Annotated in this window: 58 protein-coding genes (1 of these 58 cut by a window edge); 13 read left to right on the top strand and 45 right to left on the bottom strand. The window is 59.0% G+C overall.

Going from position 1 to position 56,158, the window contains the following annotated elements:
* The 3 genes in view from IB213_RS05400 to petA are tightly spaced (at most 17 nt apart) and all read right to left on the bottom strand, a layout consistent with a single transcriptional unit that may run on beyond the window.
* On the bottom strand, positions 1-705 hold the 5' portion of the coding sequence (locus tag IB213_RS05400; RefSeq protein WP_191724146.1) for a cytochrome c1. The gene continues 54 nt to the left of window position 1, outside the view; the window shows 705 of its 759 coding nt (coding positions 1-705); its start codon is at positions 703-705; its stop codon lies off the left edge, out of view.
* A 17-nt stretch (positions 706-722) separates the two neighbouring features.
* A complete protein-coding gene (locus tag IB213_RS05395; RefSeq protein ID WP_191724147.1) occupies positions 723-2,138 on the bottom strand; it encodes a cytochrome bc complex cytochrome b subunit in 1,416 nt (471 codons plus the stop codon).
* A 15-nt stretch (positions 2,139-2,153) separates the two neighbouring features.
* Positions 2,154-2,750: a ubiquinol-cytochrome c reductase iron-sulfur subunit gene (gene petA / locus IB213_RS05390; RefSeq protein WP_191724148.1), complete on the bottom strand. Its 597-nt coding sequence runs from the start codon at positions 2,748-2,750 to the stop codon at positions 2,154-2,156.
* A gap of 147 nt (positions 2,751-2,897) precedes the next feature.
* Between petA and mscL the strand changes: the two genes are divergently transcribed.
* Positions 2,898-3,326, top strand: coding sequence for a large conductance mechanosensitive channel protein MscL (gene mscL / locus IB213_RS05385; RefSeq protein ID WP_191724149.1), 429 nt, complete (start codon positions 2,898-2,900; stop codon positions 3,324-3,326).
* Between the two features lie 77 nt (positions 3,327-3,403).
* On the opposite strand, the gene pdxA is transcribed toward mscL, so the two are convergent.
* The 3 genes from pdxA to IB213_RS05370 form a co-directional block, all read right to left on the bottom strand.
* On the bottom strand, positions 3,404-4,453 hold the full coding sequence (gene pdxA, locus IB213_RS05380; protein ID WP_192405668.1) for a 4-hydroxythreonine-4-phosphate dehydrogenase PdxA: 1,050 nt from the start codon (positions 4,451-4,453) through the stop codon (positions 3,404-3,406).
* A gap of 48 nt (positions 4,454-4,501) precedes the next feature.
* On the bottom strand, positions 4,502-5,251 hold the full coding sequence (locus IB213_RS05375; protein ID WP_192405667.1) for a Nif3-like dinuclear metal center hexameric protein: 750 nt from the start codon (positions 5,249-5,251) through the stop codon (positions 4,502-4,504).
* Positions 5,252-5,350: 99 nt separating this feature from the next.
* A complete protein-coding gene (locus tag IB213_RS05370; protein WP_192405666.1) occupies positions 5,351-6,679 on the bottom strand; it encodes an MFS transporter in 1,329 nt (442 codons plus the stop codon).
* Positions 6,680-7,048: 369 nt separating this feature from the next.
* Between IB213_RS05370 and IB213_RS05365 the strand changes: the two genes are divergently transcribed.
* Entirely contained in the window at positions 7,049-8,197 is a 1,149-nt protein-coding gene (locus IB213_RS05365) for a S1C family serine protease (RefSeq protein WP_192405665.1), read from the top strand.
* Positions 8,198-8,496: 299 nt separating this feature from the next.
* Here IB213_RS05365 and tatC read toward each other — a convergent pair whose 3' ends face one another.
* From tatC to IB213_RS05205, 32 genes are all read right to left on the bottom strand, one after another.
* Positions 8,497-9,285, bottom strand: a complete 789-nt coding sequence (tatC, locus tag IB213_RS05360; protein ID WP_191724154.1) for a twin-arginine translocase subunit TatC — start codon at positions 9,283-9,285, stop codon at positions 8,497-8,499.
* Positions 9,286-9,388: 103 nt separating this feature from the next.
* Positions 9,389-9,883, bottom strand: a complete 495-nt coding sequence (tatB, locus tag IB213_RS05355) for a Sec-independent protein translocase protein TatB (RefSeq protein WP_192405664.1) — start codon at positions 9,881-9,883, stop codon at positions 9,389-9,391.
* Between the two features lie 40 nt (positions 9,884-9,923).
* On the bottom strand, positions 9,924-10,160 hold the full coding sequence (gene tatA / locus IB213_RS05350; protein WP_191724156.1) for a Sec-independent protein translocase subunit TatA: 237 nt from the start codon (positions 10,158-10,160) through the stop codon (positions 9,924-9,926).
* Between the two features lie 104 nt (positions 10,161-10,264).
* On the bottom strand, positions 10,265-10,642 hold the full coding sequence (locus IB213_RS05345; RefSeq protein ID WP_191724157.1) for a histidine triad nucleotide-binding protein: 378 nt from the start codon (positions 10,640-10,642) through the stop codon (positions 10,265-10,267).
* Between the two features lie 57 nt (positions 10,643-10,699).
* Positions 10,700-11,737 carry a patatin-like phospholipase family protein gene (locus IB213_RS05340; protein ID WP_192405663.1) on the bottom strand — a complete coding sequence of 346 codons (1,038 nt, stop codon included), beginning with the start codon at positions 11,735-11,737 and terminating at the stop codon, positions 10,700-10,702.
* Positions 11,738-11,755: 18 nt separating this feature from the next.
* Positions 11,756-12,148 carry a hypothetical protein gene (locus tag IB213_RS05335; protein ID WP_192405662.1) on the bottom strand — a complete coding sequence of 131 codons (393 nt, stop codon included), beginning with the start codon at positions 12,146-12,148 and terminating at the stop codon, positions 11,756-11,758.
* A complete protein-coding gene (locus IB213_RS05330) occupies positions 12,145-12,540 on the bottom strand; it encodes a phosphoribosyl-ATP diphosphatase (RefSeq protein ID WP_191724160.1) in 396 nt (131 codons plus the stop codon). The genes IB213_RS05335 and IB213_RS05330 overlap by 4 nt, the downstream gene beginning before the upstream one ends.
* Before the next feature lie 4 nt (positions 12,541-12,544).
* The gene (gene hisI, locus IB213_RS05325; RefSeq protein WP_191724161.1) at positions 12,545-12,934 is read right to left on the bottom strand and encodes a phosphoribosyl-AMP cyclohydrolase; all 390 of its coding nucleotides are present in this window, start codon (positions 12,932-12,934) and stop codon (positions 12,545-12,547) included.
* 222 nt (positions 12,935-13,156) lie between these two features.
* Positions 13,157-13,957: an imidazole glycerol phosphate synthase subunit HisF gene (gene hisF / locus IB213_RS05320; protein WP_191724162.1), complete on the bottom strand. Its 801-nt coding sequence runs from the start codon at positions 13,955-13,957 to the stop codon at positions 13,157-13,159.
* 48 nt (positions 13,958-14,005) lie between these two features.
* Positions 14,006-14,857 (bottom strand): D-hexose-6-phosphate mutarotase, encoded by an 852-nt coding sequence (locus IB213_RS05315; RefSeq protein WP_192405661.1) that lies wholly within the window; start codon positions 14,855-14,857, stop codon positions 14,006-14,008.
* The gene (hisA, locus tag IB213_RS05310) at positions 14,854-15,621 is read right to left on the bottom strand and encodes a 1-(5-phosphoribosyl)-5-[(5-phosphoribosylamino)methylideneamino]imidazole-4-carboxamide isomerase (RefSeq protein ID WP_192405660.1); all 768 of its coding nucleotides are present in this window, start codon (positions 15,619-15,621) and stop codon (positions 14,854-14,856) included. Before hisA ends, IB213_RS05315 begins: the two co-directional genes overlap by 4 nt.
* 71 nt (positions 15,622-15,692) lie before the next feature.
* A complete protein-coding gene (hisH, locus tag IB213_RS05305; protein WP_191724165.1) occupies positions 15,693-16,361 on the bottom strand; it encodes an imidazole glycerol phosphate synthase subunit HisH in 669 nt (222 codons plus the stop codon).
* Positions 16,362-16,444: 83 nt separating this feature from the next.
* Positions 16,445-17,083, bottom strand: coding sequence for an imidazoleglycerol-phosphate dehydratase HisB (gene hisB / locus IB213_RS05300; protein WP_191724166.1), 639 nt, complete (start codon positions 17,081-17,083; stop codon positions 16,445-16,447).
* Positions 17,080-18,201 carry a histidinol-phosphate transaminase gene (gene hisC, locus IB213_RS05295; RefSeq protein ID WP_191724167.1) on the bottom strand — a complete coding sequence of 374 codons (1,122 nt, stop codon included), beginning with the start codon at positions 18,199-18,201 and terminating at the stop codon, positions 17,080-17,082. The genes hisB and hisC overlap by 4 nt, the downstream gene beginning before the upstream one ends.
* Positions 18,202-18,255: 54 nt before the next feature.
* The gene (locus tag IB213_RS05290; protein WP_192405659.1) at positions 18,256-18,699 is read right to left on the bottom strand and encodes a PIN domain-containing protein; all 444 of its coding nucleotides are present in this window, start codon (positions 18,697-18,699) and stop codon (positions 18,256-18,258) included.
* Positions 18,696-18,971 (bottom strand): hypothetical protein, encoded by a 276-nt coding sequence (locus IB213_RS05285; protein WP_192405658.1) that lies wholly within the window; start codon positions 18,969-18,971, stop codon positions 18,696-18,698. The genes IB213_RS05290 and IB213_RS05285 overlap by 4 nt, the downstream gene beginning before the upstream one ends.
* Positions 18,972-19,074: 103 nt before the next feature.
* A complete protein-coding gene (locus tag IB213_RS05280) occupies positions 19,075-19,947 on the bottom strand; it encodes a hypothetical protein (protein ID WP_192405657.1) in 873 nt (290 codons plus the stop codon).
* A 162-nt stretch (positions 19,948-20,109) separates the two neighbouring features.
* A complete protein-coding gene (gene hisD, locus IB213_RS05275) occupies positions 20,110-21,426 on the bottom strand; it encodes a histidinol dehydrogenase (RefSeq protein ID WP_192405656.1) in 1,317 nt (438 codons plus the stop codon).
* Between the two features lie 30 nt (positions 21,427-21,456).
* Positions 21,457-22,107, bottom strand: coding sequence for an ATP phosphoribosyltransferase (gene hisG, locus IB213_RS05270; protein ID WP_191724172.1), 651 nt, complete (start codon positions 22,105-22,107; stop codon positions 21,457-21,459).
* A complete protein-coding gene (murA, locus tag IB213_RS05265; RefSeq protein WP_191724173.1) occupies positions 22,104-23,372 on the bottom strand; it encodes a UDP-N-acetylglucosamine 1-carboxyvinyltransferase in 1,269 nt (422 codons plus the stop codon). Before murA ends, hisG begins: the two co-directional genes overlap by 4 nt.
* 86 nt (positions 23,373-23,458) lie before the next feature.
* Positions 23,459-23,701, bottom strand: a complete 243-nt coding sequence (locus IB213_RS05260) for a BolA family protein (protein WP_191724174.1) — start codon at positions 23,699-23,701, stop codon at positions 23,459-23,461.
* 67 nt (positions 23,702-23,768) lie between these two features.
* Entirely contained in the window at positions 23,769-24,524 is a 756-nt protein-coding gene (locus IB213_RS05255; RefSeq protein WP_192406065.1) for an ABC transporter permease, read from the bottom strand.
* 11 nt (positions 24,525-24,535) lie between these two features.
* Positions 24,536-25,441 (bottom strand): ABC transporter ATP-binding protein, encoded by a 906-nt coding sequence (locus IB213_RS05250; RefSeq protein ID WP_191724175.1) that lies wholly within the window; start codon positions 25,439-25,441, stop codon positions 24,536-24,538.
* Positions 25,442-25,498: 57 nt separating this feature from the next.
* Positions 25,499-25,798, bottom strand: a complete 300-nt coding sequence (locus IB213_RS05245; protein WP_192405655.1) for a lipid asymmetry maintenance protein MlaB — start codon at positions 25,796-25,798, stop codon at positions 25,499-25,501.
* A gap of 9 nt (positions 25,799-25,807) precedes the next feature.
* Positions 25,808-26,452, bottom strand: a complete 645-nt coding sequence (locus tag IB213_RS05240; RefSeq protein ID WP_225560993.1) for a phospholipid-binding protein MlaC — start codon at positions 26,450-26,452, stop codon at positions 25,808-25,810.
* A gap of 42 nt (positions 26,453-26,494) precedes the next feature.
* The gene (locus IB213_RS05235; protein ID WP_370551175.1) at positions 26,495-27,244 is read right to left on the bottom strand and encodes a VacJ family lipoprotein; all 750 of its coding nucleotides are present in this window, start codon (positions 27,242-27,244) and stop codon (positions 26,495-26,497) included.
* Positions 27,245-27,267: 23 nt separating this feature from the next.
* Entirely contained in the window at positions 27,268-27,747 is a 480-nt protein-coding gene (gene mlaD / locus IB213_RS05230) for an outer membrane lipid asymmetry maintenance protein MlaD (protein WP_191724178.1), read from the bottom strand.
* Between the two features lie 30 nt (positions 27,748-27,777).
* Complete coding sequence (gene mlaE / locus IB213_RS05225; RefSeq protein WP_191724179.1) at positions 27,778-28,554, bottom strand: lipid asymmetry maintenance ABC transporter permease subunit MlaE; 777 nt, start codon at positions 28,552-28,554, stop codon at positions 27,778-27,780.
* Positions 28,551-29,357, bottom strand: a complete 807-nt coding sequence (locus tag IB213_RS05220) for an ABC transporter ATP-binding protein (RefSeq protein WP_191724180.1) — start codon at positions 29,355-29,357, stop codon at positions 28,551-28,553. The genes mlaE and IB213_RS05220 overlap by 4 nt, the downstream gene beginning before the upstream one ends.
* A 212-nt stretch (positions 29,358-29,569) precedes the next feature.
* The gene (locus tag IB213_RS05215; RefSeq protein WP_304515599.1) at positions 29,570-30,346 is read right to left on the bottom strand and encodes an amino acid ABC transporter ATP-binding protein; all 777 of its coding nucleotides are present in this window, start codon (positions 30,344-30,346) and stop codon (positions 29,570-29,572) included.
* Positions 30,327-30,980, bottom strand: a complete 654-nt coding sequence (locus IB213_RS05210; RefSeq protein WP_191724181.1) for an amino acid ABC transporter permease — start codon at positions 30,978-30,980, stop codon at positions 30,327-30,329. The genes IB213_RS05215 and IB213_RS05210 overlap by 20 nt, the downstream gene beginning before the upstream one ends.
* A gap of 138 nt (positions 30,981-31,118) precedes the next feature.
* On the bottom strand, positions 31,119-31,922 hold the full coding sequence (locus IB213_RS05205) for an amino acid ABC transporter substrate-binding protein (RefSeq protein ID WP_191724182.1): 804 nt from the start codon (positions 31,920-31,922) through the stop codon (positions 31,119-31,121).
* A 187-nt stretch (positions 31,923-32,109) separates the two neighbouring features.
* On the opposite strand from IB213_RS05205, the gene IB213_RS05200 reads away from it, so the two are divergent.
* Positions 32,110-32,532: a DUF3293 domain-containing protein gene (locus tag IB213_RS05200; protein WP_191724183.1), complete on the top strand. Its 423-nt coding sequence runs from the start codon at positions 32,110-32,112 to the stop codon at positions 32,530-32,532.
* 396 nt (positions 32,533-32,928) lie between these two features.
* Here the strand turns inward: IB213_RS05200 and IB213_RS05195 are convergent, their stop codons facing one another.
* The 4 genes from IB213_RS05195 to IB213_RS05180 all read right to left on the bottom strand — a co-directional run bounded on the left by IB213_RS05195 (position 32,929) and on the right by IB213_RS05180 (position 41,082).
* Positions 32,929-34,404 (bottom strand): glutamate synthase subunit beta, encoded by a 1,476-nt coding sequence (locus IB213_RS05195; RefSeq protein ID WP_191724184.1) that lies wholly within the window; start codon positions 34,402-34,404, stop codon positions 32,929-32,931.
* A gap of 80 nt (positions 34,405-34,484) precedes the next feature.
* On the bottom strand, positions 34,485-39,218 hold the full coding sequence (locus IB213_RS05190) for a glutamate synthase-related protein (RefSeq protein ID WP_192405653.1): 4,734 nt from the start codon (positions 39,216-39,218) through the stop codon (positions 34,485-34,487).
* A gap of 214 nt (positions 39,219-39,432) precedes the next feature.
* A complete protein-coding gene (locus IB213_RS05185) occupies positions 39,433-40,137 on the bottom strand; it encodes a transposase (RefSeq protein ID WP_191724186.1) in 705 nt (234 codons plus the stop codon).
* Positions 40,138-40,224: 87 nt separating this feature from the next.
* Complete coding sequence (locus IB213_RS05180; protein WP_192405652.1) at positions 40,225-41,082, bottom strand: IclR family transcriptional regulator C-terminal domain-containing protein; 858 nt, start codon at positions 41,080-41,082, stop codon at positions 40,225-40,227.
* Positions 41,083-41,173: 91 nt separating this feature from the next.
* Between IB213_RS05180 and IB213_RS05175 the strand changes: the two genes are divergently transcribed.
* The 10 genes from IB213_RS05175 (at position 41,174) to IB213_RS05130 (ending at position 49,976) form a co-directional block, all read left to right on the top strand.
* On the top strand, positions 41,174-41,875 hold the full coding sequence (locus IB213_RS05175) for a 3-oxoacid CoA-transferase subunit A (protein WP_191724188.1): 702 nt from the start codon (positions 41,174-41,176) through the stop codon (positions 41,873-41,875).
* Between the two features lie 149 nt (positions 41,876-42,024).
* The gene (locus IB213_RS05170; protein WP_191724189.1) at positions 42,025-42,678 is read left to right on the top strand and encodes a 3-oxoacid CoA-transferase subunit B; all 654 of its coding nucleotides are present in this window, start codon (positions 42,025-42,027) and stop codon (positions 42,676-42,678) included.
* 104 nt (positions 42,679-42,782) lie between these two features.
* The gene (gene pcaF / locus IB213_RS05165; RefSeq protein ID WP_191724190.1) at positions 42,783-43,994 is read left to right on the top strand and encodes a 3-oxoadipyl-CoA thiolase; all 1,212 of its coding nucleotides are present in this window, start codon (positions 42,783-42,785) and stop codon (positions 43,992-43,994) included.
* Between the two features lie 21 nt (positions 43,995-44,015).
* Positions 44,016-44,813 (top strand): 3-oxoadipate enol-lactonase, encoded by a 798-nt coding sequence (gene pcaD / locus IB213_RS05160; RefSeq protein ID WP_192405651.1) that lies wholly within the window; start codon positions 44,016-44,018, stop codon positions 44,811-44,813.
* A gap of 77 nt (positions 44,814-44,890) precedes the next feature.
* On the top strand, positions 44,891-45,952 hold the full coding sequence (locus IB213_RS05155; RefSeq protein WP_191724192.1) for a cyclase family protein: 1,062 nt from the start codon (positions 44,891-44,893) through the stop codon (positions 45,950-45,952).
* Positions 45,953-45,993: 41 nt separating this feature from the next.
* Positions 45,994-46,290, top strand: coding sequence for a YciI family protein (locus IB213_RS05150; protein WP_192405650.1), 297 nt, complete (start codon positions 45,994-45,996; stop codon positions 46,288-46,290).
* 20 nt (positions 46,291-46,310) lie between these two features.
* A complete protein-coding gene (locus IB213_RS05145; protein ID WP_192405649.1) occupies positions 46,311-47,051 on the top strand; it encodes an SDR family oxidoreductase in 741 nt (246 codons plus the stop codon).
* A gap of 87 nt (positions 47,052-47,138) precedes the next feature.
* Positions 47,139-48,479 (top strand): short-chain fatty acid transporter, encoded by a 1,341-nt coding sequence (locus tag IB213_RS05140; RefSeq protein ID WP_191724195.1) that lies wholly within the window; start codon positions 47,139-47,141, stop codon positions 48,477-48,479.
* A 49-nt stretch (positions 48,480-48,528) separates the two neighbouring features.
* Entirely contained in the window at positions 48,529-48,813 is a 285-nt protein-coding gene (gene catC / locus IB213_RS05135) for a muconolactone Delta-isomerase (RefSeq protein ID WP_191724196.1), read from the top strand.
* Positions 48,814-48,980: 167 nt separating this feature from the next.
* A complete protein-coding gene (locus tag IB213_RS05130; protein ID WP_191724197.1) occupies positions 48,981-49,976 on the top strand; it encodes a tripartite tricarboxylate transporter substrate binding protein in 996 nt (331 codons plus the stop codon).
* Positions 49,977-50,193: 217 nt separating this feature from the next.
* Here the strand turns inward: IB213_RS05130 and IB213_RS05125 are convergent, their stop codons facing one another.
* The 3 genes from IB213_RS05125 to IB213_RS05115 all read right to left on the bottom strand — a co-directional run.
* The gene (locus tag IB213_RS05125; RefSeq protein ID WP_192405648.1) at positions 50,194-52,155 is read right to left on the bottom strand and encodes a LapD/MoxY N-terminal periplasmic domain-containing protein; all 1,962 of its coding nucleotides are present in this window, start codon (positions 52,153-52,155) and stop codon (positions 50,194-50,196) included.
* Positions 52,156-52,250: 95 nt separating this feature from the next.
* Entirely contained in the window at positions 52,251-52,949 is a 699-nt protein-coding gene (locus IB213_RS05120) for a transglutaminase-like cysteine peptidase (RefSeq protein WP_370551174.1), read from the bottom strand.
* A 215-nt stretch (positions 52,950-53,164) separates the two neighbouring features.
* On the bottom strand, positions 53,165-56,158 hold a 2,994-nt coding region (locus tag IB213_RS05115; protein ID WP_192405647.1), incomplete at its 5' end, for a type I secretion C-terminal target domain-containing protein.

Raw genomic sequence — 56,158 nt, 5'->3', positions numbered from 1 at the left:
GATGCCCAGGAAAATCAAGACGCCAACACCGACGCGAATACGGGTATTTTGGGCTGGCTCCCCCATCCATTGCAGGAAGTTGACCAAATCACCAACTGTCTGATCGTACTCTTGTGTGCTCATTGTGCCTTGAGAGATGGTTTCCCAGCCCTTAAACACTTGGGTGTTTTGCCCATGAACCTCGACATTTTCCAAGATTGCACGGCGCTCGCCCTGCAACTGCCACAGCACGTGTGGCATACCCACCGAAGGGAACACCAGATTGTTCCAACCTGTGGCTTTGGTTTCATCGCGGTAGAACGTACGCAGGAAAGTGTAGAGGTAATCTGCACCAGAGCCCCCTGCACCTGCACGTGAACGGGCAATCACCGTCAAATCAGGTGGATTGGCACCAAACCAGTTGGTCGCCTGCTTGGGATCAATCGCGGCCACCATCGTGTCTCCTACCTTGTCGGTAGTGAACAACAGGTTGCTCTTGATCTCTTGCTCGCTCAGACCGATGTCTGTCAATCGGTTAAAGCGCATGAATGCAGCAGAGTGGCATCCCAGGCAGTAGTTCACAAACAGTTTGGCACCGTTTTGCAATGACGCTTGGTTGGTGGTATCAACCGGTGCCTTGTCCAGCGGCACCAAGCCGCCGCCCGCAGCGAGTGCGCCACCAGCCAGGCCGAGCGCTGTCACCAGCGTGAGGATTAGTTTTTTCATTGTTCTTGTCTCCTAGCTCAGTGGGGCTTGAAAGTCACGCGATCAGGCACAGGCTTAGGTGTGCCCAGCTGGCTCCACCAAGGCATCAACAAGAAGAAGCCGAAGTAGAACAAAGTGCCAACTTGCGAAACGCGCTCGCCGATGGGCGATGGAGGCTGCACACCCAGGTAGCCCAAGATCAGGAAGTTCACCACAAACACGGCATACAGGTATTTATGCCAGCTAGGACGGTAGCGTATGGACTTCACAGGGCTCAGGTCAAACCATGGCAGGCCAAACAAGATCACCACCGCACCACCCATGACCACCACACCCCAGAACTTGGCATCAATACCCAGCATCAAGGCCACGACGACAACCGCAGCACCTGCGATCACCAGCTTGAACAAGCCAGCCATCTTGGTTTTGAACACCGCAAACACGGCAGCCAAGCCCACGCAGGCAACCAGCACGTACATCATCTCCGTGGTGATCGCACGCAGCATCGAATAGAACGGCGTGAAATACCAGACGGGTGCAATGTGCGCAGGCGTCTTGAGCGGATCAGCAGGAATAAAGTTGTTGTATTCCAAGAAGTAGCCACCGAACTCAGGCGCAAAGAACACCACCGCCGAGAACAGGAACAGGAACACACCCACGCCAAAGATGTCGTGCACCGTGTAGTAAGGGTGGAAGGGAATGCCATCCAGCGGGTTACCCTTGGCATCCTTGGGCGCGCCAGGGGCCTTGATTTCCACGCCATCAGGATTGTTCGAACCCACATCGTGCAGCGCCAGCAAGTGCGCAACCACCAAGCCCAGCAGCACCAGCGGCACGGCAATCACGTGGAAGCTGAAGAAGCGGTTGAGCGTTGCATCTCCCACCACGTAGTCACCACGAATCAGCAGCGCCAGATCGGGCCCCACGAAGGGAATGGCTGCAAACAGGTTAACAATCACCTGCGCACCCCAGTACGACATCTGGCCCCATGGCAGCAGATAGCCCATGAAGGCTTCGGCCATCAGCGCCAGGAAGATGGCACAGCCAAAGATCCAGACCAGCTCACGCGGCTTGCGATAGGAACCGTACAAAAGGCCACGGAACATGTGCAAATACACCACCACAAAGAAGGCCGAAGCGCCTGTGGAGTGCATGTAGCGAATCAGCCAGCCCCAGGGCACATCACGCATGATGTATTCCACAGAAGCGAATGCCTTTTCAGCATCTGGCTTGTAGTGCATGACCAGAAAAATACCGGTCACGATCTGGATCACCAGCACCAGCAGCGCCAGCGAGCCGAAGATGTACCAGAAGTTGAAGTTTTTAGGAGCGTAGTACTCCGACATGTGCTGCTTGTAGCCAGCAAATGCCGATGGAAACCGGTTTTCAAACCAGTTCGTCACCTTGGCGCCGGTGGAGGCATTCGGGTCGAGTTCTTTGAATTCGTGGGCCATGTTGTGTTAACTCCCTCAAGCCTTGTCTTCACCGATCAGGAGTTGGGTCTCTGACAGGTACATGTGGGGTGGCACTTCCAGGTTGTCTGGAGCGGGCTTGTTCTTGAACACGCGACCAGCCATGTCAAAGGTTGAACCGTGGCAAGGGCACAGGAAGCCGCCCTTCCAGTCGGCGGGCAGCGAAGGCTGAGCACCGGTGTGGAACTTATCGACAGGCGAGCAACCCAAGTGGGTGCAGATACCTACGCAGACCAGAACCTCTTCCTTGATCGAGCGCCAGGTGTTGCGGGCGTAAACAGGAGTGAACTCGTCAGGGTTGCGCTTGGAGTCCGGGTCAGCCAGTTGCGAGTCCAGGGTTGCCAGATCGTCGAGCTGCTCTTTGGTGCGACGAATGATCCACACGGGCTTGCCGCGCCATTCAACCGTGAGCTTCTCGCCAGGTTGCAGGGCGGAAATATCTACCTCTACTGCGGCCCCAGCGGCCTTGGCCTTTTCCGAAGGCTGAAAGGTACTCACAAAGGGTACAGCGGCTGCCACGCCGCCTACCGCACCAGCACAGGCGGACGTGATGATCCACGTCCGTTTGCTGGAGTCGACAGGTGTTTCGCTCATGGGGATCCTCGATAAACATCGCTAGGTATAAGGACAATCGAGAAATTGTAGCGGAGCGAAAAACAGGAATCCAAGCACGCGTCTGACACGCTTCTTGCGTTAGATCACGCAATATGCCGTATCTCAATCAATGTGTGGAGCACGTGTATGGGCATGATGCAGGAGTTTCGTGAGTTTGCGGTCAAAGGCAATGTGATGGATTTGGCCGTTGGCGTGATCATTGGTGGGGCGTTTGGGAAAATCGTTGATTCCGTCGTCAACGACCTGATCATGCCAATGGTCGGCCTGGTCTTTGGCAAGCTGGATTTCTCGAACTTGTTTGTTGTTCTGGGCTCAGTGCCTGAGGGCACACCGCGCACTTTGGCGGCGCTGAAAACGGCTGGAATTCCGGTTTTCGCCTATGGCAACTTCATCACCGTGGCTGTGAATTTTGTAATTTTGGCCTTCATCATTTTCATAATGATCAAGCAAATCAATCGCTTAAAACGTGAAGCGCCTGCAGCACCTGCGCAACCCGAGGTCGCAACAGAAGAGGTGCTGCTGCTGCGTGAAATTCGCGACCAGTTGCGCCGTTGATTCAACACCTTTCGCCCAGCGGTTGATGCACCGCTGGCACCCCACCCGGGCCGCTCCATGAATGGGCGGCCTTTGTTTTAATGGTCGGCTGGCGCAGCCAAACGCCATGCCATGCGCACCGCTTCAATCAGGCTGGATGCGTTGGCAATACCTTGCCCAGCGATGTCAAAAGCGGTGCCATGGTCAGGGCTGGTGCGCACCAGGGGCAAGCCCAAAGTCACGTTCACCCCCTCCTCAACACCCAAATACTTGATCGGGATCAACCCTTGGTCGTGGTACATCGCCAACACCACGTCGAATTCCCCAGCGTGGCCGTCAACATCTCTTGCGCGCATAAAGATTGTGTCGGGTGCAAATGGTCCCTGCACATCCATTCCCTCCCCGCGTGCAGCAGCCACAGCGGGGGCAATGGTGGTGCGCTCTTCACTGCCAAATAATCCGCCCTCCCCGGCGTGCGGATTCAGGCCTGCCACTGCGATGCGCGGTACACGGCCCAGCATGCGCTGCAAAGCCGCATGGGTGATGCGCAGTGTCTGCAAGATGTTGTCATACGTCACGGCCTCAATCGCCTGCCGTAGCGAGACATGAATGCTCACCAGCACGGTGCGCAACTCATTGTTGGCCAGCATCATGCGCACTGGCATGGCCTCCAGGCTGACCCTCGCATGCTGTGCTGCCTCGGCTTGCAGCAACTCGGTATGGCCCGGAAAGCGCACCCCAGCGGCGTGCAAAGCTTCTTTGTGCAGCGGCGCCGTCACCAGGGCCGCAATATCACCATGCAGTGCCGCGCGCGTGGCCCATTGCACGCTCAATGCCGCACCCCGGCCAGCCTCTGCACTCACGGCCCCCCAGGTTACTGGTGCAGGCATATCAGGCACCTGCAGCACAGGCATGCAGCGCGGTGGCACCTGCCATGCCTCCTCAGGCGAGGCAATGACCGCCACAGGCAAATGACCGTCTCCTGCTTGCAAGATGGCGCGGGCACCACGACGCATGGTTGCGACATCACCTGCCACAAAGCAGCCCTGCAACAGTGCTGGCTGATCACGAAATGCTTTGGCGATGATCTCGGGCCCAATGCCCGCTGAGTCGCCTTGTGTAATGGCGATGGCTTTTCTATTTTTCATGTAACCGGCCTCCAAAGCTTATGCAGTAACCGCCAGCAGCTATCAAACTTAAGCCGGATTATCAATTTCAATGAAACGATGTGACACACCCAGCTGCTGCGCTGCATGCGCTGCCACAGCAGGTGCGCCATAACGCTCTGTGGCGTGATGACCTGCAGCAATAAAAGTACTGCCTGTTTCACGGGCCAGATGGGCCTGTGGTTCCGAAATCTCGCCGGTGACAAACGCATCAGCGCCAGCGGCCAAGGCACTTTCATAAAAGCCCTGGGCCCCACCCGTGCACCACGCCAGACGCCTGATAGGCTGGCTGGGCGCACCACTCACACAAGTGACGGGCCGGCCCAGCACTGCCTGAACGTGTGCAGCCAGTGCATCGGAGTTGGCGAAGCTGACATGGCCCAGCATGCCCAGAGCCTGATCACCAAAAGTGCCATCGCATTGCACGCCCAGCCGAGCGCCCAGCTGGGCGTTATTGCCCAGCTCAGGGTGCGCATCCAGCGGCAGGTGGTAGGCAAACAGACTGATGTCATGCGCCAGCAACAGGCGGATGCGTTCTTTCATCCAGCCGGTAATACGTCCATCCATGCCACGCCAAAACAGCCCGTGGTGGACAAAAATAGCGTCAGCCCCATCGGCAATGGCGGCCTCGATCAAGGCTCTGCTGGCCGTAACACCGCTGACGATGTGGCGTATGTCTGTCTTGCCCTCGACCTGCAGGCCATTGGGGCCGTAGTCTTTGAAACGCTCAGGCTGCAGCAGGGCATCGAAATGGGCGAGGAGGTCTTGGCGCTGGATCATGGGCTCGATTGTGCCAAGCCATCACACCCACAACGCGCACAGGCACAAAAAAGGCAGCCGAAGCTGCCCTTGAAATCGAGGACCAGACCAGAGGCCTGTTTACTTCCTGACTTTGGGCTGCCAGCCACGCGATGCCATGGGCCAGAAAAAGCCGATGGAAGCACCCAGCACACCCATGGCGGCCACATAGTGGGCCGGTGCCATCACATCGGCCTGCTGCCACACCGACACCAGCATGGGAGTCAGGCCACCGAACACGGCGTAAGCCATGTTGTAGGCAAAGGACAAGCCCGTAAAGCGCACGGCCACAGGGAAGGCGCGCACACCGACAATGGGCAGCAGCGAGATAGAGCCAACAAAGAAGCCCACCAGCGCATAGCGCAGCACCAAAGTATCTTCGCCGGGCAGGTTCAGGTAAAAGAAGTAGGCAGAAGCCGTCATGCCGCCCCAGCCCAGCACCATGGTCCACTTGGTGCCAATCTTGTCGTTCAGCCAGCCCCAGAACACGCAGCCAATGGTCAGCGTTACGGTGGCCACGGCATTGGCCATCATGGCAGCCGCTGGGGCGATGTGAAATACCTTTTGCAGGTAGGACGGCGTCATCAGCACCACCACCACCACGGCGGTGGACAGCACCCAGGTCATCAGCGCCACCAGCCAGCAAGCTTGCTTGTGCTCACGCCAGATGGTCTTGATGGGCATTTCCACATCGGCAGCCTTGCGTTTTTGCATGTCCTGAAACAGCGGTGTCTCATGCAGAAACTTGCGCAGATACACAGAAACCAGGCCCAGTACACCACCCACGATGAACGGCATGCGCCAGGCCCAGTCGTGGATTTCAGCCTGTGTATAGGTGCTATTGAGCCAGACGCCAAAGATGGAGCCCAGGAAAATACCGCCGGTAATGCCCGACGTCAGCGTACCAATGGCAAGGCCGTAGTTCTTGGCTGGCGAGTGCTCAGCCACAAACACCCAGGCACCTGGCATCTCGCCACCAATGGCAGCACCTTGCAGCACGCGCATCAGCAGCAGCAGCAGCGGCGCTGCAATACCAATGCTGACGTATGTAGGCAGCAGACCAATGACCAGCGTGGGCACGGCCATCAAAAAGATGGACAGCGTGAACATTTTCTTGCGGCCAATCTTGTCGCCGTAGTGGGCAATGATGATGCCGCCCAGAGGACGCGCCAGATAGCCGGCGGCAAAAATGCCCAGCGTTTGTAGCTGGCGCATCCACTCGGGCATGTCAGCTGGAAAAAATAGCGCGCCGATCACGTTCTGAAAGAACACGAACACGACGAAATCGTAAAACTCCAGTGTGCCGCCCAAGGCAGACAGGCTCAGAGTCTTGTAGTCCTCGCGGTTGAGAGGACGATGGTGTGCACCGCCCGCCACTTGGTGGGCTTGTGCATTCGGATGCTTACTCATGGGGTTGTCTTTCCGGTTCAAAAGGTCAGACAGCGCGAGAGCCATGGCAACGGATAGATGCGTCAGGGCAAGACTGGACTGTTCTTCAGGACTTCACGGTGATGAAGCCTTTGCATTGCTGAACCTGCGCGGGTGAGCGAGGTCAAGAGAGAACACAGTGTGGCGCAGTCGGGAAAACATTCTAGGGTTTGTACTGACAGGGTTTTGACTAAACATCGCAAACCACGATGTGGTTTCGCGAAATAGATGCAACCCATCTCCGTTTGCGACACCTTGCGTGCACCATGCTCAGGACGGCCCATCCGGCCTGCAACAGTTGTGCGTTTGCGCGTACGCTCTGTACCTATTGCCCTACTCACTCCTCTGTATATGAAGCGCTACTGGCTTTTGTTTTCCCAGGCTGTCACCGTGCTGCTGGCTGCTTATTTTGTCGTTGCCACTTTGCAGCCCAGCTGGCTCAAGCGTGGCGCCACCTACAGCCGTGCCGGCATTTCTTTGCTGGAAGCGCCTTCAGAGCCACGCACTGAATTTGCCCCTGGCAGCCTGGCCGCTGCCGCACAAAAAGCCATGCCCGCCGTGGTCAGCATCAACACCAGCAAAGAAGTGCGCCACCCGCGCAGCAACGACCCCTGGTTTCAGTTCTTCTTTGGTGATGTGGGGGCGCAGCAGCAGGCCGGTCTGGGCAGCGGCGTAATCGTCAGCCCAGACGGCTACATCCTGACCAATAACCACGTGGTAGAAGGCGCAGACCAGATTGAAGTGACGCTGTCAGATGGCCGTCAATCCAAAGCCCGCGTCATCGGCACCGATCCGGACACCGACCTGGCCGTACTCAAGATCGAACTGGACAAGCTGCCCGTGATTGTGCTGGGCAACTCTGACCACGCCGTGGTGGGCGACACCGTACTGGCCATTGGCAACCCATTTGGCGTGGGCCAGACGGTGACCAGCGGCATTGTCAGCGCCCTGGGGCGCAACCAGCTGGGTATCAATACGTTTGAAAACTTTATTCAGACCGATGCCGCCATCAACCCCGGCAACTCCGGTGGCGCACTGATCGATGTGAACGGCAATCTGCTGGGCATCAACACCGCCATCTACTCGCAGTCGGGCGGCAGCATGGGCATTGGCTTTGCCATCCCCGTATCGACCGCCAAACTGGTGATGGACGGGCTGGTCAAAGACGGCCGCGTCACCCGGGGCTGGATTGGCGTGGAGCCCAATGAGCTTTCACCGGAACTGGCTGAAACCTTTGGTGTCAAAGCCCGCCAAGGCGTCATCATTACCGGCGTACTGCAGGCTGGCCCTGCGGCCAAGGCAGGCATGCTGCCCGGTGATGTGATCGTGCAAGTGAACGACCAGGCCATGCGCAATGTCGGCGAGATGATGACGGCAGTGGCCGCACTACCCCCGGGCACGCCTGCCAGCTTTGGCATTCAGCGCGGCAGTGAAAGCCTGACACTGAGCATCACCCCCGGTGAACGCCCAACGCCACAGCGTACACGCCAGCCTCGTTGATCCAGTAAAAACAAGAGCAGCCGGCGCTTGATATATGGGAATTTCAAAATCAAAAGACTTTGAAAATACCTAAAAATAAGCGTTGGGTGCTATTTTTATTAAGAGTGGCTAACACCACCTAGCAAATCGCAGATTTTCGACTGAGACGAGACGTGAAGCCTTAGGCAGTACAGGCGTACGACAAGGCAAAGCAACGACGTATCGGAGGTGGCGTTAGCGGCTCTAAATATCCCCTCATAAAAAAAACCCGCTGACAGTGCATGTCAGCGGGTTTTTTTATGGGTGAGCTGATGCAAGCATCAAACTTGGTCTGGCTCTGCGTCTTCCGGCTTTTTAGAAGCTTTCACAAACCAGCCTGCAGCCACAATGCCCACCTCATAGAGCAAGCACATGGGAATGGCCAGCGCCAGCTGCGAGATCACATCGGGCGGCGTGACCACCGCAGCAATGATGAAGGCCAGCACAATGAAATAGCCCCGAAAGCTCTTGAGCTTGGCGATCTCCACAATGCCAAAGCGTACCAGCAGCATCACAACAATGGGCACCTGAAACGCCATGCCAAAAGCCAGGTACAGGGACAAAATCGCCTCTACATACGAGGCAATGTCGGGCGTGGCCGCTACGCTGTCGGGGGTGAAGCCCTGAATGAAGGCAAACATCTTGTCCAGTACAAAGAACTGCACAAACGCGATACCCACGTAAGCGAGCAAGCTGCCAAAAATAATCAGCGGCAGCGCAAACTTCTTTTCATGCACATACAGGCCCGGTGCTACAAACGCCCACAGCTGGTACATCAGCCACGGCAGCACGGCCAAGATGCCCACCATCATCAGCACCTTGAGCGGCACAAAAAATGGCGTGAACACACCCACCGCAATCAGCTTGGAATCGGGGGGCATGTGCATCTTGATGGGATGCGCGATGAAGTCAATCAGGCCATTGGGCCCGGGCCAGATAGCCAGAACCGCCACCGCCACGGCAATGCCGTAAATGCAGTACAGCAGCCGATCACGCAGCTCCATCAGGTGCTGCACAAAGGGCTGCTCGGTGCCGGCCAGCTCGTCGTCTTTGGAGGGTTTGTCGGACATGGTCAAAAAAGAACCGGGCCCTGCGGCCCTGCGGATCAAGAAAATAAAAGCACCAGCGCTGCCTTCATTACAAAGTGCCGCACTGTTTCATCAGGCTTGAGCGTTAACGCTTGGGCCTGAAACGCGCCACACGTGCTGCGCCCGATTGCACATGCGTACGCACCCCGGCGCGCGCCTTGTACCAGCGTGGCACCGCCCCACGCTTGATACGGAAGTTTTTGCCCGGATTTTTGTACGCTGGAGAGACGGTACTGCTGCTGTCATAGCTGCTGTAGTCGCTGGCCAGTGTGCTGGAGCTGCTGTCGAAATCAGACTCGAAATTGGTGGCATCGCGCCAGTCTTTTTCCAGGTCACTGGAGGCTGAATGCACCGACTTTTCGACATCGTGCACTGCAGTCTCCATCGACTCCTTCATCTTCTTGAGCTCGTCCAGCTCCATGGAGCGACTCACTTCAGCCTTGACGTCGGACACATAGCGCTGCGCCTTGCCCAGCAAGGTGCCCACCGTACGTGCCACTCGTGGCAGCTTTTCGGGGCCGATGACCACCAGGGCCACTGCACCAATCAGCGCCAGCTTGGAGATACCGATATCAATCATGCCAACGCCCCTTGCAGGTGCTTGCTGCCATGTTCAGCCATTAGCTCTTTTGCTTGGCGTCGACATCAATCGTGGTCTTGTCAGCGATGGACTGGTCTGCCACTGCGGCTTTGTCAGCCGTGGTGTCAGCAGCAGCGCCGCCTTCTTTCATACCGTCCTTGAAGCCCTTCACTGCACCACCGAGATCGCCACCCAAGTTTTTGAGTTTCTTGGTGCCAAACACCAAAACGACGATCACCAGCACGATCAACCAGTGCCAAACGGAAAACGTTCCCATGAGATTACTCCTAACGAATACCAGCCATTTTAGACGTGCCGCCGCAACACAGCGCCAGAGATGGCCTTAAGTTTGCGCGTGCGGCTGTGTATGTTCACCCAGATTTAGCCGTGCTTCCAAGGGCGGGGGCCACCCATCACATGCACGTGCAGGTGATGGACTTCCTGGCCACCCTCGGCGCCCGTGTTCACCACAGTGCGAAAACCACCTTCCGGGTATGGATTGCAGCCCTGCTCCAGTGCCAGCCTGGGGGCCAGCACCATGATTTTGCCCAGCAATGCCTCATCGTCCGGGCAGGCGTGGGCCAGCGAGACAATGTGCTTTTTAGGCACGATCAAGAAATGCACGGGCGCAGCGGGACGAATGTCATGGAAGGCGAACAGTTCTTCGTCTTCATACACTTTGTTGCTGGGAATTTGGCCTGCAGTGATCTTGCAGAAAATACAGTGGGGGTCATGCGCAGGGTGTGCGTGATCGGTCATGGCTGGCTTTGGAAAATCGGTGTTGTCGGTGTCAGATCTGGCCGCTGAGGGCCTCAGTCATGGATTGTCCACAATCTGCAGCGTCTGGCGAACGCCCACATCGCTGCGGTGATCATGCACCCATTGCTCACCTTGCTTGCGGCCCAGCTCAAACAATTTGAGCAAGAAAGCCATGTCTACCCGCGATTTGCTGGAAGCACCATAACGGCTGAGCGCAGAGCCTCCGTCGATACGGTGCATCAGCACGTTTTTGTAGCGCGCGGCATCCAGCCGCCCCTCAGCCAGCATGCGGCGCACAAAATCAATCGCACGCAGTTCACTGAGCAGGCCGGCATTGAACGTCACCTCGTTGATGCGCTCCATGATGTCGTTGGCAGTGTCTGGCAGGTCTGGGTGCTCCACGGGGTTGATTTGCACCAGCAGCATATCGGTGCATTCGGTGCGATAGATCAGCGGGTACAGCGCAGGGTTGCCGGAAAAACCGCCATCCCAGTACCGCTCACCGTCAATCTCCACAGCCTTGTACAGCTGGGGCAGGCAGGCAGAAGCCATGATGGCATCGGCACTCAGGCGGGTATCGGTAAATATTTCACCTTTGCCGGTGCGCACATTCGTGGCACAGACAAACAGCTTGGGCATGCCATCGCGCCCCCAGGCCTGGGTCAGCGTCTCAAAATCTACGGTCCGCTGCAGCAGTTTGCGCAGCGGATTGATGTCCAGCGGATTGGTCTGATAGGGCGACAGGAACTGGCTCATCATGCCCATCAGCGGGTTGTTGGCTACTGGCACCCCCCAGGTGAAAGCGCCCATGGCGCCAACCCCTTCCCACAGTTTGCGCAGCGCAGCGCGGGCATGGGCGCAGGACGCGCCATGGCGGCTGGCCTGATCCTGCGGAAACTCCAGGGCACCCTGCGCAAAGCCCTGCGCTACGGCCACCGCATTGAGCGCGCCGGCACTGGTGCCGCTGATACCGGGAAACTGGAAGCCGCCATCTTCGAGCAGCGCATCCAGCACACCCCAGGTAAATGCACCGTGCGATCCCCCGCCTTGCAGTGCCAGATTCAGACATTTCACAGAAGCGGGAGGGTGCGTCATGGGCAGCAATCGTGAGGGTTAAACCGGCAGCGGCTGCTGCTTGTTCATGGCAATCATGCCGCGCACGATGCGGTAGAGGAACCAGATGGAAATTACGCACCATGCGATCCAGCCTGGCACAAAGAACAGCAGCCACAGCGGCGCCGTCACCACATACAAAATGCCTGCCCAGATCATGCTGCGCAAACGCCATGTAAAGTGCGATGCGTGCCATGTGCCCACGGCATCTGAGCGCTTGACCAAGTCAATCACCAGTGCGATCAACAGCACTGCAACGCTGACCTGGGCACCGGGCAATACCGCCGCAATAGCCACGATCAGGTGCAGCACATAGCTCACCCAGCCCCAAGCGTTGAGGCCATCGAGTGTGGCCTGGTCGACAGCGCGGACTTCAATAATGTCATCGTTCACTCTGATCTCCCTTCCTGCACAGCCCGGTCCTGGGCCTTGCGTAACGCTTTTTCTTCCAGACCGCTGGTGCCTTCACGGCGCTCCAGCTCGGCCACCACGTCAGCGGGCGTCAGCCCATAGTGCGACAGCGCAATCATGGTGTGGAACCACAAGTCCGCAACTTCATAAAGGATTTTTCCTTTGTCAGCGCCTGCGTCCACGTCCTTGGCGGCCATCACCACCTCGGTGGCTTCTTCCCCGATCTTCTTGAGAAAAGCATCAGGGCCTTTATGCAACAAGCGGGCCACATAGCTTTTATCGGGATCGCCCCCGTTCGCAGTCTTGCGGCTTTCAATGACAGCAGCAAGACGGGCCAATGCGCCTTCAACCGACGCGGTGTTGTGTTCAGACATGACTTTATTTGTAGATGGATGCTGGATCTTTCAAGACCGGATCAATGGCTGCCCACTGCCCGTCCTTCAGAACACTGTAAAAACAAGAGTGCCGTCCCGTATGACAGGCAATACCGGGCACGTGCCCTTGCTGGGTAATTTTGAGCAAGATGACGTCGTTGTCGCAGTCAATGCGCATCTCGTGCACGGTTTGCTCATGGCCTGACTCTTCGCCCTTGAACCACAGCCTGTTGCGCGAACGGCTGAAGTACACGGCACGGCCCAGTTCAGCCGTTTTTTGCAGTGCCTCGCGGTTCATCCACGCAAACATCACTACATCGCCGCTGCTTTGCTCTTGTGCAATCACGGGCACCAGACCCTGTGCATCCCATTGAACTTGATCCAACCAGCTCATAGACGTCCTGATTTTTTATATAGCTACCAGCGCATACTGGAAGCCGATTTCAAATATAAATCACATGCAAATGCTTATAAACAAAGCGTGAGCAGCTCACTTCTTTGACGCTTCAATGGCCAGCTCAGCACACCTGCAAAGCTGCAGCGCAGCGCCTGCACCAAATACTGCAGCAGCGCTGCGGCAACCGCGTCCCACGCCGCCTCAAGCGCTGTTTTCCACTCACAGACGCACTGGAATGCCGCGCTCGCGCATGCGTTCCTTGGCCTGCTGCACCGTGTATTCACCATAGTGAAAAATGCTGGCCGCCAGCACCGCGTCAGCGCCGCCTTGCTGCACACCGTCTGCCAGATGGTCCAGGTTGCCCACACCACCCGAAGCGATCACGGGCACGCCCACGGCATCGGCTACGGCACGGGTCAGCGCCAAGTCAAAACCGCTCTTGGTGCCATCCTTGTCCATGCTGGTCAGCAAAATCTCACCCGCACCGCGCTGTGCCATCTCTTGAGCCCAGCGCACCACATCCAGCCCTACATTCTTGCGGCCACCGTGACTGTATACATCCCAGCCAGCGCCCATGGGCGTGCCACCGGGCCCAATGCGCAGCTCTTCTTCGGGCGTGCGGCGCTTGGCATCAATAGCGACCACGATGCACTGTGCGCCATATTTGTCGCTGCAGGCGTTGATCGTGGCCGGGTTGGCAATGGCGGCAGAGTTAAAACTGGTTTTGTCTGCGCCCGCATTCAGCAGGCGGCGCACGTCTTCTACGGCGCGCACGCCCCCGCCCACCGTCAGCGGAATAAACACCTGTGCGGCCACGGCCTCAATGATGGGCAAGATCAGATCACGGCCATCGCTGGTGGCGGTGATATCCAGAAACGTCAGTTCGTCTGCGCCTTGCGCGTTGTAGCGCGCTGCAATTTCGACCGGATCGCCTGCGTCGCGCAGCTCCAGAAAATTAACGCCTTTGACCACGCGGCCACCGGTCACGTCGAGACAAGGAATGATGCGTTTGGCGAGCATGAAAAAGCGTTTTCTATCGAAGAAGATCAGACATATAGGCAGCGGCCCTTAAGCCACGACCTGCAAAGTTTGCGCCGCATGCCAGCGCTGGCCTGGGTGCAGGGCCACGGGCTGGTTGATGGCCGCTGCTTCTACGCACAGCATGCGCATCCAGTCACCAGCGTTCATATCGGGCAAGCTGGCGCACAGCGCGGCCCCGGGGTTCCATACCACCGTGTCTGGCCAGGCGGCATCCTGGCTGATGCGCAGACTGCCTGCCGCATCCCTCAGCTCCAGCGCCTGCAGCGGACGTGCATACACACGGTCCACCTCTTCACCCAGCACCACGCTGCCGCTTTGCACCGCCGGTGAAAAGGCTTTTGCAGCATTCCAAAAAGCCGCCCCTTCCAGCCCGTTCAGGGCTGCAATGTCTGCACCCTGTATGGCCAGATAGGTGTGCAGCGCGCCTGTAAATGCAAACGCGGTGCCTCCGGTGTTGGTGGCAGACAGTTGCACGGTCAGCGTATCGGGCGATACCGTCACCGCCACCTCGGCACGCACGCCGTGCGCAAAGTCGGCGTGCCAGGGCACAGCCGCATCCCACAGCCAGCGTGCCGTGATGGCCTCGCCGTGCACTTGTGCGCTGCGCCATTGCCAGGCACTGCGCCGCACCAGCCCGTGCTTGGGCAAGGGCCCACGCTGGTTGAACTGGGGAAAGCACACAGGCACACCACCACGAATGGCGGCAGAGCCGTCAAGCACAGCAGCTTCAGACAAAAACAGTCGCTCTTGCCCACCCACCTGCCAGGACAGCACCTGCGCGCCCAGGTCAGACACCCGCACACAGTCACCGCTGGGCAAGGTGATCTGGGTGCAGGCTAGGCCACGCCAGATTTCACGCGTGGCTTGGGGTTCGGTCATTGTGGGTATTCGCTGTCGTCGTCTTCGTAGCCATTGAGCTGATCTGCCAGCTTCTGGCCTTCGGCAAAATTCAGATCACCGGTATAGATGGCGCGCCCGCAGATCACGCCTTCTACGCCTTCGTCTTCGACAGCGCACAGATCCCTGATGTCTTGAATGCTGGCCAGACCGCCGGAGGCGATCACCGGAATCTTCAGCGACTGCGCCAGCTTGACGGTGGCATCGATGTTGATCCCCGAGAGCATGCCATCGCGGCCAATGTCGGTGTAGATGATGGATTCCACGCCCCAGTCTTCAAAGCGCTTGGCCACATCCAGCACATCCTGGCCGGTCAGCTTGCTCCAGCCGTCGATGGCAACCTTGCCGTCCTTGGCGTCCAGCCCGACGATCACCCGGCCTGCAAAGGCGCTGCAGGCATCTTGCAAAAAGCCCGGGTTTTTCACCGCAGCCGTGCCAATGATGACGTACTCCAGCCCCGCATCCACGTAGCGTTCGATGGTGTCCAGATCGCGGATACCACCACCGAGCTGGACCGGAATCTCACCGTTGACTTCCTTGAGGATGGCTTTGATGGCTGCCAAATTCTTGGGCTGGCCAGCAAAAGCACCATTGAGGTCCACCAGATGCAGACGGCGGGCCCCGGCATCCAGCCAGCGACGGGCCATCTCAGCAGGGTTACCGAATGTGGTGGACTGGTCCATATCACCTTGTTTGAGGCGGACGCACTGTCCGTCTTTGAGGTCGATGGCGGGAATCAGCAGCATGATGTGCGAGAGGCTTTGCCTAAAGGAGGCCGACTAACTCAGGGGTGGCCAGGGTTGAAGAAAAAGGAGACTTACGGATTCCAGTGCAAGAAGTTGCGGTACAGGGCCAGGCCATGGTCCGCACTCTTTTCCGGATGGAATTGCGTAGCAAAAATCTTATCGCGTGCAATGGCAGATGCAAACTGTCCGCCGTAATCTGTCTCAGCCGCGCAATGTGCTGCGTCAGCCGGCACCGCATAAAAACTGTGCACAAAGTAGAAATACGCCCCATCAGGAATGCCATCCCACATGGCGTGGCGTACGCCACCGGGCGAGCTCTGGAACACCTGGTTCCAGCCCATTTGCGGCACTTTGTAGCGGCTGCCATCGGGTTGCATGCGGCCTGCCAGCTCAAAGCGCTGCACGTGCCCCGGAATCAGCCCCAGCGAGGGGGTATTGCCCTCTTGGCTGTGCTCCAGCAGCATTTGCATGCCCACGCACACGCCAAAAAGCGGCTTGGTGGCCGCAGCCTCAAGTACCGCCTCTTGCAGGCCTGAGGCCTTGAGCGCGGCCATGCAGTCGCGCATGGCGCCTTGCCCGGGCAGCACGATGCGGCTGGCGGCACGCACCTGGGCCGGGTCTTGCGTGACGATGACACGCACGTCCGTCCCCATGGCCGCAGTTTTGACAGCTTGCGAGACCGAGCGCAGGTTGCCCATCTCGTAATCGACCACAGCCACGGTGTTGTTCACTGAACTCATAGCACTTAGCGCCCGTTATCACTGGGTTTCAATGTACTTTCGCTTGCAAACATAGAGTAGACAAGCGACAGCCGCTCATATCTTTACAGACTGCCTTTGGTGGACGGAATCACACCCGCCATGCGCTCATCGCGCTCCAGCGCAAAACGCATGGCACGGGCAAACGCCTTGAAGATGGTTTCGCACTGGTGGTGGGCGTTGAAACCCTTCAAGTTGTCAATGTGCAGTGTGACCCCGGCGTGGTTCACAAAGCCCTGGAAAAACTCGAACACCAGCTGGGTATCCAGCTCGCCAATGCGGCCCGCGGTGAACTTGCAGTCCATGTGCAGCCCGGGGCGGCCCGAAAAATCAATCACCACGCGCGAGAGCGCTTCGTCCAGCGGCACATAGGCGTGGCCGTAGCGGCGAATGCCTTTTTTGTCGCCCACGGCCTTGGCAAACGCCTGGCCAATGGTGATGCCAATGTCTTCCACCGTGTGGTGGCCGTCAATGTGCAGATCACCCTCGCAATCCACATCCAGATCAATCAGGCCGTGGCGGGCAATCTGGTCGAGCATGTGGTCCAGAAAACCAATGCCAGAGCGCAGCTGCGCCTTGCCCGTGCCGTCCAGATCCACGCGCACGTGCACATGGGTTTCGGCGGTGTTGCGCTGCACCTCGGCCACGCGGGCGGTGCTCTCAGCAGAAGCGGTAGCGGTGGAGGGGACGAGTGCATTGCTCATAACGATTCCTTCAGGGCTGCCAACATGCGGGCATTTTCTTCGCGGGTGCCCACGGTCAGACGCAGGCAATTGGCCAGCAACGGGTGCATGGCCGAGACATTTTTGACCAGAACGCCGCGCTCCTTCATGGCCGCCTGCGCCCTGGCGGCATCTTGCACGCGCAGCAGCACCATATTGGCCTCTGAAGGCCAGACTTTGTCTACCCCGGGCAAAGCAGTCAGTGCATCGATCAAGGGCTGGCGCTCAGCGCGGATGGCAGCGGCCTGCTCTGCGTACAGATCGGCATGCTCCAGCGCAAAGATCGCAGTTTCGCAATTGAGCACGCTGATGTTGTAGGGCGGGCGCACCTTGTCCAGCTCATTGACAATGGCCGCCGGGCCAATCAGGTAGCCCAGTCGGGCGCCGGCCAGGCCAAACTTGGACAGCGTGCGCATCAGCAGCACATGGGCATTGCGCGCAGGGTTGGCGTGCATTTGCGTGATCCAGCTGCGGCTGGCAAAAGGCTGGTAGGCCTCATCCATCACCACCAGGCCGCCAATGGCACCGACCGCATCAATCACGGCCTGCACCTTGTCTTCGGCCCACAGCGTGGCGGTGGGGTTGTTGGGGTAGGCCAGATAGGTAATGGCGGGCTGCTGCGCGGCTATGGTGGCCAGCATGGCGGGCACATCCAGGTCAAAGTCGGCTGTCAGTTGCACAGGCACAAAGTCCAGCCCCTGCAACTGCGCACTCATGGGGTACATCACAAAGCCGGGCATGGGCGCCAGCATCTTGGCGCGCCCCTGGGCACCCGGTTGTGCGGTCGCCAGCGCCAGCAAGGTGATGATTTCATCCGAGCCATTGCCCAGCAGCACCGCGCTGCCCTCAGGTGCACCGGCGTAGTCTTGGAGCATCTGCTTCAAAACGTCCAGGCGCTCGCCGGGGTAACGGTTGATTTCCAGTGCGCCCAAACGCTCTCCCAGCGCCTTTTGCAGCGCCTGCGGCAGACGGAACGGGTTCTCCATCGTGTCCATCTTGAGCAGGCCCTGCGAAGGCTGCACATGGTAGGCATGCATGGCCCGCACGTCGGCACGGATGCGTTGCAGCGCTTTGGCTTGGGTCGAGGAATCAGCAGACATGGGGTTCACACTTTCAAATTTCTTGCAGGCATGCAGTGGCTGGATCATCCGCCCTCAGGCAACATCTGCGCCGGGGCTGGCCGCCTGCTGCAAGGGGTGCACCATGGTGACGCCACCGTAGTGCGCCCCGTGGGGCAGATGCAGCGTCAGCATTTGCTCGCAACCACTGTGCTGGGCACAGGCCACGGCCAGACAGTCAGCAAACGGCAATGCGTGGCGTGCCTGCACCGCCCACGCGGTTTCCAGCGTGGCGGCATCGGTTTTCCAGGGGTTCCAGGTCTGGTAGCGGCGAATGGCAGCGCGCGCATCGCCTTGGGGCATGGGAGCAGCCCCCGTGGTGACCTGGTCGTAAAACTCCACCAGGGCCTGATTACCGGTACGCCCCGTGCGGCTGCGCCACAGCAGATCCAGCCAGTCGAGTACGGCGGCATACAAGGCAGGCTGGCCCACATCTTCTGCGGCAATCAGTGCCGATGTATCGACGAACACCGGGTTCATGCCACACCTTCATGGTTCAAGTCTTTGGGGCCTGCAGCACGCTTGCCCGCGGCACTGCGCGCTGCGTTTTTTGTGGACGATGCGCCCCCCGCTTGCCAGGTGCGCTCATCGGTGCGCCACGCCAGATAGGCGCGTTCATACGTATCTTCGCGGCGCTGCATCTCGGCCATAAAGTCACCCAGCATGCGCGAGACACTGGTGCCCCGGCGCGCTGCCTCGATGCGCGCCCATTCAAGCACGCTGTCTTCGACGGTGATAGTGACGTTCTTCATGCGGACTAGTCTACACGAATTTCGTGTTGCACGAAGTTCGTGTAGCCAGATTTATACCTTCCGCATGCTCCCGTCCAGATGCGGGCAAATGCGTCGCGTGGGTTCAGCGGTAGGCCGGTGGCGGCGCATAAATCGTGCTGCCTGCATCTGCCGGGAAAGCCTGTGGCCCTGCGGGAGCCTGTGTTGGTGCCGTGGGCTTGAGCTCAAACAAGGCAACACCCATCGCGCCCAGATTGCGCGCATCGCCCGCAGGCGTGTTGGCGGCATAGGCCTGGGGTTTGCTGGCAAAGCGAAAGGCCGCTACTTCACTGGCGCTTTTGCGAAAGCCATCAATGCGCATGGTCTGACCGGGCTCCAGAATGTAGCCCGCAGCTGTCTGACTGCCGGTGCGGCCACCGAGCACATCCAGACCATCTACGGTGGCCACCACCTCATAACGGGTCTGGCTGCGATTGACAAACTGCAGCTCATAACGCTCACCTTGCTTGCCCGCTACACGGTAGTCCTGCGCACCGCGCGTGCTGTAAATGGGCAAGGCTTGCTCCTGCTCGCCCAGTACCGACCACTCCACTTTGCCGCCAGCCAGCAAAATATTCAGCTGCTGGTTGGCGCGGCGGCCCAGCGCCTGCTGAATGCTCGCCAGATCGGTGTAGGCAATTTGGCGCAGTTCTTGCGACTGCTGCGTCACCCGCTCGGCGGGCACATAGCGCACGGCGGATTCACGCCCCTCGCCCCATTGCGTGCCCAGCGTAGAAGCCGAGGCACGGGCGGGCGGTGCCAGCCGGCGTTCAGCGGTTTGCGAACTGTTCTGTACCTGCTGCGCAGACGTCGCGGCGCTGGAAGACTCGTTCACTGCGTCCGAAGACCGCCCTGCCTGCATGGTGGGTGCACACCCCAGCAAAGCCCCCAACACGAACCCCACCACACACCACCGCTGGGTGCGACCGAACACGTTCTTTCTCAAACTCAACACCATGCTGCCTCCTGCTGCTGGGCCCTGGCAAGCTGCCAAGGCATGTGCGCAGTGTTCAACAAATTGCGCAGAATTCACCACCTGGCCACACTTGGTTGCACTTAATTGACTCCCGCCATCAAAAAACCGCGCTCAAGAGCGCGGTTGGAGTGACAGCGGCACGCCTTACTTCAGGCGCATCTCTGCTGCACGGGCGTGACCTTGCAGGCCTTCGCCGTAGGCCAGCTCGGCTGCGATCTTGCCCAGCACCTGCGCACCTGCTTCACTCACTTCAATGATGCTGGAGCGTTTCTGGAAGTCGTACACCCCCAAAGGCGACGAGAAGCGCGCCGTGCCGCTGGTAGGCAGCACGTGGTTAGGGCCTGCGCAGTAGTCGCCCAGCGATTCACTGGTGTAGGCACCCAGAAAAATGGCCCCTGCATGCTTGAGGCTGGGCTCCCACCGGTGAGGGTCATTGCTGGAGACTTCCAGATGCTCGGGTGCAATGCGGTTGGAGATGGCACAGGCCTCTTGCATGTCGCGCGTCAAAATCAGTGCACCCCGGTCGTTGAGGCTTTTGGCGATGATGTCCTTGCGCGGCATTTCGGGCAGCAGACGGTCAATCGATTGCTGCACGGCGTCAATATAGGCAGCATCAGGACACAGCAAGATGGACTGCGCCAGCTCGTCATGCTCGGCCTGGCTGAACAAATCCATCGCCACCCAGTCGGGGGGCGTGGTGCCATCTGCCAGCACCAAAATTTCAGACGGCCCGGCAATCATGTCAATGCCCACCATGCCAAAAACGCGCTTCTTGGCGCTGGCCACATAGGCGTTACCGGGACCAGTGATCTTGTCCACCTTGGGCACAGTGGCCGTGCCATAGGCCAGAGCCGCTACAGCCTGCGCCCCACCAATGGTGAATGCACGGTGCACGCCCGCCACATAGGCAGCCGCCAGCACCAGCGGATTTTTTTCACCCTTGGGCGTGGGCACCACCATGATGATTTCGGGCACACCTGCCACAAGGGCTGGAATGGCGTTCATTAGCACGCTGCTGGGATATGCGGCCTTGCCACCGGGCACGTAAATGCCTACGCGGTCCAGCGGCGTCACCTTCTGGCCCAGCAGGGTGCCGTCTTCGTCACGGTAGCTCCAGCTTTCGCCGTTGGCCTTCTTTTGCGCCTCGTGGTAGGTGCGCACACGTTGCGCGGCCGCTTGCAGCGCATACTTTTGCGCAGCGCCCAGGCTGTCAAAAGCTGCCTTCAACTCTGTCTGCGTCAGCTCCAGCGCCTGCATGCTGGGCGCATCCAGCCCGTCAAAGCGGGCTGTGTAATCCAGCACCGCAGCATCACCACGGGACTGCACATCGGCCAGGATATCGGCCACGCGCTGCTCAATCGCCGCATCCGTATCGGCTGACCAATGCAGGCGTTGCGCAAAATCATGTTCGAAATTGGCATCCGCGGTGGACAGACGAAGGGGGGTTGCTGCGATTTCCATAGTGTTTACTGCTTCAACAGTGGGAGAAAATTAGTTGTTCTTGGCGGCCACAGCCTGCGCAAACGCATCAATGATGTGGCGCAGCGGTTTTTGCTTGAGCTTGAGCGAAGCCTGATTGACCACCAGCCGCGAGCTGATGTCGATGATGGGCTCCACCTCCACCAGATCATTGGCTCTGAGCGTATTGCCGGTGGACACCAGATCGACGATGGCATCGGCCATGCCCGTCAGCGGTGCCAACTCCATCGAGCCGTACAGCTTGATCATGTCCACGTGCACGCCCTTGTTGGCGAAAAACTCACGCGCAATCGTTGTGTACTTGGTGGCCACCTTCAGGCGTGCGCCCTGCTTGACGGCGTGTGCGTAGTCAAAGCCATTGCGCACGGCCACGCTCACGCGGCATTTGGCAATCTGCAAGTCCAGCGGCTGGTACAGGCCCTGGCCACCGTGCTCGATCAGCGAGTCAGAACCCGAAACGCCCAGGTCTGCACCGCCGTACTGCACGTACACGGGCACATCCGAAGCGCGCACCAGCACCACGCGCACTTCGGGGTTGGTAGTGTCAAAAATCAGCTTGCGCGATTTGTCCACGTCTTCCGTGACTTCAATGCCTGCAGCAGCCAGCAAAGGCACGGTCTCTTCAAATATGCGGCCCTTGGACAGGGCAATGGTGATGCTCATTGCGAGACTCTTTCAATGTCCGCCCCCAAACCACGCAGCTTGGCTTCCATGCGGTCGTAACCACGGTCAAGGTGGTAGATACGATCCACCAGGGTTTCACCCTTGGCCACCAACCCTGCAATCACCAGACTGGCAGAGGCGCGCAGGTCGGTCGCCATGACGGTGGCACCCGACAGCGGTGCGCCACCTTCTACCGTGGCCACGCGGCCATCGGTAGTGATGCGCGCGCCCAGGCGCATCATTTCATTGACGTGCATGAAGCGGTTTTCAAAAATGGTTTCAGTGACCATGCTGGGGCCTTCGGCCACCAGATTGAGCGCCATGAATTGCGCCTGCATGTCGGTGGGAAAGCCCGGGTATTCCGTGGTGCGAAAGCTCTGCGCCTTCAAGCGGCCCTGGCTGCGCACACGGATGCCACCCTCTTCAGTCTGCACCTGCGCACCGGCTTCCAGCAACTTGTCGATGACCGCGCTCAAATGGTCTGCCCGGCCATGGCGCAAAAATGCCTCGCCACCCGTTGCCGCCACCGCACACAGGAACGTACCGGCTTCAATACGGTCAGCCACCACGGCATGCTCACAGCCATGCAGGGCCTCTACACCCTCAATCGTGATGCGGCTGGTGCCGTGGCCAGATATCCTGGCGCCCATCTTGATGAGCATTTCGGCCAGATCGGTGATCTCGGGCTCCATGGCTGCGTTTTCCAGCACCGTCTCACCCTCGGCCAGCGCTGCGGCCATCAGGAAGTTCTCGGTGCCGGTCACAGTCACCATGTCGGTGGTGATGTGCGCGCCTTTCAGGCGTTTCCAGCCCTCAGGCAGGCTGGCATTCATGTAACCGTTTTCCACGGTAATGACAGCCCCCATGGCCTGCAGACCCTTGATGTGCTGATCCACTGGGCGTGAGCCAATCGCACAGCCACCGGGCAACGATACCTTGGCATGGCCAAAACGGGCCAGCAACGGCCCCAGCGCCAGCACCGAGGCGCGCATGGTCTTGACCAGTTCGTACGGAGCTTCGGGGTTGTTCAGCGCACCCGCGTTCAAGGTCACCGTGCCGTTGTCATCACGCTCGGCCGTCACGCCCATGTTGCGAATGAGCTTGAGCATGGTGGCCACGTCTTGCAGACGGGGCACGTTGTGCAGCGTGACCGGCTGCGCAGACAGCAGCGCTGCGCACAGCTCTGGCAATGCGGCGTTCTTGGCGCCAGAAATCAGCACTTCGCCGTGCAAAGGGCGACCGCCGCGAATGAGGAGTTTGTCCATGGCGCTGGAGCCTTGAATCTAAATTTAAATGAAATCACGCTCAACTCCTTGTGAGTCAAGCGCTAACAGCTATCTATTTTTAAGACTTATTCAGTCTTGGCAGACCATTCTGCCGGAGTGAAGGTTTTCATGGACAGGGCATGCACCTCGTCGGTCTTGATGCGCTCACCCATGGTGGCATACACCAGCCGCTGGCGCGCCAGCAAGCGCTTGCCTTCGAACTCCGCAGAAACGATGGTGGCATACCAATGGCGGCCATCACCCTCAACGGCCAGATGCTCGCAGTTCAGCCCTGCGCGGATGATGGATTGGAGTTGATCAGCAGTCATAGTTTTCTCAGTGCCGCAGTGCAAGCGCTGCGGTCAAAAGCAGCGCGCCCCAAAAAGGCACGCCACATCAATGGCGAATTTTGTAGCCAATGCGCAGCAAGTGGATAGCCAGTGCGCTCACGGCCAGCCACGCTGCGCCGACGATACCCAGGCTCACCCAGGGTGAAATATCGCTTTGGCCGAAGAAGCCATACCGGAAGCCGTCGATCATGTAGAAAAACGGATTCAGGTGGCTGACCTGCTGCCAGAACGGCGGCAGGGATTGAATGGAATAGAACACGCCCGACAGAAACGTCATGGGCATGATCAGGAAATTCTGGAAAGCCGCCATCTGGTCAAATTTATCGGCCCACAGGCCGGCAATCAGACCCAGCGTGCCCAGCAGCGCAGCACCCAGGACGGCAAACACCACAATCCACAGCGGTGCGACTGCCACAGGCGCAGTAAAGAACAGGGTCACGATATAGACACCCAGCCCAACCACCAAACCACGAACCACCGATGAGCCGACATAGGCGCAAAACCACGCCCAGTGCGACAGCGGTGTGAGCAGGATGAATACCACGCTGCCCATGATCTTGCTTTGCACCAGGCTGGAGGAGCTATTGGCAAACGCGTTTTGCAGCACGCTCATCATCACCAGTCCCGGCACCAGAAAGGCGGTATAGCCCACCCCTTCAAATACCTGCACATGGTCTTGCAGCACATGACCAAAGATCAGCAGGTAGAGCACCGCTGTCATCACGGGGGCGGCCACGGTCTGAAAGCTCACCTTCCAGAAACGCAGAATTTCTTTATAGAACAGCGAGGTCCAGCCTTGCATCTGGGGGAACATCATGCAGCCCCCTTCATCACTTGCAAGAACACATCTTCCAGATCGGCACGGCGAATTTCCATGTCTTCCATCACCACGCCCGCTTCGCGCAGCGTCGCCAAAAAAAACTCGATATCGTGCGGCCCCTGGGCTGGCAATTGCACCACACGCCCGGTCACACGGGCCACGGGCGCCAGTGTTTCTGGCAGCGCTTGGTCGGTCTTGAATTGCAGCACGTTGGATGAAGCCGTCTTCAGCAGATTGGACGTGTCATCCAGCGCCACCACACTCCCGTGCTTGAGCATGGCAATGCGGTTGCACAAAGCTTCGGCCTCTTCGAGGTAATGCGTGGTCAGCAAGACTGTGTGTCCCTGCTTGTTGAGCTTGGCAATGAAGTGCCACAGCGTTTGTCGCAACTCCACATCGACACCTGCGGTCGGCTCATCCAGCACAATAATTGGAGGTTTATGCACCAGCGCCTGCGCCACCAGCACGCGGCGTTTCATGCCCCCTGAAAGCTGGCGCATATTGGCCTGCGCCTTATCGGCCAAGCCCAGACTTTCCAGCAATTCGTCAATCCATGCATCGTTGTTCTTGACGCCGAAGTAGCCCGACTGCAAGCGCAGGGTTTCACGCACATTGAAAAACGGATCAAACACCAGCTCCTGCGGCACCACACCCAACTGCTTGCGTGCAGCCGCAAAATCGCTGTGCACATCTTTGCCCATGACCGTAATGCGGCCCGAAGTGGCCTTGGACAGCCCCGCCAAAATACTGATCAGCGTGGTTTTACCGGCCCCATTGGGGCCTAGCAAACCAAAAAACTCGCCTTCAGCAATGTCCAAGCTCACGTTATTGAGGGCTTGAAAACCGCCGTTGGAGGTTGCGTAGGTTTTGGAGAGGGATTGGATAGAGACGGCTGGCATGAGCGTGACATTCTAAAGCCCTGCGGTCACCCGTCCTGCGCCACGGGCTTGCGACAGTTACATGACCGCAGCGGCGGCCTCTGGATCCAGCAAAGGCATCACGCCATACACCTGCGCCAGCGACTGCAAGCTCGGTGTCCAGCCTTGCACCCGCAGCACTCGGCCCTGTGCCTGCGCTGCACGGCGGCAGGCAAGCAGCAAAGCCAAACCAGCGGAGTCAAACGACTGCACACCCGAGGCTTGCAGCACAATGCCCTGCCCCTGCGGTGCGGCCTGCATGCTGCGCACTAACTGCGTCTGAACCGTTCCCACGACCTGTGCAGTCAATACGGAAGGAAGTGCAATGGTGTGGCTCATGCTGTCGCTTTACTTGCCGGCCTTGGCATCAGCCGCGATGGTGCGGCTGCTCAGGGCATTGATCAAGCCGTCAATACCGCCTTTGTTGAGCTCTTGCGCGAATTGGGTACGGTAGGTTTCTACCATCCACACGCCCAGCACGTTCAGATTGTAAATTTTCCAGCCAGTGCCGCTGGTGTTTTCCAGGCGGAAGTCCAGCTGGACAGGCTCTCCCTTGCCATGAACCTCGGTCCGCACCAGCACGTCCGTGTCGCCCGGCGCTGCACGCAGTGGCTTGACGACGATGCGTTGATCGCTGACCTGCTTCAAGGCACCTGCGTAGGTCCGAATCAGCATGAGCTTGAACTCCTGCTGCAAGCGTTCGCGCTGCGCAGGCGTTGCCTGGCGCCACTGCGGCCCCACCGCCGCTGATGTCATGCGTCGAAAATTCACATAGGGCATCACGGTGGTGTCAACCACCTGAGAGATACGTGTGATATTGCCGTTGCGCAGCTCAGGGTCGGCCTTGATCGTTTCCAAAATGTCCGTCGACAGGCGCTTGACCAAGGCATCAGGCGCCTCGATGGCAGCAGTCTGCGCCCATGCAGGGGCGGCCAACCACAGGGTAGCGCTAGCAGCCAGCAGTGTGGCCAGTGTGCGTCGTTGCATCATCATCATTTCCTTTTGCACCAAAACTGCGTGTCTTGGCTATGCGGCTTAGTCGTCAAAGCTCTCAACACGACCCGCGTTGTCATCATTTTGCTGGCGGCTGGCGGGATCACGCTGCTTCAAGTACAAATCCCGCATCAATGCATAGCGATCCAGCGATGCGGCATCCAGCGTATCGGTCGCATTGAGCAAGTTGGCACGTGTATTTACCAACCGCAGACCCAGCAAAGTATTGCGATGCGAAACGGGGTGCATGCTGTCCATAGGATGCCCCCACCAGTCAGCAGGCAAAGCGACGGTGTCACGCAGCGTAGATGGGCCCAAGAAAGGCAGCACCAGATAAGGCCCGGGCTTGACGCCCCAGGTCGCCAGAGTCAGGCCAAAGTCCTGCTTGTCGCGCGCCACCTGCATCTCTGTCGCGATATCGAGCAAACCACCCAGTCCGAGCACGGTGTTGGTCGTAAAACGCACCATGTGGTTGTATGTTTTCTCACCATTGCCTTGCAGGGCATGGTTCACCATGGACCACAGATCGCCCAGGTTGCCGAAAAAATTACTGACGCCCGTGCGTAACGGCCGGGGTGTCACCGTCTGGTAGGCCGTAGCTACCGGCTTCAAGACGGCATCGTCCATGGAGTCGTTGAACGACGTCATGGCGCGGTTATAGCCCTCGTAGGGGTCTTGGGGGTTTGTCGCCTGTGTCGATGCACAGCCGACCAGCGCCATGCCAGTGACCAGCAAAAGCGCAGAACCAGCCCTGCGGGCACTCAAGGCAATAAGCATATTTTTTTTAATCATGGGGTCTACCTGATCGCTGGTGGTTACTTCGATGCCTCTGCAGCGCCACCGTCTTCGGCTTTGCTATAGAGAAATTGACCAATCAAATTTTCCAGCACCACGGCCGACTGGGTCGCCGTAATGCGATCACCTTCGGCCAAATTGACATCGTCTGCACCGGCTTCAATACCAATGTACTGGTCGCCCAGCAGGCCACTGGTCAATATTTTGAGGGAGCTGTCCTTGGGAAAGGCGTAGCGCTTTTCCATCGCCATGTGTACGGTGGCCTGAAAAGTAGTGTCATCAAACGTGATGTCCTCCACGCGCCCCACCACGACCCCTGCGCTCTTGACCGCTGCCTTGGGCTTGAGCCCGCCAATATTGTCAAACCGGGCGCTGATCTTGTAGTTTTCCTGAAAGCTCAAGCTCAGCAAATTAGCCGACTGCAATGCCAGAAATACCAGTGCAGCAGCACCAATCAATACGAAGAGGCCGACCCATACGTCGTTTTTAGATGCCTGCATAACAAAATTCCTTGTTGAAACCTGTGCGCCTCAGATGCTGAACATCGAAGCTGTGAGCAAGAAGTCCAGCGCCAGCACCGCCAGCGAAGCCACCACCACCGTGCGTGTGGTGGCACGCGAAACACCTTCAGGGGTGGGCTTGGCAGTAAAACCCTGGTAGAGCGCCACAAAGGTGACCGCCACACCAAACACCACGCTCTTGATCACACCATTGCCGAGGTCATACCACCAGTCGACGCCAGATTGCATCTGCCCCCAAAAGGCACCACCGTCGACCCCGATCATCACCACCCCCACCAGCCAGCCTCCGATGACGCCTACGGCACTGAATACGGCTGCCAGCAATGGCATCACGATAAAACCAGCCCAGAAACGGGGCGCCAGAATGCGCTTGACAGGGTCTACGGCCATCATCTCCATGGCCGACAGCTGCTCACCTGCTTTCATCAAACCGATTTCAGCCGTCAAAGCGGTACCTGCACGGCCAGCAAACAGCAACGCCGTCACCACAGGGCCCAGCTCACGCAGCAGCGACAGAGCCACCAGCAGGCCCAGCGCCTCGGCCGAGCCATAGCGCTGCAAGGTGTAATAACCCTGCAAGCTCAATACAAAGCCAACGAACAAGCCGGAAACTGCAATGATGGCCAGCGAGTAATTGCCCAGAAAGTGGATTTGATCGCCCAGCAGGCGCAGGCGTGCCAGCGTCGCGGGGAGCATACCCAGCAAGCGCAAAAACAGGTGGGTTGCCTGCCCCAGGGCTGCCAGTTGCTGGCGAGTCCACAGTCCCAATGCAGCCACTGCTTTCATGCGTGACCTCCGAAATCTTGCTCCAGGCTGGGGGCTGGATAGTGAAACGGCACCGGCCCCTGTGGTCGCGCATGAATAAATTGCTGCACCAGAGGATCTGGGTTCTGGCGCACTTCGTCAGGCGTGCCCTGCGCGGCAATGCCGCCTGCCCCCAAAATCACGACGTGATCGGCAACATGGAGCGTTTCTTCCACATCGTGAGAGACCAAGATACTGGTCAGGCCCAAAGCGTCATTGAGCGTACGGATCAAGCGCGCAGCCGTGCCTAAAGAAATTGGGTCCAGGCCTGCAAAGGGCTCGTCGTACATCACCAATTCAGGGTCCAGTGCAATAGCGCGTGCCAGCGCAACGCGGCGTGCCATGCCGCCGGAGACCTGGCTGGGCATCAAATCGCGCGCGCCACGCAGCCCAACGGCATGCAGTTTCATGAGCACGATGTCGCGCACCATGTCTTCGGGCAGCTTGGTGTGCTCTCGCAAGGGAAAAGCGACGTTATCCAGCACGCTCATGTCCGTAAACAAGGCGCCAAACTGAAACAGCATGCCCATTCGCCGGCGCATGGCATACAGTTGCTGCGCACCCATGTGACCCACATCCTGGCCATTGACCAGCACCTGACCTTGCTGCGCACGCTCTTGCCCGCCAATCAGGCGCAACACGGTCGTCTTGCCACCACCGGAGGCGCCCATCAACGCCGTAACCTTGCCACGCGGCACCTGCAGGGAGACATCGCGCAAGATGGTGCGTTCACCATAGCCAAAGCTAACGTTGCGCAGCTCCACAAAAGGGGCAGGAATACTCATGCGTTGCAAATTTCAAAAAAATCGAGGGAAAGCACTATTGTGCAGACAAGCCCTGCTTTGCGCCCCTTATTGGCGCAGATAAACATACACAACTGTATGTTTACCTTCGCATCTGATGTGCATGCTGCCGAAAAATATAGCTATAAGTGCTTATTTAACAGACATCCAGGCCCAATTCAACTCAAAAACGCGCAACCGCGGTCGCAGCATTTTTACAACATGTTTTGCAGGAAGGCCTGCGTGCGCTCGTGCTGCGGATTGGCAAAGAAGGCTTCGGCTGTCGCCTGCTCGACAATGTTGCCGCCATCCATAAAGATCACGCGGTTGGCCACCTCGCGGGCAAAGCCCATTTCATGGGTCACCACCAGCATGGTCATGCGGTCCTGTGCCAGCTCGCGCATGGTGCGCAGCACTTCGCCAGTAAGTTCTGGGTCGAGCGCCGAGGTGGGCTCATCAAACAGCATGATGTCCGGATCCATGGCCAGCGCACGGGCAATCGCCACGCGCTGCTTTTGCCCGCCGGACAGACGGTTGGGATAGGCATCGCGCTTTTCCAGCAGGCCGACTTTCTTGAGCAGAGCCTCGGCCTTGGGCACGATCTCGCTGCGCTTGATCTTCTGCACCAGCATGGGCGCTTCAATGATGTTTTCCAGCACGGTGAGGTGCGGAAACAGATTGAAGGACTGAAACACCATGCCCATCTTGTGTCCGATTTTGCGAATCTGCGCATCCGAGACGTACTGTGCTTTGCCTGATGCATCGTTTTGCGCCAGCACTTCGCCCTCGACAATGACGGTGCCGCTGTCGATCGTCTCCAGGTGGTTCAGGCAGCGCAAGAACGTGCTCTTGCCCGAGCCGGAGGGGCCAATCACGGCCACCACTTCGCCACGCATCAGGTCCAGCGATACACCGCGCAGCACTTCATTGCCGCCAAAAGCCTTGTGGATGGCCTGGGCGGAGATCATCACATCAGGCGTCGTACTTGGCATAACGTTTCTCAAGATACTGGAAGCCCCAGGTCAGCACCAGGGTCATCACTAAATAGAAAGCAGCGGCCACTATGAAAGGCGTGGTCGTAAAGTCGCGCTGGACAATGCCGCGCGCGGCGCGCAGCAGGTCATTGAGGGCCAGCACGTAGATCAGGGAGGTGTCCTTGACCAGCGTGATGGTCTCGTTGGACAGCGGCGGCAAAATGCGCGGCCACACCTGCGGAATCACAATGCGGCGCATGGTCTGGGTGTAAGACAGACCCAGCACCTTGGCACCTTCGTACTGCCCCCGGTCGATCGACTGGATGCCAGCACGGAAAATTTCAGCAAAGTAGGCGGCGTAATTGAGCGTAAACGCCACGATGGCGGCAGGAAAGTCGTCAAACCGCACGCCAATGACAGGCACAAAGGGCAGTGCAAAGTAGATGAACAGCATCTGCAGCATCAGCGGTGTGCCCCGCATCAGCCAGATATAGCCCCCCACCAAAGCGCGCAACCCCGCAAAACGGGACAGACGCACGAGCGCAAGCACCAGACCCAGCGGAATGGACAGCACCAACGTGATGGCAAAGAGCTTGAGGGTGACCACTGCGCCATGCGACAGCGGCCCCAGAAGGGAAATAACGTAATCCATGAAACAAGCCTTCAGCGCGACCGCTTGAACGGGTGTCGCAGGCATCTAAAGCGCCCCGCAGTACAGCAACAGGCTGTACCAACAAAAAACACCGGCGGGCCAAGGCGGGCCACGCCGGTGTATGGTCAAGCGCGAAGCTTACTTGACAATGTTTTCACCGAACCATTTCTTGGAAATTTCAGCAGCTGCGCCATCGGCCTTCATGTCCTTGAGGGCCTGGTTCATTTTGCCCAGCAGCTCGGTATCGTCCTTGCGGAAGCCCACACCGTAATCTTCGGTGCCGAAGTTCTCTTCCAGCACGGTGTAAGTGTCTGCCTTCTTGGCAACGTGGAAGCGGCCCACCACTTCGTCGACCACCACGGCATCCAGACGGCCTGTTTCCAGATCCATCAAAGCGGTGATGTTGTCACCAAACTGCTTGAATTCCTTGAAAGAATTGAAGACTGCTTCCTCTTTCTTCATGGCATCCACGGCGGAAGAAGACTCTTGCACGCCCACCACCTTGCCTGCCAGACCTGCTTTGTCCTTGATGTCAGAGCCAGCTTTGACAATGATGATCTGGCGGTTGGCCATGTAGGGGTCGGTGAAAGCAATGTGCTGCTTGCGTGACTCCAAAATGGTCAGGCCATTCCACAGCACGTCAATGCGCTTGCCATTGAGCTCCGCTTCCTTGGCGCTCCAGTCAATGGGCTTGAACTGCACTTCCAGGCCCAGACGCTTGGTGGCTTCGCGGGCCATGTCAATGTCAAAGCCGACCAACTCGTTTTTCTCGTCGCGAAAGCCCATGGGCGGGAAGTTGTCATCCAGGCCCACCACAATCTTGGTCACGGCAACAGGTGCAGCGGCTGCAGGGGCGGTTGCAGTGGCTGCGGGCTCAGACTTGCCGCATGCAGCGAGGATGGCGGTAAGGGCCAGCGATGCGAGGAGAGTACGTTTTTTCATGGCTTCAAAGTTGAGGTGGAAAAACCGGTTTGACCACGGATACAGTCTTTGCACGGGGAAACCCGCAGTCCTGTATGCCGCACTGGCCGAATCCGTTATTGTCACTCAGACAAGCACCAGTTGCCACCTGTCTGGACCATAACCTCGCATGCAAACCACGTGCCTGCGCAATTTCGACACACTTGCCATGGCTGAAACCGTTTTACCCGAGCCTCTGCTGCAGGCCTACCAAACCACCCAGTACCGTTTGCGTGACTGCGACTGGTTTTTACAACTGGGGCAGGTGCAGCCTGCTTTGGCACCTTACTACCAGCGCCACGCTGTGCAGTGCGCCACCTACCTGACGGCCTGCAACCCTCTGGGCGAGCTGCTGCCAGACCATTTGAACGAACGGCGCATGGTGCAGCTGCGTCAGGCCTTGCAGCGCGCAGGATGGTCGTGGCTGGACGGATGTGGTCACGACCCGCTGGGCAATTGGCCCGGGGAAGACAGCGTGCTGGTGTGGGGCATGCAAGCATCCACCGCCCATGCCTGGGGCCAGCAATGGAATCAGAACGCCGTGGTGCACTGCGGCGCGGACATGGTGCCGCAATTGATACTGCTTCGATAAAAAAATAGCTACCATCGCTTACTAGGCATAGCTTTCAGATTTAAAAGTATCTAAAAGCTATACAGACAAAGCGCTAGCAGCTCATTTTTTAATTCTGCTGCGGCTGTATTCATTTCACCCAGCACAAAGGGCACCCGAGGGTGCCCTTTTTTGCAGAGGTGATGAACACTCCCTGCCCAGCGTGGTTCTCGCGCCGCCACCCATCGCGCATTGGCACGGGGCACACACCCTGCGACAAGCAGCAGGGCGAGCCGTTGCGCGCACTGCCAGCCCCAAAAACGGTGCATTCAGGGCGGTGTGGGGCGTACTTGAAACCGCCAGCAACGCCCAGCCGATCTTTGATTTGCGTTGCACACAGGCTGCGAATCAGCGACGTAGCAAGGGTGCTGACGGGTCTTAACGAGGCAGTGTGGAAGCACCCATCAAGAACTCATCAACCGCACGGGCAGCCTGACGGCCTTCGCGGATGGCCCAGACCACCAGACTCTGGCCCCGGCGAATGTCGCCTGCCGCAAACAGCTTGTTCACGCTGGTGGCATAGCCGCCTGTGAAATCGGTCGAAGCCTTGACGTTGCCGCGCTGGTCTTTGTCCACACCAAAGGCATCCAGTACGGTTTGCACCGGAGAGACAAAGCCCATGGCCAAGAACACCAGATCCGCCTTGATGGTCTGCTCGGAACCGGGCACTTCGGTCATCTTGCCGTCTTGCCACTGCAGGCGCACCGTCTTCACGGCAGTCAGCTGGCCCTTTTCACCAATGAATTCCTTGGTGCCAATGGCAAATTCGCGCTCGCAGCCCTCTTTGTGGCTGGACGAGGTGCGCATCTTCAGCGGCCAGTACGGCCACACCAATGGCTTGTTCTCTTGCTCGGGCGGCATGGGCATCAGCTCCAGCTGGGTCACGCTGACCGCACCGTGGCGGTTGGAGGTACCCACGCAGTCAGAGCCTGTGTCGCCACCGCCAATGACCACCACGTGCTTGCCGTCGGCTCGAATCTGGCCTTTGAGCTTGCCGTCGCGCGTGACCTTGTTTTGCTGGGGCAAAAACTCCATTGCAAAGTGCACGCCCTTGAGTTCACGGCCGGGCACAGGCAAATCGCGCGACTGCTCGGCCCCGCCGGTCAGCAGCACGGCATCAAACTCGGCCATCAGGGTTTCAGGGGCGATGGTTTCTGTGGCCCAGTTGGTGACCTTGCTGTCAGCACCCAGGCCATCTTTGCCCGCCACCAGCACGCCGGTGCGAATTTTCAGGCCTTCAGCCACCAGCTGCGCCACACGGCGGTCGATGTTGGCCTTGTCCAGCTTGAAGTCAGGAATGCCGTAGCGCAGCAGACCGCCCACCTGGTCGTTCTTTTCAAACAGGGTCACGTCATGCCCGGCGCGCACCAGTTGCTGGGCCGCTGCCAGGCCTGCAGGACCGGCACCCACCACGGCTACTTTTTTACCCGTCACCGTCCTGGGCAACTGCGGCTTGACCCAGCCTTCATCCCAGGCACGGTCAATGATGGCGTGCTCAATCGACTTGATGCCAATGGGCGCATCGTCAATGTTGGCCACGCAGGCGGCTTCGCAGGGTGCGGGGCAGATGCGGCCCGTGAACTCGGGGAAGTTGTTGGTGCTGTGCAGCACCTTGATGGCATTGGCCCAATCGCCCTGATAGACCAGATCGTTGAAGTCTGGAATGACGTTGTTGATGGGGCAGCCGCTGTTACAAAACGGGGTGCCGCAATCCATGCAGCGGGCACCCTGAATCTTGGCCTGCTCAGGCGTCAGGGCGATGACGAACTCTTTGTAGTTTTTCAAGCGCTCAGCGACAGGCAGATAGCCTTCTTCGATGCGCTCGTATTCCATAAAACCGGTGGTCTTTCCCATGGTGTGTATTCCTTCAATCTGTGTTCGCGGGCAGTGCCGGTGGCGGGCTGGGCCGCGCCACCGTCTGAGGCCTTGTGGATTTACTTAGCGGCTACTGCTTCTTTTTGAGGAGCTGCTGGCGCTTTCGCGGCTTGCTTTTCCTTTTGCTTGCGTTCATAGATCTCGCCGAGCGCACGCTGGTACTCGGTGGGAAATACCTTCACGAACTTGGCACGGGCTGCGCCCCAGTTGTCCAGCAAATCACGGGCACGGGGCGAACCTGTCCAGCGGCTGTGCGCCTCTACCAGTGCGCGCAGTTGCTGGTCATCGCTGTGATCGTTATGCCAGATGCCACGCGAGACGCTGGCAGTGAACTCGTCATGGGGCAGCACTTTTTCCAGCCTGACGCTGGCCGTGTTGCAACGCTCGGCAAACTTGCCGTCTTCGTCGTACACATAGGCCACGCCACCGCTCATGCCTGCCGCAAAGTTGCGCCCTGTCTTGCCCAGCACCACCACGGTACCGCCGGTCATGTACTCGCAGCCGTGGTCACCCACACCTTCGACTACCGCCGTAGCACCTGACAGGCGCACCGCAAAGCGCTCGCCTGCGACACCAGAGAAGAAGGCCTCGCCACGGGTGGCGCCAAACATCACCGTATTGCCCACGATGGTGTTGGCAGTGGAGACGCCACGGAACTCATGGCTGGGGCGCACGATGACGCGGCCACCAGACAGCCCCTTGCCGGTGTAGTCGTTGGCCTCGCCAGTGATATTGAGCGTGATGCCTTTGCACAAGAAAGCGCCAAACGACTGGCCGCCTGTGCCTTCAAAGTGGATGCGGATGGAGTCGTCCGGCAAACCTTCGGGGTGCGCCTTGGTGACCGCGCCAGAGAGCATGGCCCCCACGGAACGGTTGACGTTCTTGGCCACTTCCATGATGCGCACCTTCTCGCCATGGTGAATGGCAGGCTGGCAGCGCTCGATGAGCTTCACATCCAGCGCCTTGTCCAGCAGGTGGTCCTGGCTGGAGACGTGAAAGCGCGGCACATCGGCAGGCACGTTGGGCTGCGCAAACAGGCGGCTGAAATCCAGGCCCTGCGCCTTCCAGTGCTCCACGCCCTTGCGGGTATCAAGCAAGTCGGTACGGCCGATCAGGTCGTCAAACTTGCGAATACCCAGCTGGGCCATGATCTGGCGCACTTCTTCCGCGATGAAGAAGAAATAATTGACCACATGCTCTGGCTTGCCGGTGAACTTGGCGCGCAGTGTCGGGTCTTGCGTGGCAACGCCCACAGGGCAGGTGTTGAGGTGGCATTTGCGCATCATGATGCAGCCTTCCACCACCAGCGGAGCGGTGGCAAAACCGAACTCATCAGCACCCAGCAGCGCACCAATCACCACGTCGCGGCCGGTTTTCATCTGGCCGTCAGCCTGCACACGGATACGACCGCGCAAACGGTTGAGCACCAGTGTCTGCTGGGTTTCTGCCAGACCGATTTCCCAAGGGCCACCAGCGTGCTTGATGGACGACAGTGGCGATGCGCCCGTGCCGCCGTCGTGCCCTGCAATGACCACGTGGTCGCTCTTGCACTTGGCCACGCCTGCGGCAATCGTGCCCACACCCACCTCAGACACCAGCTTGACGGAGATGTCAGCGTGGGGGGCCACGTTCTTCAGGTCGTGGATCAGCTGAGCCAGATCCTCGATCGAGTAAATGTCGTGGTGGGGAGGTGGCGAAATCAGGCCCACTCCGGGCACCGAGTAACGCTGCATGCCGATGTACTCAGACACCTTGCCGCCGGGCAGCTGGCCGCCTTCACCGGGCTTGGCACCCTGGGCCATCTTGATCTGGATTTGATCGGATGACACCAGGTACTCCGCCGTCACGCCAAAGCGGCCCGATGCCACTTGCTTGATCTTGGAGCGCAGGCTGTCACCTTCCAGCAGCTGGATGTCGGATTCGACCTGTTCTTTGCCAATGATGGACGCCAGCGTCTCACCCTTGGTGATCGGGATGCCCTTGAGTTCGTTGCGATAGCGCTTGGGGTCTTCGCCGCCTTCGCCGGTATTGCTCTTGCCGCCAATGCGGTTCATGGCCACAGCCAGCGTGGCATGGGCTTCGGTGGAGATCGAACCCAGCGACATGGCACCCGTGGCAAAGCGCTTGACGATCTCCGCCGCAGTTTCCACTTCATCCACGGCAATGGCGGTGGCGGGATCGCACTTGAACTCGAACAAACCGCGCAGCGTCATGTGGCGCTTGGTCTGGTCGTTGATGATCTGCGCGTATTCCTTGTACGTATTGAAGCTGCCCGAACGGGTCGAGTGCTGCAGCTTGGCAATGGCGTCAGGGGTCCACATGTGCTCTTCGCCACGGGTGCGCCAGGCGTATTCGCCGCCAGCGTCCAGCATGGTTTCCAGCACCGGGTCGTCACTGAAGGCGGCCACGTGGTTGCGGATGGTTTCTTCGGCAATTTCAAACACGCCGATACCTTCCACACGGCTGGCCGTGCCGGTGAAGTACTTGTCCACGGTGGCCGTGTTCAAGCCCACGCCTTCAAACAGCTGTGCGCCGCAGTACGACATGTAGGTCGACACGCCCATCTTGGACATGATCTTGGACAGCCCCTTGCCGATCGCCTTCACGTAGTGATAGATGGCTTTTTCTGCCGACAGATCTGCGCCCAGATCCTGGTGCATGTCGGCCAGTGTTTCCATGGCCAGATAGGGGTGCACGGCTTCAGCGCCGTAGCCCGCCAGCACGGCAAAGTGGTGAATTTCACGGGCGGTGCCCGTCTCCACCACCAGGCCAGTGGTGGTGCGCAGGCCTTCGCGCACCAGATGCTGGTGAATGGCCGACATGGCCAGCAACGCGGGAATGGCCACCTGCGTTGCGCTCACATTGCGGTCGCTGACGATCAGGATGTTGGCACCACCCTTGATTTCGTCCACCGCCTGTGCACACAGCGAGGCCAGCTTGGCTTCCACGCCTTCACGGCCCCACGCCAGCGGGTAGGTGATGTCGATGGTGGCGCTCTTGAACTTGCCGTGGGTGTACTTTTCAATCTGGCGCAGCTTGGCCATGCCCTCAAAGTCAAGGATGGGCTGCTGCAGCTCCAGACGCATGGGAGGGTTGACCTGGTTGATGTCCAGCAGGTTGGGCTTGGGGCCCACAAAGGACACCAGCGACATCACAATGGCTTCGCGGATGGGGTCAATCGGCGGGTTGGTCACCTGCGCGAACATCTGGCGAAAGTAGTTGTACAGCGGCTTGTTCTTGCTGGACAGCACGGCCAGCGGGCTGTCATTGCCCATGGAGCCCACGCCCTCTTCGCCATTCTTGGCCATGGGGGCCAGCAAGAACTTGATGTCTTCCTGGGTAAAACCAAACGCCTGCTGGCGCTCCAGCAGCGTCAGTTCAGGCTTGGCGGGTGCCACAAAATCGGCGGGCACTTCCACCTGATCGAGCTTGATGCGCAGGTTTTCAATCCACTGCTTGTAAGGCTTGGTGTTGACGATGTTGGCCTTGAGCTCATCGTCTTCAATCATGCGGCCCTGCTCCAGATCGATCAGCAGCATCTTGCCGGGCTGCAGACGCCACTTGCGCACAATCTTGCTGTCGGGAATGGGCAGCACACCCGCTTCTGATGCCAGGATGACCAGATCGTCTTCTGTCACCACATAGCGTGAAGGGCGCAGGCCGTTGCGGTCCAGCGTGGCACCAATCTGGCGGCCATCGGTAAACACCAGCGAGGCCGGGCCGTCCCACGGCTCCATCATGGCGGCGTGGTATTCATAAAACGCGCGGCGGCGTTCGTCCATGGATTCGTGCTGTTCCCAGGGCTCGGGAATCATCATCATCACGGCCTGACTGATGGGGTAGCCCGCCATGGTCAGCAACTCCAGACAGTTGTCGAAAGTCGCCGTATCTGACTGGCCCGCAAAGCTGATGGGGTAGAGCTTTTGCAGATCCTCACCCAGCACCGGAGAGGCCATCACGCCTTCGCGCGCCACCATCCAGTTGTAGTTGCCACGCACGGTGTTGATTTCACCGTTGTGCGCCACATAGCGGTAGGGGTGGGCCAGTGGCCACTCTGGGAAGGTATTGGTAGAGAAGCGCTGGTGCACCAGACCGATGGCAGACACGCAACGCTGGTCTGCCAGATCCAGGTAGTAAACACCCACTTGATCAGCCAGCAGCAAGCCCTTGTACACCACGGTACGGCTGCTCATGCTGGGTACGTAGTATTCCTTGGAGTGCTTGAGCCCCAGGTTCTGAATCGCGCCGCTGGCGGTCTTGCGGATGACATACAGCTTGCGCTCCAGCGCGTCCTGCACAATCACATCATTGCCACGGCCAATGAACACCTGGCGCAGGATGGGCTCTTTCTCGCGCACCGTGGGCGACATGGGCATATCGCGGTTCACGGGCACATCGCGCCAGCCCAGCAGCACCTGGCCTTCGGCCTTGATGGCGCGCTCCATCTCTTGCTCACACGCCAGACGCGAAGCGTGTTCTTTGGGCAAAAACACCATGCCCACGCCGTATTCGCCAGCAGGTGGCAGCTCCACCCCCTGCTTGGCCATCTCTTCACGGTAGAGCTGGTCCGGAATCTGAATCAGGATACCTGCACCGTCACCCATCAAGGGGTCAGCACCTACCGCACCGCGGTGGTCGATGTTTTCGAGGATCTTGAGCGCGCCCAAGACGATGTCATGGCGTTTTTCGCCCTTGATGTGGGCCACAAAGCCCAAACCGCAAGCATCGTGCTCATTGCTCTTGGCGTACAAACCGTTTTCTTGGAGGTATGTAATTTCGGCAGCCGTAGTCATGGCGCTATTCCTCTAATTTCTATCGCAGGGAAGGCAAGATTACGATGCGGCATCAACCTATGCAAGAAAATTTAATTAGGGTCAGATACTAATTTACACGCACCAAAAACAAACAAAAGATTAATTAGGGACATATTTAAAAACCCAATAAAAACAACGCGCCTGAAAAATGGGCGTAAAAAAAGCACCAAATCAGTGCTTAAAACCAAGAGACTTATTCGGTTTTTATCGGTGGTGACGCCACCGGACGGCCTGCCTTTTGGCGGGAAAGCCGGCGCTCGGTCTGCAATTGCAGGCTCTGAATAAAGCTCTCAGAACCCAGCACCCAGCCCTTGAGCGCCGCACCCAGCACCACTTCGCTCACCTCCTCGCTAGCCCCGCGGGTTAGCAAGTGGGCGTAGGCTGCCTCGCGCGAAAAAGGGGTATCGCCCAAGCTCCAGTACGCGGCATGCAGGCGCAGCAGCCCGTCGACTTGCACCCCTGCGTTGTGTCGCGCACTGCTCCAGGCATAGTCCACCGCACGCGCCGCCAAACCCTGCTCGACCGCCTGGCTTTCCAGCACCACCATGGCGGGCAGCAGCCAGGCTTGCGCTTCCAGCACCGTGGCGCGATAGCGCCCTTCCCACAAGGTGCCGCTGCGTGCATGCCGGTTGTTAAAGGTGCGCACATAGGTGCGCCCCACGGACTGCATGAACTGCGGCAGGCTTTCGGCAGTCTCTGGCGTTACCAGCAAATGCATCTGATTGGGCAGCAAGATGAAGCCATGCAGCACCACGCCACAGCGTCGCCCCATCTCCCGCAACAGGTCTTTCATGCAGGCATAGTCCTGCCCGTCCATAAAAATGGGCTGCAGGTTATTGCCACGCTGCACCACGTAGTGCGGCAGACCGGGCAATGTCAGACGGGGCAAACGGGCCATGCGCAGTGATCCCTCAAAAAGCGGCAGCTCCAGCGGCGCTGCGCAGCCATTATCGATTCAGCTTGCGTCCGTTATAGACACCGAGCATTAACGCCGTGCGGTGCGCAACAGTTGCGACACTTCCTGCGCCGTGCGCAGCAAATGCGGCAGGATGCGCGCCTGCATCTCCTGGGCGTTGGTACGGTTGGCCTGGCCTGATACGTTGATGGCGGCCACCACATTGCCTTTGGCATTGAACAGGGGCGCTGCCACCGAAATCAGGCCCTCTTCCAGCTCCTGGTTCATCAATGCCCAGCCCTGTGTGCGTACTTGGTCAATGGCTGCCAGCAGGGCGTGGTCTTCCAGCTGCGTGTAGCGCGTATATGCCACGCGCGGGCAGGTGGCCAGCAGTGCCAGCAGCTGTTCTTGCGGCAAACCCGCCAGCAAGACCCGGCCCATGGATGTCCAGAATGCAGGCAAACGAGAACCCACACCCAGATTGGTGCTCATGATTTTATGGGTGTGCACCCGCGCCACGTACACCACATCCAGCTCGTCCAGCACCCCGGCAGAGCACGACTCCTGCAAGGTCTCGGCCAGCGTCTCCATCAGCGGGGTTGCCAGGTTCCACAGGGGCTGTGAGCTCAGGTACGCAAAACCCAGATCCAGAATGCGCGGGGCCAGCTCAAAGTACTTGCCATCGCTGTGCACATAGCCCAGCGTCTGCAGCGTAAGCAAGATGCGCCGCGCCCCCGCGCGGGTCAATCCAGTCTTGGTCGCCACTTCACTGAGTGTCTGTGACGCCGATTCAGCATTGAACGAACGAATTACCTCCAGACCCCGCGCAAACGACTGCACATAACTGTCGCCGGGCTTGGTTTCTGTCGATGTTTCCCCGTTCTTTTCATCTCTTGGGGTTTTCCCTGATGTGGTTTCTACAGCCGCTTTTTTCAATTTCTCGTCCATATAATTCTCTTAGCGAACAAATGTTCTTATAGCGAACATTTTATCAGAGCACATTCCGCTCTGGCCTCTCTGTCCGGCATGGAGACAATACATGATCAACAAAATCGCCGATAGCGTCGCTCAGGCGCTGTCTGGCATTCAAGATGGCGCCACCGTATTGATCGGTGGCTTCGGCACTTCAGGCAACCCGATTGAGCTGATCGACGGCCTGATCGCCCACGGCGCGCGTGACCTCACTGTGGTCAACAACAACGCGGGCAACGGCGACACCGGTCTGGCTGCGCTGCTCAAGAGCGGGCAGGTGCGCAAAATCATCTGCAGCTTTCCACGTCAGGTCGATAGCTGGGTGTTTGATGAGCTGTACCGCGCCGGAAAAATTGAACTGGAGCTGGTGCCCCAAGGCAATCTGGCCGAGCGCATGCGCGCTGCCGGTGCTGGCATTGGTGCCTTTTTCTGCCCCACCGCCTACGGCACCGAACTGGCCGCAGGCAAGGAAACCCGCGAGATCAATGGCAAGCACTATGTGCTGGAGTACCCCATCTACGGCGATGTGGCACTGATCAAGGCCGAGCAGGGCGACCGCTGGGGCAACCTGAATTACCGCATGTCTGCGCGCAACTTTGGCCCCGTGTGTGCCATGGCCGCAAAGACCACGATTGCCACCGTGCATGAGCTGGTGGAGCTGGGCGAGATGGACCCCGAGGCCATCGTCACCCCCGGCATCTATGTCAGCCAAGTTGTCAAAGTGCCCCGTGTCGCCACCCAGGCTGGAGGCTTCAAAGCCACCCCCTGAGGCGCTGCGCGCCTTCCCCCTGTCAGGGGGAACACACCAGCGCGGCGGGGCGGCCCTTGCGCGGTGTTTGTGACTTGGGCCGCGCCAGTTTCACGGGTTGTTCATGGCGTACAGCGCCACGGGCAACTGAATATGCAGGAGATACCAGCATGAGCAACTATCAAAAAAGAACCAAAGATGAACTGGCTGCCCGCGTGGCCCGGGACATCTTCGACGGTGCCTATGTCAATTTGGGCATTGGCCAGCCCACTTTGGTGGCCAACCACATTCCGGCTGACCGCGAAGTGGTGCTGCACTCAGAAAACGGCATCCTCGGCATGGGCCCTGCCCCCGCCAAAGGTCTGGAAGATTACGACCTGACCAATGCCGGCAAGCAGCCCGTCACCCTGCTGCCCGGTGGCAGCTATTTCCACCACGCTGACAGCTTTGCCATGATGCGCGGCGGCCATCTGGACATCTGTGTGCTGGGCGCATTTCAGGTATCTGCCAACGGCGATCTGGCCAACTGGAGCACGGGCGAGCCCGGTGCCATCCCCGCAGTGGGCGGTGCCATGGATCTGGCCGTAGGCGCCAAATCGACCTGGGTGATGATGGATCTGGTGAGCAAGACGGGCGAGTGCAAAGTCGTCTCGGCCTGCACCTACCCCCTGACCGGTCTGGCCTGCGTCAAGCGCATCTACACCGACCTGTGCACGCTGGAATGCACGCCTCAGGGCCTGCGCCTGATCGACACCGTCGAAGGCCTGACGCACGCTGCGCTGGAAAGCATTGTGGGCCTGCCCATTGCACCAGCCAGCGCCTGAAGCACACGCGCCTTAAATACAAGACCAATCAGCCACTGGCGCTTATGAATAAAGCGCTGGCAGCTCTTAATTTATACAGCACCGCTGTCACCGGAGACACCACCATGAGCACTGCACCCCAAGCTTTCATCTGCGACGCGATCCGTACCCCCTTTGGCCGCTACGGCGGCGCGCTGTCCAGCGTGCGTGCCGACGATCTGGGCGCACTGCCCATCAAGGCACTGATGGAACGCAACCCCGGTGTGGACTGGAGCGCAGTGGCTGACGTGCTGTACGGCTGCGCCAACCAGGCTGGTGAAGACAACCGCAACGTAGCGCGCATGTCCAGCCTGCTGGCGGGCCTGCCGATTGAAGTGCCCGGCGCCACCATCAACCGCCTGTGCGGCTCGGGGCTGGATGCCGTAGGCACTGCAGCGCGCGCCATCAAGTCGGGTGAAGCCCGCCTGATGATTGCCGGTGGCGTGGAATCCATGAGCCGCGCCCCCTTTGTCATGCCCAAGGCAGAGTCGGCGTTCAGCCGCAACAACGCGGTGTACGACACCACCATCGGCTGGCGCTTTGTGAACAAGCTGATGAAGGCGCAATACGGTGTGGACTCCATGCCCGAAACCGCCGAGAACGTGGCCGACGACTTCAAGATTGAACGTGCCGCGCAAGACCGCATGGCGCTGGCTTCGCAGCAAAAAGCCGCTGCCGCGATTGCGGCCGGTTATCTGGCCAAGGAAATCGTCAACGTCAGCATTGCCCAGAAAAAGGGCGACGCCATCATCGTCAGCCAGGACGAGCACCCCCGCGCCACCACGCTGGAAGCGCTGACCAAGCTCAAAGGCGTGGTACGCCCTGACGGCAGCGTCACCGCAGGCAATGCCTCCGGCGTGAACGACGGCGCTTGCGCCCTGCTGCTGGCCAACGAAGAAGCCGCCCAGCAATACAACCTGGTGCCCCGTGCACGCGTCGTGGGCATGGCCACTGCGGGCGTTGCCCCGCGCATCATGGGTTTTGGCCCAGCCCCCGCCGTGCGCAAGGTGCTGGCCCAGACCGGTCTGACGCTGGCCGACATGGATGTGATTGAGCTGAACGAAGCCTTCGCCGCGCAAGGCCTGGCCGTGCTGCGCGATCTGGGCATTGCCGATGACGACGCCCGCGTCAACCAGTGGGGCGGTGCCATTGCACTGGGCCACCCACTGGGCGCATCGGGTGCGCGCCTGGCAACCACGGCCGTCAACCAGCTGCACACGCTGGGCGGGCGCTACGCACTGTGCACCATGTGCATTGGCGTGGGCCAGGGCATTGCCGTGATTCTGGAAAAAGTTTAAAGACTGCAGCGAGCGTTTGACATGAGCACCACCACCCTGCACACCGCCACAGGCACATTCCGCATCGACCTGCAAGGCCCCGCCGACGCACCGGTTCTGGTGCTCTCCAACTCTCTGGGCACGACCCTGGAGATGTGGGACGCACAGGCCAGCGCCCTGTCTGCCAATTGGCGCGTGCTGCGCTACGACACCCGTGGCCACGGTGGCAGCGTGTGCAACCCCGGCCCCTACAGCTTTGCGCAGCTGGGTCAGGATGTACTGGCCATTTTGGATGCCCTGCACATTGAGCAGGCCCATTTTTGCGGCATCTCCATGGGTGGTCTCACCGGCCTGTGGCTGGGGGTGAATGCTCCTGCGCGCATGCGCAGCATCACGGTGGCCAACAGTGCTGCCAAGATTGGCGTGGAATCTGCGTGGCTGGAGCGCGCTGCCATGGTGCGTGCCCAAGGTACGGCGGCCATGCAGGCGCTGGCTGCATCTTCGCCCAGCCGCTGGTTCACTGAAACCTTTGCCGCTGCGCAGCCTGCCATGGTGCAAACCGCCCAAGGCTGGATTGCCGGCATCAGCCCCGAAGGCTATGCCAGTTGCTGCCAGGCGCTGGCCAAGGAAGACCTGCGCAGTGCCATCTCGGGCATCACGACCCCGGTCTTGCTGATTGCTGGCGAACACGACCCCGTCACCACGGTGGCCGACGCGCAGGCAATGCAAGCAGCCATTGCGGGCTCGGTACTGGCCACGGTGCCCGCCTCGCACCTGTCCAACCTGGAGGCCCCCGCGGCCTTCGAGCAGGCACTGACCGGATTCCTGAAACAGCACTGACCTTTTTGCACACGCCGGTCCACAACAAGACTCCAGCCACAGGCCAAGGAGCAGACCGGAGCATGGGAGAGACAAGCATGACTGCATCCAATCCACGCTGGCAACAGCGCCCTGAAGGCTCCACCTGGGGAGACTTTGGCGAGAACGACCAGCTGGGCCGCCTGAACCTGCTCACCCCTGAAAAGGTGCGTCAGGGTGTGGCACAGGTGCATGAAGGCCTGCGCTTTTCCCTGAGCCTGCCGCTGGACTATCCGGGTGGCAGTGCGCTCAACCCCAACCGCAAGCCCCCGGTGCTGCGCCCCCTGCAGCGTAAAGGGCTGGTCAATTTCAACTGCCTGCTTCAGACCCTGGAGCCCGGACGCACCGATGTGCTGTCAGATGACATGGCCATTTTGTCGCTGCAGTACTCCACGCAATGGGATGGTCTGGCCCACGTTGGCGCCCTGTTTGACGCCAATGGCGATGGCCTGCCCGAAGCGCTGTACTACAACGGCTTTGCCGCAGGCATCGACATCGTTGGCCCGGCTGACATCAAGGGCACCGGCATTCCCGAGCGTCTGGATGACTCGGCCAGCACCAGCTGCGCCAAGGCACTGGGTATTGAAGGCATGGCACGCAACGGCGTACAAGGGCGCGGCGTGATGCTGGACTTGCGTGCCCACTTCGGCGATGCCCGCACGCTGATCGGCTACGACGAGCTGCAGCGCGTGATCGACACCGACCGCGTTGAGATTGAAGCGGGCGACATTCTGTGCCTGCACACCGGCTTCGCCCAGCGCGTGCTGGAGATGCACAAGCAGCCTGACCCCGAAGTACTCAACAACAGCTGTGCCGTTCTGGATGGCCGTGACGACAGGCTGCTGCAGTGGATCACCGACAGCCAGATTGCCGCCATTGCCGCCGACAACTATGCCGTGGAGGCACACCCGGCAAAACCTGGCGCGGCGTGCTGCGCTGCCCTGCCTTTGCATGAGCACTGCCTGTTCAAGCTCGGCGTACACCTGGGCGAGCTGTGGCACCTGACGCCGCTGGCGCAATGGCTGCGCGAGCACCACCGCCATCACTTCTTGCTGACGGCTCCTCCGCTGCACCTGCCCGGCGCGGTGGCCTCACCGGTCACGCCCATCGCCACCGTCTAGTCCGCCCGCTGCTGCCCACTGCCCCTACTGCTGATACCACCATGCCCTACATCATCGAAACCTTTGACAAGCCCGAGCACCAGGCGGTGCGTCAGGCCCATCGCCCCGCGCATCTGGACTTTTTGACTGCCCACCAGCACCTGCTGCTGGCCTGCGGCGCCAAGCTCGATGACGACGGCAAGGACCTGGGTGGCGGCCTGTACGTGGTCGATCTCGACACCCGGCAAGCCGCGCAGGAATTTATCGAAGCCGACCCTTTCTTTCAGGCGGGGCTGTTTGCCAACGTCTCCATCACCCGCTGGCGCAAGGCCTATCTGGCCGGCGAATGCTGCCTCTGAACTCCTCACAAGACCGCACCATGACTTCTTCTACGCACACACCTGCCGTCTCTCGCCCCCGGGTTCTGATCACCGGTGGTGGCGCCGGCATCGGTGCCGCTGCTGCCCAGCGTTGCCGCGACGATGGCTATGAGCCCATCATCATCGACCGCGTGGTCGAGCACATTCCCGGCGCCATTCAGGCCGACCTGAGCGACATACAAGATACCGCCCGCGCGCTGAACGAAGCTTTGCGCGGTGGCCCCATCACGCGCCTGATCAACAACGTTGGCGTGGTCGTGCCCAACGACGCGGCATCGCAAACGCTGGCCGAGTTCGACTTGGCCATGTCCCTGAACCTGCGCTGCGCCCTGCAATGCATGCAGGCGCTGCTGCCCGGCATGCAGGCTGCAGGCTTTGGACGCATCGTGAACATGTCCTCGCGCGCCGCGCTGGGCAAAGACCTGCGTACTGCCTATGCCGCCAGCAAGGCGGGGCTGATCGGCATGACCCGCGTGTGGGCGCTGGAGCTGGGCCAATACGGCATTACGGCCAATGCCATTGGCCCGGGCCCCATCCGCACCGCCTTGTTCGACAAGGCCAACCCGCCTGATGCACCGCGCACGCAAAAAATCATTCAGTCAGTGCCCGTCAAGCGCGTGGGCACTCCCGAAGACGTGGCCCATGCCGTGTCTTACATGCTGGACGAGCGCAGCGGTTTCGTCACCGGTCAGGTGCTGTACGTCTGCGGTGGCATGACCGTGGGTGTCGCCAGCGTCTAAGTTTTCTCACCGTTATCGCAGGCCCGCCTGGTGTGGGCCTGCGCTAGCACTCTCTGACAAACATCTCACACAACAAGGCCCAACGCCATGTCAAAAATCACCGCGTTCTTCACGGAGCTGATGCGCAAGTATCTGCCCGACCCGTTCGTCTTCGCGATCATGCTCACCCTGCTGACCATGGTGCTGGCCTTTGCCGTGGAAAGCCGCCCCGTGAATCTGGTGGTGCAGGACTGGGGCAAGGGTTTTTGGAGCTTGCTGGGCTTTACCACCCAGATGGCTGTCATCTTGGTGATGGGCTATGTGCTGGCTGCAGCACCTATCGTCAATCGCTTCATGGACAAGATTGCCAGCCATGTGCACACGCCACGCCAGGCCATCATCGTGGCCACCATCGTGGGCTGCGTGGGCAGCTACCTGAACTGGGGCTTTGGCCTGGTCATTGGCGGCATCATGGCGCGCAAGCTGGCGCTCAAAGTCAAGGGCGTGCACTACCCGCTGATCATTGCCTCGGCCTACACCGGCTTCACGATGTACAGCCTGGGTTTTTCCGCCACCATTCCGGTGCTGATCTCCACCAAAGGCCATTCCTTTGAAGGCACCATGGGGCTGATTCCCCTGACAGAAACCATCTTCTCGCTGCCCATCTTGCTGACCAGCCTGGCCGTGTTGATTGCTCTGCCTTTGCTCAATGCAGCCATGCACCCCAAGCAAGGTGAAAAAGTGGTGGAACTGGACCCCGTCACCGCCGCACAAGACAGCAAGCCTGCCGCTGGTGCCGGCGATCTGCTGGGTGATGAAAAGACCCTGGCCTCGCGCCTGAACAACAGCCGCGCGCTCAGCCTGCTGATTGGCCTGTGCGGCATGGGCTACGTGGGCCTGCACTTTTACAACGGCGGCAACCTTGATCTGAACATGATCAACTTCTTCATCCTGTTCCTGGGTGTGCTGTTGCTCAAGACCCCCATGCAGTACGTGGAAAAAGTCAACGAAGGCGTCAGAACCATCGGCGGCATCATCCTGCAGTTCCCGTTTTATGCCGGCATCATGGCCATCATGCATGGCTCGGGTCTGGTGGAATCGATTGCCCACGTCTTCGTCAGCATCTCCAGCGCAGACACCCTGCCGCTGTGGGGCCTGATCAGCTCTTTCGTCATCAACTTCTTTGCCCCTTCGGGTGGCGGCCACTGGGTGCTGCAAGGCCCCTTCATGATCGATGCGGCAACCACACTGGGCGCATCGCAGGCACAGACCGCCATGTCCGTCATGCTGGGCAACGGCTGGAACGATCTGGTGCAGCCCTTCTGGATCTTGCCCGCTCTGGCGCTGTCCAAGCTCAAGCTCAAAGACATCATGGGCTACACCGTGGTCTCCATGATGCTGGTGGGCGCCATCTATGCGGCCACCATGATCATCTGGCCGCACCTGTAAAGCCCGGCCCGACCTCACACCCTATCTTTCTCACGCAGGAGTAATACACATGTTGTTCATGGTTGAAATGATCGTTCAGATTCCCCAGTCGCTGGACGCCGATCTGGTTGCCAAAATCAAGCTGGAAGAAAAAGAATATTCACAAAAGCTGCAGCGCGAAGGCAAGTGGCGCCACCTGTGGCGTGTGGTGGGCGAATACGCCAACGTCAGCATTTTTGACGCCGCCAGCAACGATGAGCTGCACACCATGCTCAGCAGCCTGCCCCTGTTTCCGTACATGCAGATCAAGGTCACGCCGCTGGCCAACCACCCTTCCTCCATCGTGCAGGAATAACAGCACACGCTCACAGGCTGGGTGCTTGCGCCCAGACCTTTTTCTCTCAGGATGACCGGGCCACGCATGCCCGCTCACCACACCTGCCCGGACTATCAAGCGCACACGCACTGCCGTGTGCACGGCAGGTGCTTTCGCTTAATGGCATCTGTTTTTAGGAGACTCTGATGTTGGATTTCACCCGCAATTTTTCACGCCGCAATGGTTTGAAGGCGCTGGCCGCCGCTGCCTTGGCCGTCACAGGCATTGCCCCTGCCGCTGCCCAGACCTTCCCCAACAAACCCATCAACATCATTGTTCCCTTCTCGGCAGGTGGCACTACAGACATTCTGGCCCGCATCGTCGGGCAGGCGCTGGGTACCGAACTGGGCCAAAGCGTCATCATTGACAACCGTCCTGGTGCAGGTGGCAACATCGGCGGCCAGGCCGCAGCGCGCGCGCCCGCGGATGGCTACACCTTGTTCATGGGCACCGTTGGCACACACGCCATCAACGCGGCCCTGTACAAGAAAATGCCCTTTGACCCGATCAAAGACTTCGCGCCTCTGAGCCGCGTGGCCAACGTGCCCAACTTGCTGGTTGCACACCCCAGCCAGCCGTACAAAACCGTACAAGAGCTGATCACTTACGCCAAAGCCAACCCTGGCATGGTCAACTTTGGCTCCTCGGGCAGCGGCAGCTCCATCCACCTGTCTGGCGAGCTGTTCAAGTCCATGGCCAAGGTGGACATGGTGCACGTTCCCTACAAAGGCAGCGCACCCGCTGTGACCGATTTGCTGGGCAACCAGATTGGCATCATGTTTGACAACATGCCTTCGGCCATTCAGCACGTGCGCTCTGGCAAGCTGCGCCCTATTGCAGTGACCACCGCCAAGCGCTCGCCCGAGCTGCCTAACGTGCCCACCATTGCAGAAGCGGGCGTGCCCGGTTACGAAGCCACCTCATGGTTTGGCCTGTGGGCTCCTGCTGGCACCCCAGCCCCCGTGCTGAGCAAGCTGCATGCATCGCTGGCCAAGGTGCTCAAGGACCCCGCCGTGATCAAGAAGATTGGCGACCAGGGTGGCGAAGTGGTGATCGACACCCCTGCCGAATTCGATGCCTTCATCAAGGCTGAAGCCGTCAAGTGGGGCAAGGTTGTCAAAGAGTCTGGCGCAGAGATTTAAGCGCCCGTCCAGCAGTTAACGCTGCTGTCGTTATCTCTCCTGTTTAATACGCCGATGCGCTGAATGCGATCGGCGTTTTTTTATGAACATACCCATAATTTATAGCTATCAGCGCTTATCCACACTTGTTTTCAGATATAAAAGTATTTGAAAACAAGCATACATAAGCGTTGACAGCTATATTTTTCACTTCTTTCACTGCCCGTCAGAGATTCACTCAAAAGGCTGGCGGGGCTGGCAAGCTCGCGCCCTTGATGCGCAGCCACGATGCCGCCTCGGGGGCCACGGCATCGGTGATGTACACCTGCGCAGCTTGCGCCTGGGCTGTGCTGATCATGGCCTCCATCAAATGGCGCACGCCCGTGTTGTGCAACGACTGCTCGGCAAAAAAGCCACCCAGCTTCACATAGCGCAAAGGCAAGCTGGGCAATTGCAGCAAAGCCTTGGGGGCCTGATCCAGCCTGCGCAGCCCCACCCCGACATGCACCTGCGCAGTGGCCGCGCAAAACTCGGCAACGCGCGCAGGCATGACCTCCAGCGCATGGGCATCCAGCTCCAGCACCAGTTGCTCCACTGCCGTACCCAGCATCTGGATCTGCGGCGAGTGCAGCAAAGCTTGCATGCGCGGCACAAAATCGTCCTGCTCCAAAGAAGGCACTGACACCCGCACAATCAGCACCTGCCCAGCATGCTGGGCCAGCCACTGCAAGCCCAGCGAGACGGCCTGCAAATCGTAATCGCCCGACATTCCCAGACGCACGACCGCTGGCAAAAACAGCGGTCCGCCCAGCACACGGCCATCGTCCTCGTGCAGCTCCAGCGAGGCTTCGTGTCGTACATCAGTGCCTATCAGCGAGGCACTGGTAAAGGCTTGCACTGCAATCTGCAACTGCTTTGGGGCCTGCAAGGCCTTGCCCAGCAGTTGCTGCCAGCGGCCCTCGCCTGCAATCACCGCGCCAGGGTAGGGTGCCTGCTCGGCATATTCCACATCGCCATGGCCTGCACTTTCAGCCTGCATCACGCCCTGATCCAGGCGCGATAGCACATCGGTCACGCTGTCTGCTGCGGTGTAGGCCGTCAGCGCAAACGCGCCGCGCGACCATTGGGTATCGTTCAAAGCCATGCTTTGCGACTGCAGCAAATGGCGCAGCTTTTGCACCATGTGCATGCCTTCAGGCCCCAGATTTCCAGGCAGCAGCACCGCAAAATCACTGCCATTCAGGCGTGCCAGCTGCGCAGGCACTTGTGCGTTGTCAGCCAGTAATTTCCGCACCTGCTGCCACACGCTGCTCAGCCAGGCATCCACCTGCTCGCGAGAATGGCTGCTGTTCATTGCCTGCAGGTCGCGCTGGCGCATGATCAGCACGTGCCCTTGTGCATCCACGCTGGTCTGCAGCGCTTTTTGCAGCTCATTGACGAAGTATTTACGGTTGGGCAACTGCGTGACGGGGTCGCTGTTGGTCTCCAGCTCCAGACTTTCAATGCGCTGTGTCTGCGCATTGGAAGCCTGGGTGACACGCACGCGTGCATCTTCAATGGCGTGAGACACTGAGGCCAGCTCGGCCACCCGCGAAGCACCTACCTTTGCATCCTGGGACTGGCTGGTGCCAATGCTCTGCACCTGCGCCTCCACTTCGTCATGCAATACGCGCCGGAACCAGCGCAGCAACATGCCCACAAAGCACGCCCACACCGCGCCAGCCACCACAATCAGCGCTGTCATCTTGCTGCTGCTTGACCACAAATCGTCCATCGCAAAACGGTTGTCCACCGCCACACTCAGCGTGCCCACTTGCCGCCAGCCATCACTGATGGAACGCTCAGCCACAGGCTTGGGCAAAGGCAGCAAACGCGCAAACCACTCTGGTGCGCGGCCTGCTACATCCAGTGTTTTTTTCTCACGCTCAAACAGTGTTTTTTCATCAGGCCCTAGCAACCGAATGGCGGAAAACTGTCCCGTATCAAACAAGGCAGCCATCAGCAACTCCCGCGTGACCGGGTCTTGGGCCGCAGGCTGAGACAGCGACAAAGCCAGCGAAGAGGCAGCGTTCTCGCTCTGATTTTGCAATTGCTCCGACAGGTAGCTGCGCGCGCCACCAATGCTGAAAGCCAGTGTGCCCAGCAAAATACCGACCACCGCCACTGACACACTCAGTAAAAGCTGTTTGAGTAACGACATGGCTTAGTGCCTTTCAGAAAATACGCCGGCGCCGTACATCGTGCATGAACATGCAGCTCGATTGCACGGCCACTTTGGAGTTGTGGATTGCTTTTTCATAATGCATCCGACCCTTCTTTTCGCATTTTTTGCAGCAAATCTTGCCAGCGATTGATACGGTCTGAGGGGGCAGAACGCTCCCCCCGAACATAGATACCCTGCGTATTGAAGCTGAACACAGGGCTTAAATCTGTGCGCTGGCTGGCCAGCTGAATGCTGCTGACCAGGTTGTCCAGCACCTGCGGATCAGCCTGCGGGGTGGCATAAAAGCCCAGAACCATGTGCGCAATGCTTTGCGTGCTGCCCATTCCGCCGATACGTGCACGCACATAAATCAGCCGCATCTGCTGAGGAGGTACCCCCAGATGCGTCAGTGAAAAGAACTTGCCAATCACAAAGTCTTCACAGTCCCCGGCCCCCTTGCCAAGGCTCTCTAAAGGCGTGGCCCAGTAATCGGCCTCTTTCCAAATCAGCATGTCTTCGGATGCCATCAATTGCTGATTCCAGAAATCATTGACTGCCTGCACTTGCTGCGCAACAGAAAGCCCCGACTGTGCTTTAAGCATATCCAGCCACGCCTGCAGCCTGCGCAGCCCCGCCTCGCCATAGCGCGTGCGCATTTCACGGTGCATCAAAGACTCATCCCAGGCTCGCGCGCCCCGCAATGACCAGCAGCCCGCCATCGCCGCTGCACATGCAAGCAGCGACCTGCGGCGCAGGCTATTGATATTGCTGGGAGAACACTCAGGCACCATGGGACCTCTTATTTCACGTAGCCGCCATTGTGCATGGCCCGATTGCTCATGAAAAAAGGGCGCCTGCCAAAGCATGCGCCCTGGATGGTCAGGAGCGCTCTGGCGCTCCTGACGGTCTGCCTCACCTCATTGATGCACATCCAGCTGACCTTGGGCAATCAAGCGGTTGATGCTCTGGTCCATGGTGTCATTGGCTCCTCCAATCAGCGGTCCGGTCAACTGTGGTCAAGCTTGAGCTTGCCTTGGTCAATCAGATTTTTGATCATGGTGTTCTGGTCATGGCTGCTACCCGTCAAGTCCACACCTTCCACCACAATCTGCTGGTTGTAGCCACTGCCGTCTGCAGCCAGGCCGCCAGAAGTCGAGACCTTGATCACGGTATTCACTGTGCCTCCTGTGCCAGCCTGTGTCTCAAGGTGCAAGAACTTGCTCAAGTCACTGGTGTGCTCTTCGCCTTGCAGCAAATCACCCAGCACCAGCTTGTCGCTGCCGGCAGTGCCAAAGCCCTTCACCACATCAACCGGTGCACTCTGTGTCCCCGATTTCCAAGTGAAAAGATCATCACTGCCAGTGCCCACCAGAGTGTCCAGACCAGTCGAGGCAAGAATTTCATGCCCGGCCAATGGTGTCGGAACCACAGGTGTCTCTGTTACAACTCCAGCCAATACCCCTGGCCCGCTGGCATTCACCGTAATGGTCAAATTGGCTGTCGCCGTATCACCATCGGCCTGCGTCAAGTGGTACTCAAAAACATCCTGCTGTGTCGCATGGTAGGGGGCTCCGCTGGCTGTCGTATAGGTATAGCTGCCGTCGGCATTGAGGTGCAACGTACCGTAGGTGCCAACCACATCCACCCCCGCCACACCCACTTTTGTACTGCCCACATACAAGCTCGCACCTTCAGAACCCTGCGAGTCATTGTTCAGCACATTGCCGCTAACGCTTGAAGTGGACCATTGCGGCTCATATGTCACGGGATGAATGACTTGGAAGTCATCTACCGAAACACTGGCCTTGTTGCTATTGGCATTCCCACTGCCATCCGTCACATTCAGATAAATCCGATACTGGCCGGCTGCATCCAACATTTTGGTCTCAATATACTGAGAACTAGAAGTGATGCTGCCAGAGGTGCCTGCACCCGTTAGCGCCACCCAGGTTGCACCCACCTTCTGGTACAGCGCCCATTGCGCCGTATCGTTACCAGTACTCCAATTACCGCGCGCTTCCACCTGGAACGACAGCTTTTCGCCTCCAGCACTACTGGCTGTGTAGATTGGCGTAAACACCTCTCCAGCTCCAGTGCTGCTGCCGTTGTTATCCGTCACGGTCAATCGGCCATCAGCACCATTGGACGACGAAACCGTCGTATTTGCAGAGCGTAGCCATGCGTCTGCCCCCCCAGCTGCAGTTGCTAGACTAGTGAAACTGGCCTGCGTTGCAGAGCTGAAAGACCAGTCCCCATTGTCGTTAGTGTTGAAGTTTGCCTGCGATGTATTGGGCACAGTCACCGGCACCATCGTCGAGCTTGTAGAGACCGATGCACTATCGTCTACTGATGACACCTCGCTGCGATCCGTCAGGGTGAACACCAGATTGGCAGGGTTAGATACCGAGCCGTCCACATCCTTCAGGGTATAGGTGAGTGCAGCAGACAGTGCTGCATTCACATCCGTCGTGTTGTTTGCAGTAAAGGTGTATGTGCCATCCCCTTTGACAACCACCTTGCCAACCGCTCCCAGATCAAAGGTGAATGTATCGCTTGCACTGGTGAAAGTATGGGTTTGCGCACCAAAGGTCACCACACTCACAACAGCACTGCCCCATCCATCTCCTGATGTATTACCTCCTTCGGTCTTCAGGTCCCCCGTCACTACAGCACCAGGAGACACCACTGTCTGCAAAAGCGCATCTTTAAGTGCCGTCACATCGCTGAGGATGACGTGATCATCTTGGGCTGCCGTGGTGTGTGTGCCCTGTACTTCGCCAGCCTTCCAGGCGATTGGTTCAAGGTTGTTGGCATTTGTAGATGTAAGGCCACCAAAACCGATGGCATATGCATCGCTAAAGTTTTTGGAACCAAGCCAAGTAATCCATTGGGATTCTTTAGCCGTTCCAACAGCGCCGTTCGCAGGCTCTCCATCGGACATGAAAACAGAGACATTCTTCCCTGCACCGCCAGGGAAAGTTCCAGCAGCATTTACATAATTCATGACACTTGTCAGTGCGCCATCATAGTTAGTACCGCCAACTGCATTCAGTGCATTCACAGCCAAAATGGCTTGCTGCAACTGTGCTGCGGTGTACCACTGCCCGCCGTTCAAAGCACTATTGTCTGTGGCATACCCACTGGATGAGAATGTAGTAATGAATACGGCATTCACACTGCCAGAATTGAGAAGCTCTGCAACGGCCTCTTTGACCAAGTCAAGCCGAGTTTTACCAGCAACCCCAGAGTCAAAATTCATACTGCCGGAAAGATCGATCGTGAGCACCACATTGCTCTTAGTCTCAGTACGGCTGCTTTCCAGTGCAGAGTGGTCGATGTCATTGACTACAGGCTTTTGATCGACGTTATTCACCGTAATGCTTAGCTGTGCGGTGGTCGTGTCGCCATCACCGTCTTTAACGGTATATGTAAACACATCTTGTTTATCAGACGTGACCGCTGCTGTTGCCTGATAGGTGTAGCTGCCATCTTTGCCCAAAGTCAGCTGACCGTACTGCCCCTGAATCACATATGCACCGCTTCCGTTGGCAGTTGTTACGGAGCCCGAGGTCACGTTATTCACACCCACCACCCCGCCTGCGGTGTCCCAGCCATCTGCACCCGGCTTATCGTTGAAAAGCACACCACCGGCCGCACCCACAGTCAGGGTTGCTCCCTCTGCAACACTGCCAACATCACTTAGTGCCACAGGGATATCGTCCGAGACAGTCACATTGACGGTGCCCTGCGCCGTATCTCCATCGGTGTCGGTGGCCACCACCTTGACCGAACCCAGTGCCGCCAGGTCATCGCCCAGCGCTGTGTGCCCGGTGTAGTTGCTGTTGAGCGTGGCCTTGACGGTGGCGGTGGTGTTGCCTGCATTGGCCGTCAGATCCAGCGTCACGACGGTCGTCGCACCGATCTTGCCGACGATCTGCGTGTCCGAGACACGGCTCCAGACCAGGCCTGCGCTCGTCGACAGAGTGCTCAGGTCCGTACC

Origin of the sequence: Comamonas sp. CMM02, assembly GCF_014851485.1 — a bacterium.
GTDB classification, from domain to species: Bacteria; Pseudomonadota; Gammaproteobacteria; order Burkholderiales; family Burkholderiaceae_C; genus Comamonas; species Comamonas avium.
This window is presented reverse-complemented; position numbering and strand designations above follow the sequence as displayed.

What these genes read in the sequence shown, in the direction of transcription:
- IB213_RS05285 (WP_192405658.1), bottom strand. Translation starts at nt 18,971, where the DNA reads ATGAAGAACGTCACTATCACCGTCGAAGACAGCGTGCTTGAATGGGCG.
- IB213_RS05315 (WP_192405661.1), bottom strand. Translation starts at nt 14,857, where the DNA reads ATGACCGAACCCCAAGCCACGCGTGAAATCTGGCGTGGCCTAGCCTGC.
- IB213_RS05250 (WP_191724175.1), bottom strand. Translation starts at nt 25,441, where the DNA reads ATGCCAGCCGTCTCTATCCAATCCCTCTCCAAAACCTACGCAACCTCC.
- IB213_RS05205 (WP_191724182.1), bottom strand. Translation starts at nt 31,922, where the DNA reads ATGAAAAAACGTACTCTCCTCGCATCGCTGGCCCTTACCGCCATCCTC.
- hisI (WP_191724161.1), bottom strand. Translation starts at nt 12,934, where the DNA reads ATGAGCTGGTTGGATCAAGTTCAATGGGATGCACAGGGTCTGGTGCCC.
- catC (WP_191724196.1), top strand. Translation starts at nt 48,529, where the DNA reads ATGTTGTTCATGGTTGAAATGATCGTTCAGATTCCCCAGTCGCTGGAC.
- IB213_RS05210 (WP_191724181.1), bottom strand. Translation starts at nt 30,980, where the DNA reads ATGGATTACGTTATTTCCCTTCTGGGGCCGCTGTCGCATGGCGCAGTG.
- IB213_RS05395 (WP_191724147.1), bottom strand. Translation starts at nt 2,138, where the DNA reads ATGGCCCACGAATTCAAAGAACTCGACCCGAATGCCTCCACCGGCGCC.
- IB213_RS05245 (WP_192405655.1), bottom strand. Translation starts at nt 25,798, where the DNA reads ATGAGCCACACCATTGCACTTCCTTCCGTATTGACTGCACAGGTCGTG.
- hisH (WP_191724165.1), bottom strand. Translation starts at nt 16,361, where the DNA reads ATGAGTTCAGTGAACAACACCGTGGCTGTGGTCGATTACGAGATGGGC.
- petA (WP_191724148.1), bottom strand. Translation starts at nt 2,750, where the DNA reads ATGAGCGAAACACCTGTCGACTCCAGCAAACGGACGTGGATCATCACG.
- hisC (WP_191724167.1), bottom strand. Translation starts at nt 18,201, where the DNA reads ATGTCTGCTGATTCCTCGACCCAAGCCAAAGCGCTGCAACGCATCCGT.
- IB213_RS05340 (WP_192405663.1), bottom strand. Translation starts at nt 11,737, where the DNA reads ATGACGCACCCTCCCGCTTCTGTGAAATGTCTGAATCTGGCACTGCAA.
- IB213_RS05150 (WP_192405650.1), top strand. Translation starts at nt 45,994, where the DNA reads ATGCCCTACATCATCGAAACCTTTGACAAGCCCGAGCACCAGGCGGTG.
- tatC (WP_191724154.1), bottom strand. Translation starts at nt 9,285, where the DNA reads ATGTCCGACAAACCCTCCAAAGACGACGAGCTGGCCGGCACCGAGCAG.
- tatB (WP_192405664.1), bottom strand. Translation starts at nt 9,883, where the DNA reads ATGATTGATATCGGTATCTCCAAGCTGGCGCTGATTGGTGCAGTGGCC.
- IB213_RS05255 (WP_192406065.1), bottom strand. Translation starts at nt 24,524, where the DNA reads ATGCAAGGCTGGACCTCGCTGTTCTATAAAGAAATTCTGCGTTTCTGG.
- IB213_RS05220 (WP_191724180.1), bottom strand. Translation starts at nt 29,357, where the DNA reads ATGAGTATTCCTGCCCCTTTTGTGGAGCTGCGCAACGTTAGCTTTGGC.
- hisD (WP_192405656.1), bottom strand. Translation starts at nt 21,426, where the DNA reads ATGGAAATCGCAGCAACCCCCCTTCGTCTGTCCACCGCGGATGCCAAT.
- IB213_RS05200 (WP_191724183.1), top strand. Translation starts at nt 32,110, where the DNA reads ATGGCTGAAACCGTTTTACCCGAGCCTCTGCTGCAGGCCTACCAAACC.
- mlaD (WP_191724178.1), bottom strand. Translation starts at nt 27,747, where the DNA reads ATGCAGGCATCTAAAAACGACGTATGGGTCGGCCTCTTCGTATTGATT.
- hisB (WP_191724166.1), bottom strand. Translation starts at nt 17,083, where the DNA reads ATGAGCAATGCACTCGTCCCCTCCACCGCTACCGCTTCTGCTGAGAGC.
- IB213_RS05345 (WP_191724157.1), bottom strand. Translation starts at nt 10,642, where the DNA reads ATGACCGATCACGCACACCCTGCGCATGACCCCCACTGTATTTTCTGC.
- IB213_RS05195 (WP_191724184.1), bottom strand. Translation starts at nt 34,404, where the DNA reads ATGGGAAAGACCACCGGTTTTATGGAATACGAGCGCATCGAAGAAGGC.
- IB213_RS05185 (WP_191724186.1), bottom strand. Translation starts at nt 40,137, where the DNA reads ATGGCCCGTTTGCCCCGTCTGACATTGCCCGGTCTGCCGCACTACGTG.
- murA (WP_191724173.1), bottom strand. Translation starts at nt 23,372, where the DNA reads ATGGACAAACTCCTCATTCGCGGCGGTCGCCCTTTGCACGGCGAAGTG.
- IB213_RS05155 (WP_191724192.1), top strand. Translation starts at nt 44,891, where the DNA reads ATGACTGCATCCAATCCACGCTGGCAACAGCGCCCTGAAGGCTCCACC.
- pcaF (WP_191724190.1), top strand. Translation starts at nt 42,783, where the DNA reads ATGAGCACTGCACCCCAAGCTTTCATCTGCGACGCGATCCGTACCCCC.
- pdxA (WP_192405668.1), bottom strand. Translation starts at nt 4,453, where the DNA reads ATGAAAAATAGAAAAGCCATCGCCATTACACAAGGCGACTCAGCGGGC.
- IB213_RS05290 (WP_192405659.1), bottom strand. Translation starts at nt 18,699, where the DNA reads ATGAACCCGGTGTTCGTCGATACATCGGCACTGATTGCCGCAGAAGAT.
- tatA (WP_191724156.1), bottom strand. Translation starts at nt 10,160, where the DNA reads ATGGGAACGTTTTCCGTTTGGCACTGGTTGATCGTGCTGGTGATCGTC.
- IB213_RS05125 (WP_192405648.1), bottom strand. Translation starts at nt 52,155, where the DNA reads ATGTCGTTACTCAAACAGCTTTTACTGAGTGTGTCAGTGGCGGTGGTC.
- mlaE (WP_191724179.1), bottom strand. Translation starts at nt 28,554, where the DNA reads ATGAAAGCAGTGGCTGCATTGGGACTGTGGACTCGCCAGCAACTGGCA.
- IB213_RS05215 (WP_304515599.1), bottom strand. Translation starts at nt 30,346, where the DNA reads ATGCCAAGTACGACGCCTGATGTGATGATCTCCGCCCAGGCCATCCAC.
- IB213_RS05130 (WP_191724197.1), top strand. Translation starts at nt 48,981, where the DNA reads ATGTTGGATTTCACCCGCAATTTTTCACGCCGCAATGGTTTGAAGGCG.
- IB213_RS05235 (WP_370551175.1), bottom strand. Translation starts at nt 27,244, where the DNA reads ATGATTAAAAAAAATATGCTTATTGCCTTGAGTGCCCGCAGGGCTGGT.
- IB213_RS05175 (WP_191724188.1), top strand. Translation starts at nt 41,174, where the DNA reads ATGATCAACAAAATCGCCGATAGCGTCGCTCAGGCGCTGTCTGGCATT.
- hisA (WP_192405660.1), bottom strand. Translation starts at nt 15,621, where the DNA reads ATGCTGCTGATTCCCGCCATCGACCTCAAAGACGGACAGTGCGTCCGC.
- IB213_RS05365 (WP_192405665.1), top strand. Translation starts at nt 7,049, where the DNA reads ATGAAGCGCTACTGGCTTTTGTTTTCCCAGGCTGTCACCGTGCTGCTG.
- hisG (WP_191724172.1), bottom strand. Translation starts at nt 22,107, where the DNA reads ATGAGCATCACCATTGCCCTGTCCAAGGGCCGCATATTTGAAGAGACC.
- IB213_RS05170 (WP_191724189.1), top strand. Translation starts at nt 42,025, where the DNA reads ATGAGCAACTATCAAAAAAGAACCAAAGATGAACTGGCTGCCCGCGTG.
- IB213_RS05240 (WP_225560993.1), bottom strand. Translation starts at nt 26,452, where the DNA reads ATGATGATGCAACGACGCACACTGGCCACACTGCTGGCTGCTAGCGCT.
- hisF (WP_191724162.1), bottom strand. Translation starts at nt 13,957, where the DNA reads ATGCTCGCCAAACGCATCATTCCTTGTCTCGACGTGACCGGTGGCCGC.
- IB213_RS05145 (WP_192405649.1), top strand. Translation starts at nt 46,311, where the DNA reads ATGACTTCTTCTACGCACACACCTGCCGTCTCTCGCCCCCGGGTTCTG.
- IB213_RS05375 (WP_192405667.1), bottom strand. Translation starts at nt 5,251, where the DNA reads ATGATCCAGCGCCAAGACCTCCTCGCCCATTTCGATGCCCTGCTGCAG.
- IB213_RS05180 (WP_192405652.1), bottom strand. Translation starts at nt 41,082, where the DNA reads ATGGACGAGAAATTGAAAAAAGCGGCTGTAGAAACCACATCAGGGAAA.
- IB213_RS05190 (WP_192405653.1), bottom strand. Translation starts at nt 39,218, where the DNA reads ATGACTACGGCTGCCGAAATTACATACCTCCAAGAAAACGGTTTGTAC.
- IB213_RS05370 (WP_192405666.1), bottom strand. Translation starts at nt 6,679, where the DNA reads ATGAGTAAGCATCCGAATGCACAAGCCCACCAAGTGGCGGGCGGTGCA.
- pcaD (WP_192405651.1), top strand. Translation starts at nt 44,016, where the DNA reads ATGAGCACCACCACCCTGCACACCGCCACAGGCACATTCCGCATCGAC.
- IB213_RS05330 (WP_191724160.1), bottom strand. Translation starts at nt 12,540, where the DNA reads ATGTCTGAACACAACACCGCGTCGGTTGAAGGCGCATTGGCCCGTCTT.
- IB213_RS05280 (WP_192405657.1), bottom strand. Translation starts at nt 19,947, where the DNA reads ATGGTGTTGAGTTTGAGAAAGAACGTGTTCGGTCGCACCCAGCGGTGG.
- mscL (WP_191724149.1), top strand. Translation starts at nt 2,898, where the DNA reads ATGGGCATGATGCAGGAGTTTCGTGAGTTTGCGGTCAAAGGCAATGTG.
- IB213_RS05120 (WP_370551174.1), bottom strand. Translation starts at nt 52,949, where the DNA reads ATGGTGCCTGAGTGTTCTCCCAGCAATATCAATAGCCTGCGCCGCAGG.
- IB213_RS05140 (WP_191724195.1), top strand. Translation starts at nt 47,139, where the DNA reads ATGTCAAAAATCACCGCGTTCTTCACGGAGCTGATGCGCAAGTATCTG.
- IB213_RS05260 (WP_191724174.1), bottom strand. Translation starts at nt 23,701, where the DNA reads ATGACTGCTGATCAACTCCAATCCATCATCCGCGCAGGGCTGAACTGC.